This is a genomic window from Paraburkholderia sediminicola (assembly GCF_046026895.1).
Taxonomy (GTDB): domain Bacteria; phylum Pseudomonadota; class Gammaproteobacteria; order Burkholderiales; family Burkholderiaceae; genus Paraburkholderia; species Paraburkholderia sediminicola_C.
Genome location: NZ_JAQQEU010000010.1, coordinates 114,778 through 168,734 on the forward strand (window position 1 = coordinate 114,778; position 53,957 = coordinate 168,734).

A 53,957-nucleotide genomic window follows, 5' to 3' on the forward strand; every position below is an offset into this window, starting at 1 on the left:
CAGCGGTCCGTGCCGACGCGCTTTCAGCCACGTTCACCCGCGCCGGATTGTTCGGATGCGTGGTCCAGTTCGCGTACTCCCCGCTATCCACGCGCTCCATCGTGATGCACTGCTCGACCGGGCAGACATGCATGCACAGATTGCAGCCGACACATTCGGAGTCCATCACTTCAAAATGCCGGACGCCATCTTTTTCTTTCATGATCGCCTGATGAGCCGTGTCCTCGCAGGCGATATGGCACAGGCCGCACTGAATGCACTTGTCCTGATCGATGCGCGCCTTGATGTCGTACTTGAGATTCAGGTACTTCCAGTCGGTGACGTTGGGCACGGCGCGGCCGCGAATATCGTCGAGCGTCGCGTAGCCTTTTTCGTCCATCCAGCTCGACAGGCCATCGGCGAGATCGTCGACGATGCGAAAGCCGTAGTGCATCGCGGCCGTGCACACCTGCACGCTGCCCGCCCCGAGCACGATGAACTCGGCGGCGTCGCGCCACGTCGAAATACCGCCGATGCCGGAGATCGGCAGATTCGGCGTCTCTACATCGCGCGCGATTTCCGCGACCATGTTCAGCGCGATCGGCTTCACCGCCGGCCCGCAGTAGCCGCCGTGCGTGCCCTTGCCGTCGACCATCGGCAGCGGCGACATCGCGTCGAGGTCGACCGCGACGATCGAGTTGATCGTGTTGATCAGCGACACGCCGTCCGCGCCGCCTTTATAGGCCGCCCGCGAGCCCAGGCGAATGTCGCTGATGTTGGGCGTGAGCTTCACGAGGCATGGCAGCTTCGTGCCTTCCTTGACCCAGCGCGTGACCATCTCGACATACTCGGGCACCTGGCCCACCGCCGCGCCCATGCCGCGCTCGCTCATGCCATGCGGACAACCGAAATTCAATTCGACCGCGTCGGCGCCGGTGTCTTCGACGAGCGGCAGGATCCACTTCCAGTCACATTCGTTGCACGGCACCATCAGCGACACGATCATCGCGCGCTCGGGCCAGTCGCGTTTGACTTGCGCGATCTCGCGCAGGTTGACGTCGAGCGGACGGTCGGTGATCAGCTCGATGTTGTTCAGGCCCGCGATACGCTGGCCGTTCCATTGCACCGCGCCGTAGCGCGAGCTGACGTTCACCACATGCGGGTCGAGGCCGAGCGTCTTCCACACCACGCCACCCCAGCCCGCTTCGAAGGCGCGGTTCACGTTATAGGCTTTGTCGGTCGGCGGCGCGGAAGCGAGCCAGAAGGGATTCGGCGAAGTGATGCCGGCAATCGTACAGCGCAGATCGGCCATGTTCGGCTCCTTGGGGACTGCTATGTTTGGTCTGTTTGCTTGGGCGTGAAGCGCGCGGTGCTACGCGGCCCTGATTGCCGTGCGGGCGAACTGCGCGTCGATCGCGGCGGCGGCCACCTTGCCGTCCTGCACGGCCTGCACAGTCAGGTCGACGCCGCCGGTCGCGGCACAATCGCCGCCGGCCCATACCCCGGCAAGCGAAGTCTGCCCGTTCGCATCGACCGCGATACGGCTGCCGTCGAGCGTCAGCAACTCGCGTTCGACGCCTACCGCGACCAGCGTTTGCCCGATCGCCTTGAGCACCATGTCGGCTTCGACCACGAAGCGTTCCCTGGCACCGTCGCGCGACGTGCGCTCGAACTCGACACCCGTGACCACGCCGTGCGCGCCGAGCAAGCGCAGCGGACTCGCATGCGTGACGAGCGTGACGCCGCACGTCTGCGCGAAGTCGCGTTCGGCCCAGGTCGCGCTCATCGACTCGACGCCGCGCCGGTACACCATCGTCACCGAGGTCGCGCCGAGCTTGCGGCTTTGCACGGCGGCGTCCACCGCCGTATTGCCGCCGCCGATCACGACGACGCGGCGGCCCACCGGCACGGTGCCGAGATCGCTCGCACTGCGAAGCTGTTCGATGAAGTCGACCGCGTTGATCACGCCGCTCAGGTCCTCGCCGTCCATCGCGAGCGCGCGCACACCGGTCAGGCCGATCGCGAGGAACACCGCGTCGTGCTGCTGGCGCAACGCGGCGAGCTGGAGATCGCGTCCGAGCGCGACACCATGCCTGATCTCAATGCCGCCGACCGAGCACAGCCATGCCACTTCACGCTGCGCAAAATCGTCGACGGTCTTGTACGCGGCGATCCCGTATTCGTTCAGGCCGCCGGCTTTTTCGCGGGCATCGTAGATCGTCACGCGATGGCCCGCGAGCGCCAGCCGATGCGCGCACGCGAGCCCCGCCGGCCCCGCGCCGACCACCGCGACATGCCGCCCGGTTTCAGCGGCCCGCTTGAAGAGCGGCTCACCGCGCGCCATCGCATGGTCCGTTGCATGCCGCTGCAACGCGCCGATCGCCACCGGCTTCGCATCCTGATGGTTACGCACGCACGCGCCTTCGCACAGAATCTCGGTCGGGCAAACGCGCGCGCACATACCGCCGAGCGGATTGGCCGACAGAATGTCCACCGCCGCACCCTTCAGATTGCCGTGGCTGATCTTGCGAATGAAGCTGGGAATATCGATCCGCGTCGGGCACGCAGTCACGCACGGCGCGTCGTAGCAGTAGTGACAACGGCTCGCCGCCGCGGCCGCCGCGCTCGCGTCGAGCAAGGGCGCGATGTCGGAGAACTCGCACGAGAGCTGCTCGGGCGACAGGCGCTGGGCCGCAATGTCGCCGGTTTGCTTGATGGCCATACACGTTCCTTCTTCGATGTGAGGACGTAGCCGTACCTGCCGGCTGCGCCGAAGCGGAGCCGGGACGGCATGTTTTATGGGCACTACGGGTAAAACGACTAAAGCGGCTGCCTGGGCGTCATGAAACCGGCTCGCACGCTCGCTCCAGCATCGCGTGCAGCAGCACGTTGGCGCCCGCCTCGATCCATTCGAAGGTGGCGTCCTCGATTTCGTTGTGGCTGATCCCGTCGACGCACGGCACGAACACCATCGAAGTCGGCGCGACTTGCGACAGATAACAGGCGTCGTGGCCCGCACCGGACACCATGTCGCGATGCGAATAGCCGAAGCGCTCCGCGGCCGCGCGCACGGACTTCACGCAGGCGGCGTCGAAGGCCACCGGCGCGTAGTAAAAGATCTGTTCGAGTTCGGTTTCAAGCCCGATGCCGTCCGCGATCTCGGCCACGCCCTTGCGCAACGCGGCGTCCATTTCCGCGAGCACCGCGTCGTCGGGATGACGGAAGTCGACGGTGAAGAACACGCGGCCTGGAATCACGTTGCGCGAGTTCGGATGGACTTGCATCATGCCGACCGTCGCGCAGCCGAACGGCGCGTTATCGAGCCCGATGCGATTGACCAGATCGACCACGCGCGCGGCGCCGAGCAACGCGTCGCGACGGCGCGGCATCGGCGTCGGGCCCGCGTGCGCTTCCTGGCCGGTCAGCGTGATCTCGTACCAGCGCTGACCTTGCGCATCGGTCACGACGCCGATGGTTTTCTGTTCCGCTTCGAGAATCGGCCCCTGTTCGATGTGCAGTTCGAACGCCGCATGCAAGGACCGGCCGCCGCACGGCACATCGCCCGCATAGCCGATGCGCTGCAGTTCCTCGCCGATGGTCTTGCCGTCCACGTCCTTGCGCGACAGGCCGTAGTCCAGCGTGAACACGCCGGCGAACACGCCCGAGGCGACCATCGCCGGCGCGAAGCGCGAGCCTTCCTCGTTGGTCCAGATCACCACCTCGACCGGGTGCTCGGTCTCGATGCCGTGATCGTTCAGACTCCGAATCACTTCGAGACCGCCCAGCACGCCGTAGATGCCGTCGAAGCGGCCGCCGGTCGGCTGCGAGTCCGCATGCGAACCGGTCATCACCGGCAGCGCGGCAGGATTGCGGCCGGCGCGGCGCATGAAGACGTTGCCCATCTGATCGACCGTGACCGTGCAGCCGGCTTCCTTCGCCCAACCGACGATCAGATCGCGCCCCGCCTTGTCGAGGTCGGTGAGCGCGAGGCGGCAGACGCCGCCCTTAGGCGTCGCGCCGATTTTCGCCATCGTCATCAGGCTGTCCCACAGGCGTTTGCCGTCGACCTTGACCGTGGCCGCGCGTTCTGCGTCCCCCGAGAGGGCTTCCTTCTGGACCTGCTTCAGTGCTTCGGATACCGCGCTCATTCGTCTCGCTCCTTTCGGTGAATCGACATGAAACTGGTGCATCGTCGGCGGTTTTTGGGGCGTGCCCGCACGGTGGCGGTGCACGTTCGCTGCGCCGGGTTGCCTCTCATACAGAGGGCTAACCCTAGTCATCGCCCGCTCTATCAATCCTGTCCAGTTGGACAGGTTGTAGACGATTACGCCCGCCAGATCAACACCTTTCGTTCGGTGGCAAACAGAGCGAGAAGCGTGCCATTGCATTGCAGCACGGCTGAATCGCGCGCAAAAAAATGCCCGTGTGGACACCGCATCAACCGACTAGAATGAAGCGCGACGCGGCGCACATGCCGCCGAAGGCGAACATGAGAGACGACGAAGTGGCGGCCACCATCACGGAAAACAACGAAACGCGCGCGCCTTTGCGGCGGCGCAAGGCGCACATTCGCGAATCGAACGAAGCGCATCTGCTGGCATGCGCGGAGGCGGTTTTCGCAGAACGCGGACTCGACGGCGCGAGCACCGCGATGATCGCGGAGCGTGCGGGGCTGCCGAAAGCCAACGTGCACTACTACTTCCCGACCAAGCTCGCGCTGTACCGGCGCGTGCTCGAAGACCTGTTCGAGGACTGGCACAAAGCGGCCGACACGTTCGAATGCAGCGACGACCCGGTCGAGGCGATCGGCGGCTACGTGCGCGCGAAAATGGAGTTGTCGCGCCGCCGGCCGCTCGGCTCGAAGGTGTGGGCGAGCGAGATCATCCACGGCGCGGAGCACATGGAAGACATTCTCAAGGGGCGCGTGAAGCCGTGGCTCGATAGCCGGGTCAAAGTAATCGACGACTGGATTGCGCGCGGCCTGCTCGCGCCGGTGAACGCGCAAACCTTGATGTACATGATCTGGGCCACCACCCAGCATTACGCCGACTTCGACGCGCAGATCCGCGCGCTCAAAGGCAAGCGCGCGTTGACGCAGAAAGCGTTCGACGCAACCACCGAGGAAGTGGTGCAACTGGTGATCCGCGCCTGCGGAGCGGTGTCGCCGTCGCGGCACGAGGACGGGTCCGATCCGTCACGATGAAACACGAACGAAGGCCCCGCGAATCTTGCCGACTCGCGGGGCCTTCGTTGACGGTCTCGTCATACCGACGCGTTGTGAACGCGCGGCGCTTCAGTACGTCTCCAGATGCAGCCGCCCTTCCCGCTTCAGCTTTGCCCACAGCGCGTCCCAATCCATCTGATGCTGCTCGCCGATTTCCCTGAGCGCTTGCAGCACGCCGTCTTCCATGCCCTTCAAGCCGCACACGTAGATGTGCGTGTTGTCGTCCCTGAGCATGTTCGCGACATCAACCGCGCGCTCGCGCATCGCGTCCTGTACGTAGCGTTTCGCCTGACCCGGCGTGCGTGAAAAAGCCAGATTCGTGTCGATGAAATCCTTCGGCAAATTCGTCAGCGGTCCGAAGTACGGCAGCTCTTCCTTGGTCCGCGCGCCGAAGAACAGCATCAGCTTGCCGGTCGCGCCTTTCAGACGTCTGCGCCGGCGATATTCGGTCATCGCGCGCATCGGCGCGGAGCCCGTGCCTGTGCAGATCATCAACAGATGAGAATTCGGATGATTCGGCATCAGGAAGGTGCTGCCAAACGGGCCGATCACGTTGACCACGTCGCCCTTCTTCAGATCGCACAGATAGTTCGAGCACACGCCGTCGATCGCGTCGCCATGTTGCTCGGACACCCGCTTGACCGTCAGCGACACGTTGTTGTAACCGGGCCGCTCGCCGTCGCGCGGACTCGCCACCGAATACGGGCGCGCGTGATGGGCGCGGCCATCGGCGCTCGCGCCGGGCGGCAGAATGCCGATCGACTGTCCTTCCAGAACCGGAAACGGCATCGAGCCGAAATCGAGCACGATGTGATGGATATCGCTGTCGGTCGTGCTGTCGGTGAGCCGGTAGTTGCCGACCACCGTCGCGGTGGTGGGCGCCTTGTGCGTATAGAGATTGACGTAAGGCTTCGCGGCCGACCACGGCGGCACGACCGCGCCGCGCACCGTGTCCACTTCGATGCCGCTCGCGTCCGCGGACGTGTCGCCCGAGGCGCCCGCGCCCGGCGAATCATCGGCGGCGGGCACCGCCATGGTGTTCTGCTCCGGCAGCACGTCCCATGTGAACTGCTCTTCGATCGGATACGCGTCGGCCTTCAGCACGGTGCGCCAGTTGTCGATCGCGCCGGTCGGGCACGGCGGCACGCACGCCATGCAGCCGTTGCAGATGTCCGCCTTGACCACATAGTTGTTGTCGTCGTGCGTGATCGCATCGACCGGGCAAGTCTCTTCGCAGGTATTGCAGCGAATGCAGATTTCCGGATCGATCAGATGCTGCCTGAGAACTTCGATCGATACTGGGCCGTTCATCACTTCCTCCACCATGGTGTGCCGTGCTGCGCGCCTGACGCGCGTTCAGTTAAAGCGCACGTATTCGAAATCGATCGGCTGACGGTTCACGCCCATCGCCGGCGGCGCGATCCAGTTCGCGAATTTTCCGGCTTCGGTGACGCGGCCCATCAGCGACGTGACGAATGCGCGGTCTTCCGGCGACGCGAGCCACTTCGCCTCGTTGGCGGCCCATTCGGTTTCGCTGATCACGCGGCCATCGGGCGACACGCGGGTGCCCGCGAAGGTGCCGATCTGCCGGTTGAACGCTTTATGCGGCACCGTCATGCGAAAATCGATGCCGGCCTTTTCGAGCACCTTGTTCCAGCGGCCCACGCCCGCCACCGAATCCTTGATGTAGTCGTCGCGCAGCACTTCGTTCATCGCGTTGAGCATCGGCACTTCGCGCTCGACCAGCTTGCCATCCTGCACGTCGAGCAGCTTGTAGCTCTGGCCGTTCAGCTGATGATCGTCGTCGCGCTTGTTTTCTTCGTAGCGGCCTTTCAGGCCCGAGCTATAGAACGTCGCCGCGTTCGACGAATGATCGGCGCCGAACAGGTCGATCGTCACCGAGTAATGGAAGTTCAGATAGCGCTGGAGGGTCGGCAGATCGATCACGCCGGCCGCGCGAATCTTCGCGACATCGTCGGTGCCGAGTTCGTTCATCACCTGGGCGGTGCGCTGGATCACGCGCGACACGCCCGATTCGCCGACGAACATGTGATGTGCTTCCTCGGTCAGCATGAACTTCGTGGTGCGCGCAAGCGGATCGAAGCCCGACTCGGCGAGCGCCGACAACTGGAATTTGCCGTCGCGGTCGGTGAAGTACGTGAACATGTAGAACGCGAGCCAGTCGGGCGTTTTCTCGTTGAACGCGCCGAGAATACGCGGATTGTCGTCGTCGCCCGAGCGGCGGCCGAGCAATGCTTCGGCTTCCTCACGGCCGTCGCGGCCGAAGAAGCGGTGCAGCAGATAGACCATCGCCCACAGGTGGCGGCCCTCTTCGACATTGACCTGGAACAGGTTGCGCAGGTCGTACATGGACGGGGCGGTCAGCCCGAGGTGACGCTGCTGCTCGACCGACGCCGGTTCCGTGTCCCCTTGCGTGACGATGATGCGGCGCAGGTTCGCGCGATGCTCGCCGGGCACGTCCTGCCATGCCGCCTCGCCCTTGTGCTCGCCGAAGTGGATCTTGCGGTCCTGCTCGCCGGGCGTGAGGAAAATGCCCCAGCGGTACTCCGGCATCTTCACGTAGTCGAAGTGCGCCCAGCCGCCCGCATCGACGCTCACCGCCGTGCGCAGATAAACGTCGTAGCCGTGCGAGCCTTCCGGGCCCATATCGCCCCACCACGACAGAAAATTCGGCTGCCATTGTTCGAGCGCGCGTTGCAGCGTGCGGTCGCCGGCGAGGTTGACGTTGTTCGGAATCTTTTCGCTGTAGTTGATCGTTGACATGGTCGGTTCCCTGTTCGGAAGCTGCAGTGCTGACGGCGAGAGGCGCGTATCGGGCAGTGGCGTTGCGTCAGATTGCGTTGCTGGCGTGACATGCGCGCTGGATGTGCGCGCATCTTCACGCGCGGGTTCAAGTGAGCATCAAACGCGCGAGACGTCGAATTGCGCCTTGCTGCCCTTGCCGTACACCTTGAGCGCACCCTTCTCGCCTACTGCGTTCGGCCGGTTGAAAATCCAGTTCTGCCACGCGGTGAGCCGGCCGAAGATGCGCGTCTCCATCGTTTCCGGGCCGTTGAAGCGCAGATTCGCTTCGAGGCCGGTCAACGCATCCGGCGACATCGCCGCGCGTTCCTCGAGCGCGATGCGGATTTCGTCGGCCCAGTCGATATCGTCGGGCGATGCGGTCACGAGGCCGAGACGCTCGGCTTCAACCGGCCTGACCGGCTGGCCGATTCGCGAGCGCGCAGCGTCGAGCGGTTCGGCCTCTTCATAGAAGCGCCGGGCGAGCCGCGACTGCTGCGTGACCATCGGATAGAGACCGAAGTTGACTTCCGACAGTGTGATGGCCGGCTCCTCGTCCTCGTTCTCCGGCAACGCGGCCATGTAAGTGCGGTCGGCGGCGAAAGCGAGTTCCGCGAAGGTGCCGGCGAAGCACGAGCCCGGTTCGATCAGCGCGAACAGCGAGCGCGACGATACGTCGATGCGCGCGAGGGTGCGGCGCAACAGCCCGATGGTCTCGCGCACGAACCAGTGGTCCTTGTGCTGCAGCAGCGTGGCGTCGGCGGCGAGCAGCCGGCGGGCGTCGCCTTCGGTCTTGAATACCCAGGTGCCGATTTCCAGTTCGTTGGTGCGCATCGACAGGATCGCGTCGTCGAGTTCGCGGGCGAATCGCAGCGGCCACCAGTTCACGCCCGCCGCGACGATCGCGTCGATCTGCGTGGGCGCTTCGGTGTGCGGGGCCTTGGCGGTGAACGTGGCGATGCGCTTCACGCGGTCGATCGTCACGTCGAGTGTCGAATAGGTGAGCCCGTCTGCGCGATCGGTGCGTTCGATACGCGTGAGCACCACGCCTTGCGCGTGATCCGGGCGGTCGCTCTGCGCGGCGAGTTCCAGCGCGCGCGCCTGGATGGCCTGATTGAACTGGTTGGGCTTCACGACTTCATCGACCAGACGCCATGCTTTCGCGCGCTCGCCGCGCAAGCCTTCGACCACCGTGCAGAAGATGTCGGCGCGATCGTGGCGCACACGGCGCTTGTCCGTGACGCGCGTCAGTCCGCCGGTGCCCGGCAGCACGCCGAGCAGCGGCACTTCGGGCAGCGACACCGACGACGAGCGGTCGTCGACCAGATAGATTTCGTCGCAGGCCAGCGCGAGTTCATAGCCGCCGCCTGCGCAGGCGCCATTCACCGCGGCGAGAAACTTCAGACCCGAGTGACGCGACGAGTCTTCCAGACCGTTGCGCGTTTCGTTGGTGAACTTGCAGAAGTTGACCTTCCACGCATGCGTGGACAGACCCAGCATGAAAATATTGGCGCCCGAGCAGAACACGCGATCCTTGAGGCTCGTCAGCACGACGGTCTTGACTTCGGGATGTTCGAAGCGGATGCGCTGTATCGCATCGTGCAGTTCTATGTCGACGCCCAGATCGTATGAATTCAGCTTCAGCTTGTAGCCGTCGCGGATGCCGCCGTCTTCGACGATGTCAATCCCGAGCGTCGCGACGGGACCGTTGAAGCTCAGCTTCCAGTGCTTGTATTGCGAGGGATCGGTGCGATAGTCGACCGGCGCGACGGCGATTTCTGCTGCGGACATGGGCGTCTCCTGACTGGACGATGCAAATTTCTTTTTTTGAACAATAGTGCAGTGCCTATCCCATGTAAAGCACTTTAATGCATGTTTGCTAGTAAACCCTGATCCCTCGCTTCAGGTCAGCCCACCCGCACGTCGTCCGGCGATTCCGCCGCGACCCGCGCGGCGAGGCGGTCGCGCAGTTGCAGGTAGGCGTCGGCCAGCGTCTTCTCGCTGGTGTCGAAGGTCATGTCGGCGCGGCCGTACAGTTCGCTGCGCCCAGCGAGGATGCGCTTCAGGTCGTCCATCGCCTCCTTGTTGCCCGACATCGGCCGCAGATCGCCTTGCGCGACGACGCGGCGCATATGTTCTTCCGGCGTGGCCTGCAGCCACACGGTGAAGCAGTGCGACAGCAGCGCGTTGAACGTACCCGACTCCGACACCAGCCCGCCCGGCGACGCGATCACCGCGCGCTCGTGCTCCTGAATCACGGCTTCGAGCGCGCGATGTTCATAGCGCCGGTAGGCGCTCGCGCCATACAGCGAATGAATCTCCGACGGCGGGCAGCCGGCCATCTGCTCGATCACGCGCGTCAGCTCGACGAACGGCACCTTGCGCTCCTGCGCCAGCATCCTGCCGAGCGTCGATTTGCCCGCGCCGCGCAGACCGATCAGCGCGATCCGGTTCTTGCGATTCGGGTCGCGCGGCGCTTGCGCGAACATGTCGGCGAGCGCCACGCGGGCGCGCTGCAACGCGGCCTGATCGCGGCCTTGCAGCAGTTCGCGGATCAGCAGCCATTCGGCGGACGCGGTGGTTTCGTCGCCGATCACTTCGGCGAGCGAACAGTTCAGCGCGCCCGCAAGCTGCCGCAGCACCAGCACCGACGCGTTGCCCACCCCTGATTCCAGATTCGCCAGATGGCGTTCCGACAGGCCGGTTTCGGTGGCGAGCGTCTTGCGCGTCATGCCGCGGCGCGCGCGCAGCAGGCGCACCCGCTCGCCCATCGCGGTCAGAAACGGATCGCGCTCTTCGCGTTCGCCGCCGCGCTCCGCGGGCTCGGCGCGGTTCGTGTCGTCGGCGGCGGCCTCGCCCCGTGCTGAGGAGGAGTACTTTTGATTCATGTTTTACCACCTTGTGGCTGCGATATATGTACTATAGTGCTTGACACGCATCAGGTGAACGGTTAATTTTCGCCAAATATCGATCCAATCACAAACGCGGCCGAGCGGCTTCGGCAGCGTCATGGAGACTGCGCGGCAATACGCATGCATTCGGGTGCCGAGGCACCCGGCTGTATGAGCGCGCTGATCTGGAGGCTCGCATGTCCCCACATGAATTCCAGCGCCTGATTACGGGCGTCACTGAGCAACTTGCCGGCCGGCCGCTCGACGGGCAGCTCGTGGCATGGCTGAACGACACCTACCCGGCCGACAGCCCGACCTTCCGCGAACTCGCGAACGCGTGCCGCACCGGCGTCGCGGAAGGCTGGCTGTGCAACCGCGAAGGCGGCGGCATTCGCTACGGCCGCATCTTCAAGCCGCTGCCCGAGACCCACGGCTTTTCCGTCGACGTCGTCGACATGCAGGACATTGCCGGTCCGCATCACGTTCATCCGCACGGCGAGATTGATCTGATCATGCCGCTCACCGAAGGCGCGACGTTCGACGGCCACCCGGCCGGCTGGTGCGTGTACGGCCTCGGCTCCGCGCATCGCCCGACCGTCGCGAACGGTGAGGCGCTGGTGCTGTATCTGTTGCCACAAGGCGCGATCGAATTCACCTCCGCCTGAGTCACTTCCCGTCGAGACAGCCATGACCGAACTTTTGAAGAACCATGTAGCCGGCCAGTGGATCGCGGGCAGCGGCGCGGGCACGACGCTGACCGATCCGGTGACGGGCGAAGCGCTCGTGCGCGTATCCAGCGAAGGACTCGATCTCGCACGGGCCTTCGGCTTTGCGCGCGACCAGGCCGGCGCCGCGGTCCAGGCGCCAGCCGCGGCCCTCGCCACCTTCACGCAAACGACTCACCCCGCCACGGCCTAGCGGCACGAGGCGAGCTGCAAGCATCGCGCGGATCACGAGCACAAAACAGCCGGATCGCCCCCACCGATGGAGGAGACATATGGAATCCCTGCTGGAGACAGCTGCAAACCAGCCCACTGCGCAGCCCACCGCGCAGTCCGCCGCGACGGTCGCACCGCCGCCTCCGCGATTCAATTTCGCCACGCATCTGTTCCGCCTGAATGAAGCGCGCGTCGGCAAGATCGCCTATATCGACGACACCAGCACCACCACTTACGGCGAACTCGAACAACGCGCGCGCCGCTTCGCGACCGCGCTGCGCACGCTCGGCGTGCATCCCGAGGAACGCGTGCTGCTCGTGATGCTCGATACCGTCGCGTTGCCGATCGCGTTTCTCGGCGCACTGTACGCGGGCGTCGTGCCGGTGGTCGCGAATACGTTGCTCAGCCCCGCCGACTATGTGTACATGCTCACGCACAGTCACGCGCGCGCCGTCATCGCGTCGGGTGCGTTACTGCCGAACGTCGCCGAGGCGATGGCTAGCGCCGAACATGACGGTTGCCAGCTGATCGTCTCTGAACCGCTCGACGGCACGCCGCCTTCGGCGCCCCGGCTGAACCAGCTGATCGACGCCGCCGAACCCGTCGTCAAGGCCTGCGCGAGCAGTGGCGACGACATCGCGTTCTGGCTGTATTCGTCCGGCTCGACCGGCAAGCCGAAAGGCACAGTCCACACGCATGCGAATCTGTACTGGACCGCCGAGTTGTACGCCAAGCCGGTGATGGGGATCGTCGAAAGCGATGTGGTGTTTTCGGCGGCCAAACTGTTCTTTGCGTACGGGCTCGGCAACGCGCTGACCTTTCCGCTGTCGGTCGGCGCCACCGCCGTCCTGATGGCGGAGCGCCCCACCGCCGACGCGATTTTCGCGCGTCTCGTCCAGCATCGCCCGACCATTTTCTATGGCGTGCCCACGCTGTACGCGAGCATGCTCGTGTCGCCCAACCTGCCCGCGCGCGCCGATGTCGCGATGCGCGTGTGCGCATCGGCGGGCGAAGCCTTGCCGCGTGAAATCGGCGAGCGCTTCACCGCGCACTTCGGCGCCGAGATTCTCGACGGCATCGGCTCGACCGAGATGCTGCATATCTTTCTGTCGAATCGCGGCGGCGAAGTCGAGTACGGCACGACCGGCCGTCCCGTGCCGGGCTACGAAGTGGAGCTGCGCGACGAAGCCGGTCATCCGGTGCCCGATGGCGAAATCGGCGATCTGTTTATCAAGGGGCCGAGTGCGGCGCTGATGTACTGGAACAATCGCGAGAAGTCCCGCGCGACGTTTCTCGGCGAATGGATTCGCAGCGGCGACAAGTATCGCCGGCTGCCCAATGGCTGCTACGTGTACGCGGGCCGCAGCGACGACATGCTGAAAGTCAGCGGCCAGTACGTGTCGCCCGTCGAGGTGGAGATGGTGCTCGTGCAGCACGATGCGGTGCTCGAAGCGGCGGTGGTCGGCGTCGATCACGGCGGCCTCGTGAAGACCCGCGCGTTCGTCGTCTTGAAGCGCGAGTTCGCGCCGTCTGAGATACTCGCGGACGAGTTGAAGGCCTTCGTCAAGGCGCGGCTCGCGCCGCACAAGTATCCGCGCGACATCGTCTTTACCGACGATTTGCCCAAGACCGCCACCGGTAAAATTCAACGCTTCAAACTGCGCGAACTGTCATAAGGTGATCCATGCAGAACCCCGCCCTCGCCGCCGCTGTCCCACCCGCGGCCAGCAGTTTCGCTGAACTTCCCGCTACGGCTTCGCACGGGCCGTTGCGCATCGAGTATCGCTGGGTCAACGAGACGGCGGCCGGCGCGCCGATCGCCGTGTTCCTGCACGAAGGGCTCGGCTCGATCGCGATGTGGCGCGACTGGCCGCAGAGCTTGTGCGAGCGGCTCGGCATGCGGGGACTGGTTTATTCGCGGCCCGGCTATGGACTGTCCACGCCGCGCGCGCGCCACGTGAAATGGCCCTTGCATTTCATGACGGACCAGGCGCGCGACATTCTCCCCGCTCTGCTCGACGCGCTCGCTGTCGACACCCGCGAGCGCAAGCGCATGTGGGTCGTCGGCCATAGCGACGGCGGCACGATCGCGCTGCTGTACGCGGCGCTCCATCCCGACGCACTAGCGGGCGCGGTGGTCATCGCACCGCATGTGTTCATCGAAGACATCTCGGTTGAGAGCATCGCGCAGACGAAGCAGCTCTACGAAACCACGGACTTGCGCGCGAAGCTCGGCCGCTATCACGCCGATGTCGATTCAGCGTTCTATGGCTGGAACGATATCTGGCTGGACCCCGCGTTCAGGCAGTGGTCGATTGCGGCCGAACTGGCGTCGATCCGCCAGCCGCTGCTTGCGATACAGGGCCGCGACGACAACTACGGGACGATGGCGCAGATCGATACGATCGCCGCTCGTGTGCCGCAAACGCAGCTCGTCAAGCTCGATAGTTGCGGACATTCGCCGCATCGGGATGCGCCCGGCAAGTTGAATGAGGCGATTGCGGCATTTGTCTCGGCTCAGCGCCAGAGACCGTGACGACATTCAGCGCAAAGATCGCTGCAACAGGAAACACTCAACCACGCCAAACGCAACCCGCCCGCAAACCCTGAAGCGCGCGCCGTCGCCGCTTCGGAACAACGCCTGTCAAACCTCACTATCGCCGCCGCCCCCGCCCGCCCAGCGGGCAGTGGCATCAGCGCCCGACTCTTTCCTCACCCTTTCTTCACAAAACCGACGGGATTGCGTTTCAGACCAACATTCTCGCGTTGAACGCGGCGGTGGAAGCCGCGCGCGCGGGCGAGCAGGGCCGCGGTTTCGCCGTGGTGGCGGGTGAAGTGCGCGGCCTCGAGCAACGCAGCGCGCAGGCTGCGAAAGAGATCAAGGCGTTGATCGAAGCGACCGCCGCGAGCGAGAGCTCGGGCTGGGCTCGGGTCAGGTGCGCCAGGCCGGCGAAACGATGACGGAGATCGTCACCAACGTCGCGAGCGTGACGACCATCATTTCCGAAATCACCCAGGCGGCCAACGAACAGACGCGTGGCATTCAGGAAGTGAACCGCGCGGTCAGCCAGCTCGACGAGATGGTTCAGCAGAATGCGGCGCTGATCGAGCAATCGACGGCGGCGGCGGCGGCGTTGCAAAGCCAGGCGGCGAGTCTCGCCAGCGCGGTGACGCAGTTCAAGCTGGATTAAGGCGGCCGCGCAAGCATTGGCGCGCTTGGGGGTGAGTGGGTGGTGCGCGTGACGCGGCGCTCGTCACGCCGCTCACGACTCGAAGTCGAGGCCGCCGAGCAACGCCACCGGTTCGCCTTGTGTATGCGACAGGAAATCCAGTTCGCGCGCGTGGGTCCACGCGCTCAGCTTGCGCGGCAGCGCGGCGAGATATCTGGCGAAGCGCGTCTGCCCCTGCGCATTCATCAACCGCTCGATCTCGTCGCTGTCCCAGGTCAGATACAGATTCAACGGATGCGCATAGAGGCCCAGATTGTCGAGCGGCGCCGCGTAGATCCGCAAGCGGGTGGGATGCCCCGGTCCGCCGTAGGGCAGCACTTCCGTATGCACGGTGGCCGCAAAACAGGCGGCTATGGCCTCGGCGATACGAGGCGCAAACTCTTGATCGAAACGGGCGGCATTCTCCGGACGCATCTGGGTCTCCGACGTTATGCTATGCGCAATCAGCGGAGCATCGTAGCATGCGAGCGGGGCATACCTTTTGCGCACCGCCGCCGCGCTGAGTATCGCAACAGCCCTGGCTGGCTGCCGGCCAGCGCGCGGCGTTCAGCTCTTTGCAGCGGGACCCCGCGCATCCTGCACGAGCCCCTCGCGCAATGTCTTGCGGATCACCTTGCCCGTCGCCGTCAACGGCAGGCTCTCGACAAAGCGGAGCTCGCGCGGATACTCGTGCGCGGCCAGACGCGTTTTGACATGCTGCTGAATCTCGCGCACCAACGCTTCATCGCCGACGAAGCCAGGCTTGAGCACCACGAACGCCATCACGATTTCAGTGCGCTCGCGGTCCGGCGCGCCGATCACCGCGGCCATCGAGACGGCCGGATGACGCAGCAGCGAATCTTCGATCGACGCCGGTCCGATCCGGTAGCCGGCGCTCGTGATCACGTCGTCGCCACGGCCGACGAAGCGGATGAAGCCATCGGCGTCGCGCATGCCGAGATCGCCGGTCAACAGAAACTGGCCGCGGAATTTTTCGCGCGTCGCCGGCTCGTTGCGCCAATATCCGAGGAACATCACCGGATCGGGCGCGGCCACCGCGATATCGCCGATCGCGCCAGACGGCAGTTCGGTGCCGTTCGCGTCGACGATGGCAACGCGATGCCCCGGCACCGCGCGGCCGATCGCGCCGAAGCGCGGCTCGAACAGCGCCGCGCACGACGACACCACGACGTTGCATTCGGTTTGCCCATAGAACTCGTTGATCGTCACGCCCAGCGCTTTGCGGCCCCAGCCGATCAGTTCCTCGCCGAGCGATTCGCCGCCGCTCGCGACCGAGCGCAGCGCGAGCGTCCAGCGCTCGGGCCGCTCGACACCGCGCATCATCTTCAGCGCGGTCGGCGGCAGGAACGTATGCGAGACCGCATGACGCGCGAGCAGATCGAACGCGGCCTCGCCGTCGAATTTCGCAAAGCGGCGCGCGAGCACGGCGACACCGTGATGCCACGACGGCAGCAGCACGTCGAACAGGCCGCCGATCCACGCCCAGTCCGCCGGCGTCCACATCAGCGTGGCGTGAGCGGGGAAGCCCTGCTGCGAAATCTCGACACCCGGCAGATGGCCGAGCAGGACACGGTGTCCGTGCAACGCGCCCTTCGGTTTGCCGGTCGTGCCCGACGTGTAGATGATGATCGCGGGATCGTCCGCGCCGGTGTCGGCCGGTGTGAAGTCGGCGGATGCGCTGTCGAGCGCGTGCCAGAAGGAGCGCACGGGCGCGGCCGGGTCCGTATGATCCGGTTCGGCGTCCACGCTAAAAACGCTGCGCAGCTCGGGCAACGCCGCGCGAATCTCGTCGATCTTCTGCACGCCCGCGTGATCGGTGATCAGCGCGACGGCACCGCTGTCGCCGAGACGATGTTCGATCGCATCGACACCGAACAGCGCGAACAGCGGCACGGCCACCATGCCCGCCTTGTACGCGGCGAGATGCGCGATGGCCGTTTCGATCGATTGTGACAGGAAGATGCCGACGCGGTCGCCGCGTTGCGCGCCGCTCGCCCGCAGCGCGTTCGCGAAACGGTCGGACAGCGTCTTCAACTGGTCGAACGTGTGGTGCGTGGCGCGGCCTTCGGCGTCTTCGTAGATCAGCGCGAGACGGCCCGAAGCGTCGGCCCATTTGTCGCACACGTCGACGCCGATGTTGTAGCGCGCCGGAATGCGCCAGGCGAAGTTTGCTGTCAGTGAATCGTAGGTTTGGCCTTCGAGGTTCATCACGTCTCCTTCGTGTCGCGGTGTGATTTGCGCGGTATTGGTGCGCAAGTTGCGCTGCATGCACCATTGGATTCGATCGCACGCTTCGCGCCTGGCGCCTGCGTGCGTGAGATGATGACACTGCGCATCGAAATATCGTACCCACGCGCCTCTGAACCCGGCACGTATGACATTTGCTACTTGCTCAGACCACGCTTGCTACCCCACCTCATCGTTTCGCGACAACGCGTGTGCAATTACGGCCTATTGTCTGTTGAGTGGAATCCGCTCGCGTAGTATCCGGAAGAGTAGCTGTGCCCGGAGCCTTGCGCCTGTCCCATGCGCACGGCGGCGCGCATTATGCGGGGTAGCCTCTCTGGATACACTATGAGTCAGGCAAGATTTGCGTCGTTTTGGCACGGCCCCGAACTTTCGCCGTATGAAGTGGCGAGTCTGAGTTCGTTCACCGCTTATGGCAGCGCGGTGTCGCTCTACAGTTACGAGACGATCAAGCACCTGCCGTCCGGCGTGATGGCGAAAGACGCACGCGAGATTCTGCCGCCTGATGCGCTGAACGATTTCCCGATTAAAGGCGTGCCTTCTATCGCGCACTTCTCGGACTACTTCCGTTTCGCGATGTTTACGAAGTCGGACGAGATCTGGATCGATACCGACATGGTGCTGCTGCGGGATTTCGACCTCGACGCCCCCGGCGACCTGATCGGCAGGGGGACATCCAACACCCTCGGCACGGCGCTGCTGCGCCTGGGCCCAAAAGACCCGCGTTTGCTGACGCTGCTCCAGCGGATCGAGGCAATGAAGCGGACCAACACCCGTTGGGGCGACACGGGTCCGCGCCTTCTGACCGCCGTCTATGGCATACAGGCCGGCTTGCCCGGCAGCCTCTTCTACCCCGTGCATATCGACGACTACTACAAGGTGTTTCTGCCGCGATATCTGGACGAGTGTTCGGCATGGTGCGCCGACTCGTACGCACTGCACCTCTGGAACCATTGCCTCGTCAGGACTGGCGTGTTCAAGCGCATCGGGCCGCCGGCCGGTTCGTTCCTGCATCAGCTATTTGCCGGGACAGGCGTGAACGCTTTATTCCGCGAGTTCTATCCGGCCGACGTGATGCAGACGATGATCGACAACGCGGTCGAGAAAGTCGGACGCGACAATGGTCTGCGCAAGCTGTTGCACGTAGCCGTGCCGTTGTTCAGAACGGCGATCGGACGCAAGCCGGGTGGGTGAGCCGGGCGGCGCTTCGGTTGCGCCATGTGACACCCGGCACCGCGCTGCCCTTTCACGTTCACCACCTCGTCAATCAGGCCGCCGCGCCTCGGCCGGTCCCGTGCGCCTGCTGCAAGATGAATTCGATAAACGTCGCGGCCGCACGCGTGTGATGCCGGTTCGGCATATAGAGCATGTACATATGCGTGCCGAAAATGCTCAGGCGCCATTCATCGAGCGCCGTCACCACATCGCCGCGTTTCAGGTCGTCCTGTACCACGTAGTCGGGCACGAGCCCCACGCCCAAACCGGCCAGCACCGCCTGGCGCAAGAACAGAAAATTCTCGGAGATGATGGCCGGCTCCAGCAGCACTTCGTGCCGCTCGTCGCGCAGATATGCAGCCACGCGCAACTGCCTGCCGACCACCGCCGCCGTGATCAGCGGCGCGGTGCGCAGATCGTCGAGCTTCGCGGGCATCCCGTGCGTTTGCGCAAAAGCGGGCGACGCGCACGCCACGTAGCTCACCGGCCCCATGTCGCGCGCGACCAGATTTTGCGGCGGCTCGGACATCACCCGCACCGCGATATCGACTTCGTCGCGCATCAGGTCCTCGACGCGGTTCTCGAACATCACGTCCAGCACGATGCCGGGATATAGCCGCTTGAACGCGTCAAAGTAATTTTGACAGTCTGTCAACCCTCCATGTGATTGTCAACGAACCTTGATCGATCCACAATCGGGACCATTCGCCAAGCCCCCGCCCGGCTCGCCCGACGCGCGGTCCGGCATTCGCTTGAGCCCTTGCTTCAACCCGATAACAGTCAGGAGACGACACCATGACCCTTATCCCTTCGGCCGACGTTGTCACCCGTGAATTGCGCGGCAAGGTGCTGCTGGTGAGCATCGACCACGCGCCGGTCAACGCGCTGTCCGCCGACGTGCGGCGGGGCCTGCTCGCCGCGCTCGAAGCCGCCGACGCCGAGCGCGCCGTCGAGGCCGTGCTGATCGTCGGTGCGGGGCGCAACTTCATCGCGGGCGCCGATATTCGCGAGTTCGGCAAACCGCCGGTGCCACCTTCGCTGCCGGACGTGTGCAACCGCATCGAGGCGTGCACGAAGCCGGTCGTCGCCGCGATTCACGGCGCCGCGCTCGGCGGCGGCCTGGAAGTCGCGCTCGCCGCGCACTACCGGATCGCCGTCGACGGCGCGAAGCTCGGCTTGCCCGAAGTGCAGCTCGGCCTGCTGCCGGGCGCGGGCGGCACGCAGCGCACGCCGCGTTTGATCGGCGCGGCCGCGGCCCTCGATCTGATCCTCAGCGGCCGGCACGCCGGCGCGAAAGAAGCGCTGGCGCTGGGCCTGATCGACCGGCTCGGCAGCAGCGGCGACATCCTTGCCGAAGGGCTGGCCTACGCGCACGAACTGCTGGCCGCGCACGCTCCGGTGCGCCGCACGCGGGACGCCGCAGCGCTTCAAGATCGCCTAGCGAGCCGCGCCGCCGTCGCCACGGCGCGCGCGGAAATCGCGAAGAAGTCGCGCGGACTGTTCTCGCCGCTGAAGATCGTCGAGGCCGTCGAAGCCGCGATCGAGCAGCCCTTCGACGAAGGCCTGCGGCTCGAACGCAAACTGTTCCTGCAATGTATCGACAGCCCGCAGCGCGCGGGGCTGATTCACGCGTTCTTTGCCGAGCGCGAGGCGGTGAAGGCGCCGGAAACGCGTGAGGCCAAACCGCGCTCGCTCGATAAGATCGGCGTGGTGGGCGGCGGCACGATGGGCGCGGGCATCGCGGTCGCGGTGCTCGACGCGGGCCTGGCGGTGACGATGATCGAGCGCGACGACGAGTCGCTCGCACGCGGCCGCGCGCACATCGAAAAAGTCTACGACGGCCTGATCGCCAAGGGCCGCCTGAGCGCGGAGAAAAAGGCGGACATCATGACGCGCTGGAGCGGCAGCACGTCATACGATGCGCTCGCCGACGCCGACCTCGTGATCGAAGCCGTGTTCGAAGACTTCGCGGTGAAGAAGGCCGTGTTCGCCGAGCTGGATCGCGTGTGCAAAGCGGGCGCGGTGCTCGCGACCAACACGTCGTATCTCGACATCGACGCGATCGCGGCCAGCATCTCGCGCCCCGCCGACGTGATCGGCCTGCACTTCTTCTCGCCCGCCAACATCATGAAGCTGCTCGAAGTGGTGGTGCCGAAGCAGGTCCGCGCCGACGTGGTCGCCACCGCATTCGAACTCGCGAAGAAGCTGCGCAAGACCCCGGTGCGCGCGGGCGTGTGCGACGGCTTCATCGGCAACCGCGTGCTCGCCGTGTATCGCAGCGCCGCGGACGCGATGATGGAAGACGGCGCATCGCCGTATCAGATCGACGCCGCCGTGCGCGACTTCGGCTTTCCGATGGGGCCGTTCCAGGTGGTCGACCTCGCGGGCGGCGACATCGGCTGGGCCGCGCGCAAGCGGCGCGCGGCCACCCGCAACCCCGCGGCACGCTACGTGCAGATAGCCGACCGCCTGTGCGAGCGCGGCTGGTTCGGCCAGAAGACCGGGCGCGGTTTTTATCTGTACCCCGAAGGTTCGCGCAGCGGCGCGCCGGACCCGGAAGTCGAGGCGATCATCGACGCCGAACGTGCCCGCGCGGGCATCACGCCGCGCACGTTCACCGACGAAGAGATCGTGCGCCGCTACATGGCCGCGATGATCAACGAAGGCGCGAACGTCGTGCACGAAGGCATCGCGCTGCGGCCGCTGGATGTCGACGTGACCTTCCTGTACGGCTATGGCTTTCCGCGTTATCGCGGCGGCCCGATGAAATATGCGGACATGGTCGGCCTGCCGAAGATTCTCGCCGACATCCGCGAGTTCGCCAAAGAGGACCCGCTGTTCTGGCAAGCGTCGCCGTTGCTGGTCGACCTCGTGGAACGCGGCGCCGATTTCGCGAGCCTCAACCAGACGGCCTGAAACGGTCCATCATCTAGTGGATCAGGACCGCTCGCGCATGGCTCGCACCGGTCCGCTCCCCGCTCACTCCAACACGGAACAACCCGCCATGGACCTGAACTTCACCCCGCAAGAAGAAGCCTTTCGCGCCGACGTGCTGGCATTCCTGCGCGACAGGCTCCCGCAGCGTCTCGCCGACAAAGTGCATGGCGGCCGCCGTCTCACGCGCGACGACATGGCCGAGTGGCACGCGATTCTCAACGCGCAAGGCTGGCTCGCCAATCACTGGCCCAAAGAGTACGGCGGCCCGGGCTGGAACGCGGTGCAGAAATTCATCTTCGAAAACGAATGCGCGCTGGCCGGCGCGCCGCGCGTGGTGCCGTTCGGCGTCAACATGCTCGGCCCGGTGCTGATCAAGTACGGCAGCGAAGCACAGAAACGCCATTGGCTGCCGCGCATTCTCGACGGCTCCGACTGGTGGTGCCAGGGTTATTCGGAGCCGGGCGCGGGCTCCGATCTCGCATCGGTCAAAACCACCGCCGTGCGCGGCACCGACGCGCAAGGCGAGCACTACATCGTCAACGGACAGAAGACGTGGACCACGCTCGGGCACTACGCGAACATGATCTTCTGCCTCGTGCGCACCGCGACCGACGTGCGCAAGCAGGAAGGCATCAGCTTTCTGCTGATCGACATGACTACGCCGGGCGTCGAAGTGCGCCCGATCATCACGCTCGACGGCGAGCACGAAGTCAACGAAGTGTTTTTCACCGACGTGCGCGTGCCGGCTGCGAATCTCATCGGCGAAGAGAACAAGGGCTGGACCTACGCCAAGTATCTGCTCACGTATGAGCGCACGAATATCGCGGGCGTCGGCTTTTCGGTGGCCGCCTTCAATCGTCTGCGCAAGATCGCCGCGAAGCAGCGCCGCAACGGCAAGCCTTTGGCGCAAGACCCGGCATTCGCGGCACGCATGGCGCGCGTCGAGATCGACCTGGAGAACATGAAGACCACCAACCTGCGCGTGATCGCGGCCGTGGCGGGCGGCGGCGTGCCCGGCGCCGAAAGTTCGATGCTGAAGATTCGCGGCACCGAGATCCGCCAGGAAATCTCGTCGCTCACGCGCCGCGCGATGGGGCAGTATGCGCAGCCGTTCGTCGAGGAAGCCTTGCACGACGGCTTCGAAGGCACGCCGGTCGGCCCCGAAGAAGCCGCGAGCGCCGCATCGCTCTACTTCAACAACCGCAAGCTGTCGATCTTCGGCGGCTCGAACGAAATCCAGAAGAACATCATTTCCAAAATGATCCTGGGACTGTAAGGGGCGCACGTCATGAATTTCCAGCACACCGAAGACCGCCGCATGCTGGCGGATACGCTCAACCGTTTCGTCAGCGAGCAGTACGCCTTCGCCACGCGCGACCGGATCGCGCGCTCGGCGCAAGGGTTCAGCAGCGATCTATGGCACCGCTTCGCCGGGCTTGGCGTGATCGGCGCGCTGTTCGATGAAGCGGATGGCGGGTTTGGCGGCGGCGGCTTCGACATCGCGGTGGTATTCGAAAGCCTCGGCCGCGGCCTCGTGGTCGAGCCGTTTCTCGATACCCTGATCGTCGGGCGCGCCATCGCGCTCAGCGGCAACGACGTACAAAAAGCGACGCTTGGCGGATTGATCGACGGTTCGCGGATCGTCGCGCTGGCGCACGGCGAGCCGGACTCTCACTACGAATTGTCGCGCGTGACGACGCGGGCTCAGCGCAGCGGCGATAGGTGGCAACTGAACGGCGCGAAAGCGGTGGTCCAGCATGGCGAACACGCGTCGCACTTTCTCGTGTCGGCGCGCACCGCAGGCACCGACGATGCGCAAGACGGCATCACGCTCTTTCTCGTGCCGCGCGACGCGCACGGCGTCGGCGTGCGCGGCTATCGCAAGATCGACGGCGCACGCGCCGCCGAGGTGACGTTCGACAACGTGACGCTCGCCGACGACGCGTTGCTCGGCGCGGCGGGCGACGGTTTCGCGGCGCTCGAATACGCGATCGGCTGCGGCGTGCTTGCGCTGTGCGCCGAAGCGCTCGGCGCGATGGATATCGCGAAGGACCACACGCTCGACTATCTGCGCACGCGCAAGCAGTTCGGCGTGCCGATCGGCAGCTTCCAGGCGTTGCAGCATCGGATGGCCGATCTGCTGCTCGAAATTGAGCAGGCGCGCTCGGCGGTGATCAACGCGGCCGCGGCGCTCGGCGCCGAGCGCCGCGTGCGTGAGCGCGCGCTGTCGGCGGCGAAATACAGCATCGGCAGAATCGGCACGCGGGTCGCGGAAGAATGCATCCAGTTGCATGGCGGGATCGGCATGACGTGGGAGCTGCCGCTTGCTCACTATGCGAAGCGTCTGGTGATGATCGATCACCAGTTGGGTGACGAGGACCATCATCTGGAGCGGTTCGTGGCGCTCGGGGCTGCCTGATGCGCGCGCGGCCGACACAGCCGGTCTCGCGCGGCGCGCAGGCCCGGCGGCCGCCGCCGCGCGCCGGCGATAGAGAAGCCAAGCCGTAATTCTGTTAGATTGGTATGCTGGGGCCGCGTCACGAATCGCCGCTCTACCGTATCTGGAACACGCATCACAGCCGCAAGGACCAGCACGAGCCGAAGTCTGAACCGCTAGCGGAGGGAACGTGGATTTCCTGAAGACGCTTCTCGAGCATCAGCCGTTGATGACGTTGTTCTTCACCGTCGCAATCGGCTATTTCATCGGTGAATTCAATATCAAGGGTTTTTCGCTCGGCGTCGGCGCGGTGCTCTTCGTCGCGCTGGCGGCCGGCTGGTTCGCGCCGAAATCCGCGCCCGCGCCGATGGTCGGCACGCTCGGGCTCGCGCTCTTCCTCTACACCGTCGGGGTCCAATACGGCGCCCAGTTCTTTCTCGGCTTGACCAGCGCGTCCGGCAGGCGCGCAAATCTGCTCGCGCTGATCGGCGTATTGTGCGCGGGCGCGATGAGTGTCGCGATCCACAAGATCCTGCAACTCAACCCGGGCTATGCGCTCGGTCTGTTTGCCGGCGCCGGCACCAGCACCGCCGCGCTGCAAGCGGCGATTGCGACGCTCGGCAACGACGATGCGGCGGTCGGCTATTCGGTTTCCTATCCATTCGGCGTGGCCGGTCCGATCCTGCTGCTCTACCTGGCGTTTCTGATCCGTCCGCAGAAGATCGCGGCCGCCACGAACGCCGGCCTCGAAATTCTCGAAATCGCGCTGCGCAATCCAGACTTTTTCGGCAAGACGCTCGCCGAAGCGTTCCCCGCGCTGCCCGCCAACGTACAGATTGTCGCGGTGCGCAGCGCTCATCACAATGCGACGGCCTCGCCCGAACTCGTGCTGACGGAGAACGACGTCGTGCTCGCCGTCAGTCCGAACGGCGCGGCGCTTGCCGAAACCCGCAAGCGTCTGGGCGAGACGGCGCCCGGCCGCATGCTGCGCGATCGCGGCGACCTGGATTATCTGCGCGTGTTCGCCTCGCGCGCGAGCGTGGTGGGCCGCGCGCTCGGCGAGCTGACACTGCCCGAAGGGTCGATCGTCGCGCATGTGCGGCGCGGCGACGCCGACATCATGCCGAACCACGAATTGGTGCTGGAATACGGCGACCGCGTCGGGCTGCTGACGAAGCGCTCCGCATTTGCGGCACTGCGCGGGTACTTTGGCGATTCGATCAAGGGCACCGCGGAATTCAGCTATATCTCGGTCGGCCTCGGCATGGCGCTCGGCTTCCTGGTCGGCGCGATCCAGCTTCCGCTGCCGGGCATCGGCAAGCTTTCGCTCGGTTTGTGCGGTGTGCTGATCGTGGCACTCGTGCTGGGCAAAGTGCGCCACACCGGCGGCATTCACTGGACCATGCCGCTGCCCGCGAACCTCGTGGTGCGCAATCTCGGACTGACGATTTTCCTCGCGCAAGTGGGCATGTCGTCGGGGCCGCGATTTGCCGCGACAGTCTCGCAAACGGGTCTGCTGATGCTCGGCCTGGGCGCGCTCGTGCTGCTTGCGCTGGTGGTGCCGATTCTGATTCTGGGGCTGCTGGTGTACCGGCTGCCTTTCGATGAAGTGGCGGGCATCGTCACGGGCGCGTGCGGCAATCCGGCGATCCTCGCGTTCGCCAACAAGCTCACGCCGACCGACAAGCCGGACATCGGCTACGCGATGATTTTCCCCGCGATGACGATCGTGAAAATACTGTTCGTGGATATTCTTCCGGCGATCTGGTGAACGGTTGGTGAAGGTCGAGATTTCGCTCGCCCGAGCAGAATGTACTTGCCGGTCTTCGGATCGACGTTGATCACCGCGGGCCACGCGTGGGGAAGTGTGGTTTGCACGATCAGGTCGTTGGCCGGCGCCCCTGCGGCTATACCGTCGAAGTCGTCCGGCAAACGCTGTGCTTCCATCAACGCCTCGCGGGCGCCATCGGAGGAGCCGTCGATGTATGAGTACTTCGCGGGCCGCGCGTAGAACTTGTTGATGATCGCCTTGGCTACCCGTGCGGTTGCGTGCTCGCCGCGATACGCGAAATCGACCTTGGCCCGCGCATTGAGCGCCCATGAGCCGTCGTGGCCGCCTTCATGACCCATGTCGGTCGCGGCCATCGCGATCTGCCTGTTGGTTACGGGCACGCATGTCGAAGCCATCGGCGCATTGACCGACAGGTTGCCGCAAAGGCCGCCACAACCGGCCTGCAAATAGCGCTGTGTCCAGACTTGCGTGGGCAACTGCAACTCGAACAACGACGCGCCCGGCCCGATCGTTCCCTTCACGTCGCACACCGGGGCGGGCAAGGTGTTTTGCCCACGACCGTTCCGGCGGGCAGCACCGTCGCGGATGTCATCGTGACCGTGCCGTCCGTCACGCCACTGAGGTCCATGCTCATCACGACTGCGCAGTTCATTGCGGGCATGACTGCGGGGGGGGTTTGCCAAAACCGGTTGAGCTGGCGCTTGCGTTGGAGTTGGAGTCAGTGGCGTTGGCGCTGAATTGCAGGCCGATCGTCAAAATGTCAGGACGAAGCCCGTGATTAGACATGCGAATGATCGTCCGCTCGTGGACCGTTTTCGGAGTGCGCGAGTTGCGCGTCATCCCAGAACCGGGCGTAAAAAGCCTGCAGCTCATCGCCCTTGCGACGCAGGATCGCCACCGCGTCAGAGAAGAGGCCGCGTTTCTCGTCGCTGGACAGTCCGATCATTGCGCCCTCAGCCGTGCCAAGCGCGGTGTAGATCCGGACTGCGAGGCGCTCGGTTTCAGTGCGCACACGGCCCATGCGCTCGCAGATCGTCTCCAGCACCGCGGCATGGTCCTGCAGGTGCCAACCCAGACGATTGAGCCGGAAACGCACGCTCACGGCTGACTCTTCCCACCAGCTACGCTCGAAGCCCAGCTCGGCGTCCGTGACCCCCGCTAACTCATCAAGCAGTTCGTTGTGACGCAGCTCCCAGGTCTGCAGCAGATCTGTGACCGTTCCGAAGTTGGCGGGCGGCGGCCCGTACTTCTTCCAGACAGCATCCACCGGTCTGGCGCCATCATGCTTGACGCCCGCGAAAGCCGCGCGGGCGTTGCGGATCGCCGACCCGTGCGCCCAGAACTCCGCCATCACGCAGTGCACGACGTTATTGCGGATCGTGCGCTGCTTGCCCAGCGAATAGTTCTCATGCAAATGTTGGCGGTCCCAGTCGCCAAGGCGCAGACCATGTAGCGTGCCTTGCAGGGAACGGTACGACGCCTGCCAGTGCCGCAGGATCAACTGGGCCTGCGTTGGCGGAACACTTTTTGATTGCCGCAATTCCGCCGCGGCGTTGCCGGAGTCCAACAGCGTCTGATAGACGCCGAGACAGACTTCGCGAAGACAGTCGGAGTAGTGCGCCCAACCGCCTTCCCCTGGCGTACCGGGCCAGTCGGCCATTAGCTCCGTATCGGGGATCGCTGTCAGCAGCGAGCAGAAACGCCGCACCTCGTTGGCAATCTCCGACAGCGCCGGCAGTGCCGTTGCGATCGGACGGGCACAGGTTTCCTCCGGATAGCGCCCGTTGTTTTGCGCAACGGGTAGCCAATAGCGCGCTTCCTCATAGGTCAGCGAGTCGGTAGCCTGCGCGACTACCTCGCTCAGCGCCTGAGCGGCAAGCGCGAAGTCACCGTTGAACAGGTGGCGCTTGCCCACGCCCAGATGAAGCTGACCAAGGAACTGCGCGACGCCGATGTCCCCGGCTACGTCGTGGTGCACCCGGGTATATCCGAGATCCAGCCGCGTGTGCAGCGGCGCACCGAGGAACTTGTGGAAGATGTCTCCGTGGAAGGAGATGAGTTGCACCACCGGCGACATGATGAAGATGTGACTGCCTACGAGGGAAGAGACACGCGTGTCCACCCTCCCCTGTTCAACCTCGACCCACAGCGGGATGGCGGCCTTGCCGATTGCGCTCTGGACTGCCTCGTCGGACAGCACCTCTCGCTCCAGCCGCAGGCAGCCGTCGCACGATATGCTGTGGAAGTAGATCAAGATGGGCTTGTCGCCGGCTGCGGCGGCCTCAAGCGCTTGCTCGTGACGCTCTTGCGTGATCCAGTCGATCGTCATGATGAACTCCATGGGTCAGTGCGTGAAAAGAAGGTCATGCCGAACGGGCGCGCAGCCAGCGCTGCACCGGGTCGATTTGCCACTGTGCCTCGACATACTCGACAAGCCGTTGCGGGACGGGATCGTCATTGACCACGAGGCGCATGAGCATCACAGCGAGGTCCAGGTCAGCGATGCTCCACTTCCCAAACAGATTGGCGTCACCCGGAGGAAGGAGTTTCCCCGCGACCTCGCACAGATGCCGCGCGCAGGCACTGGCACGAGCCGATAGCGGCTTGTGCGAGGGGCTGACGAAGATGACTTCGGTGGGACGCTCGTTCCGGATGGGCTGCAGGTCGCTGCGCAGCCACGCCTGCAACTGACGCGCGCGGGCTCGCGCACGAGTGTCCTGCGGATACAGGGATGGAGCATCCGGAGGTGGCAGCAGATCCTCCAGATACTCCGCGATCGCTGACGACTCGGTGAGGAAGAAGTCGCCGTGGCGCAGCAGTGGTACCCGCGCCGTGAGCGAGGGGTCCGCGAATTCGGGCTCCCGGTTCTGGCGCTGCGCCAGATCGACCGAGCGCACCGAGAACTCAAGGCCCTTGTGGGTGAGCGCCGCGTAGGCGCTCAAGGCCCATGGGCTGGTGAAGTCGGAGTCAACCACCAACTCCATGCTGTTCTGATTCATGTCGATACGCTCCCGTGATTCAAGATCTCTCGCACAACTGAAGATTCGCTGGCTGCTCGAGGTTCCGCTGTCGAGACCGCTGGCCCTCGTAATTGGTGGCCCACACCTCCCCCGTCTCCCCATCTTGCATGACGTAGGCCGGCAGCACCGGCATTTTCCCGAGGCCGCCCGTGCCGTCCACGACGAAGGTCGGCACCGCCGGTCCGCTGATCCAGCCGCGCAGTCCCCGGGCGATCTCGGTCATCTCCGCGAGCGGCACCGTGAACTGCCAGTTGCCCTGGGCGCTATCGTTGGAGTAGACGTAGTAGGGACGTACGCCGATCTCGACCAGCCGCATGCACAGTTCCCGCTGGATAGCGACGCTGTCATTGACGCCGCGCAGCAGCACCGACTGGTTGCCGAGCATGACTCCCGCCCTGCGGAGCATCGCCAGCCGGCGCACCAGCAGCGGCGTGATCTCCTTCGGGTGGTTGATGTGGAGGTTGAGCATCTGCACGTCATGCCGGGACAGCAGCTCGCAGAGCTCTTCGGTGATGCGTGTCGGAAGCTGGACCGGCAGACGCGAGCCGATCCGCAGGAGCCTCACATGCGGGGCTTCGGCACGGAGCCTGGCGAGAATCGCGTCGAGCTTTTTGTCGCTGAGGATCAGCGGGTCTCCGCCGCTCAGCAGCACGTCCTCGATCTCCCGATGCGAGGCGATGTACCGGATACCTGCATCGATAGCGTGGCCGGTGATGGCCGCGTCGGCGTCGGACACCATGCGCTTGCGGGTACAGTACCGGCAGTACGCGCCGCACGTGTTCTGCACGAGGAACAACACGCGCTGCGGGTATCTGTGCACCACCGGCGACCCCGGCTCCCCGATCGAGTTGTCCTCGGCCAGCGAGTCCCGCACTTCATAGGAGCGGATGACGAGTTCGTTGCCCGTGGGCAAATACTGCCTGCGGATCGGGCACGACGGGTCGATGGGATCCATCAGCTGCGCCATGTACGGCGTGACCCTGAAGTTGAACATCGAATACAGCCCTTCTGGCACGTCCTCCACATGCTCCAAAATTCCGGCGAGCTGTGAGTGGTGGGTGTACCGCCTCGATAGCTGCTGGGCCCACGGCTCGCGCTCGGGGTCGTAGGCCATCAATTCCTCGCGTGTCCTCAGCATGCGAGGCCGCACGGCGACGGTTTGACTCGCACCCGACTGATTTGCGATCGGCCCGTCGGGCGGCATGGCGTTCTGGCAACTCATCGCACCGGCTCCGTCACGAGTTGAACCTTGGCGATCAATTCGTCGATACTGCGGCGGATGTCCTCGGAGGTCGCCGCGCGCAGGGCGAACGCGATGTAGTCGTAGGCGTGCTCGATCTGTCGCCCCAGCTTGACCGAGCGCATCGCGTACATGCAGTTCTCCGCGGACAACGCGGCGCAGTGGAAGCCGGTCAACGTGCGGGGCCGCTGCGCGAAGTTCATCAGTAGCCAGCCGGCAGCAGCGTTGCGTCCCAGCTGCCGCAGCCGGGGCTGCAGGCCCAGATCGGTCTCGATGTGAAACCTCAGCAGGTCCATGCCGTAGACATCGATAAAATTGCGGTAAATCTCGCCGCCACCCACCCGGCAAGCGATCTCCAGAAAGACCAGATCGTCGGCCTGGTTACGCACCACTTCGAGGTGGAATACCCCTTCGCGCAGTGGCAACGCGTTGACGACGTTTTCAGCGAATTCGACCAGACGCCGACTCAGGACAGGCTCATCGACCTTCACCGATCCGATAGGCTGGGCGTTCACGTAGTGCTGATAGCAGGTGTTGGTATACGCGTGGGGCACGCAGACGATCTGGCCATCGCGATACCCGCCGTCAATATGGAAGACCTCGCCTTCGACGAACTCCTCGACGAGCACCGAAGACGTGGCGGCGGCGAGCGCGGCCGCAGCCTGCTCCGCGCTGTGGCAGATCGTGACGCCGATGGCGGCGGCGCCGTCCGGACGTTTCACCACGCACGGCACGAACGAATCGGCATCGACCGTCGTCGGCAGCTCGCGCGGAACACGGATGCCGCTTTGCGCCACGCGACGCTTCATCAGCCGCTTGTCACGATAGAGCTCCACATCCGCAGCGCGTGGACCGGGGATACCCAGTTCGTCCCGGATGCGGGCAGCCGGAAGCACACTGAATTCGTCAACGCCGACGACGCGCTCGAACGCAAACGCTTCATGCAAGCTCAATGCGGCCCTCAGCATCTCGTCGTGCTGGTCGAAGTCCTTGACGACGGTCATCCCGTGGATGTGGTCCGGGTCGAGGAAAGTGCGTACCGCCTTGACGCCGCTGTCGTCACACAGGTAGTGGACTTCGTGCAAATCATGGTCCACGTACTGGTGGAAGAAGTGCATCAGGCCACTCCAGTTATTGAGGATCAGGATCTTCACGAAACGTTCTCCTTCAGGGTCGCGCCCAGTTGGCGCATGTGGGTCATCTGGCTGTGTGAGACGAGGGGCAGGAGCGGCCAGCACAACAGGGTCAGGATGGCGGCCGCCGTGCAGGTCTGCGGCACGCCGGCGAACTCGGACATCACCCCCGAGAACAGTGCGCCCAACGGCGCGCTGCCGTAGGAAACCAGGCGATAGAGGGCGTTGGCCCGCCCCAGCAACTGCTCCGGCACCACCTCCTGGCGAAACGTCACCGCAACCGCTCCCCACAGGCCAACCGCCACGCCGATCGCGACGAACCCTGCCAATGCCAACGGCAGGCGGCCCGCAGTGGCAACGATGCCGAGGGCGACTGTAAGGAGAACGATTGAACCGCGCAACACCCAGGCGTCGCCAAGCCAGCGGCGCGCCGGGCCGATGAGCCCCGGCGTGAGGACGGAGCCGGCCGACACTGCGGTGAGCGACGCGGCAAAAAGGTACTGGGTGTCATATCCGAACCGGCGTACATAGAGCACGAGGACGCTGAAGAACGCGGTCATCGCAAAGTTTGCCAGTCCCGTCACGACGGCGAGCGTCAGCAGGATTCTGTTGCTGCACACGAAGCGAGCCCCGTCGAGGAGACTGTCTCCCCACTGTCCATGGGACTCCGCCGTGCGAATCTCACGCGGCTTCAGCGTGCTGAACAGGACCGCTGCTCCGCAATAGGCGATTGCGACGATCACGAATGGAAGCCACTTGCTGAGCGCGAACAGCACGGCGCCCAATGCGACGCCGAGGAATGAGTTCATCACCAGCTCGATGACGCTCAAGCTTGCGTTGGTGCTGGCCAGCGCATCGGCCTCCACGACTGCTGGCACGAGGGTCGGCTCAGCCGTGTTGACGAACACCTCCAGCACACCCACGGCGAAGATGACTACCAGCAGCAGCGCCACCCGCCCCCCGGAGGCAGCCACTGCCAGGGCCGGCAGCATGAACAGGGCCCGCGTTCCATGCGACAGCACGAGCGCACGCCTCGCGCCGTGCCGGTCCACCATCAGGCCCGCGTACAGCGCAAAAAGCAGCCACGGCAGGTGCGTGAGCGCCGTGCTCAACGCGACGACGAACGGCGAGGTCGAGAGTCCCGCGACGAGCAGCGGGAACGCGGACACCCGGACGCCATCGGCCAGGTTCCCGACGGTTGCCGCGAGCATCAGACGAGCGCCTCCACGCGTGCTCATCGGGAGACCTCCATGTGCTCGTCGATCTCACGCGTGAGGCGGGGCAACAAGGGCGCGGCCAGCTCCGCAAGTCCGAGCAGCCACTGGGTGGCACTCGCCGACGGCCGCAATGACACCCACTCGTCGATGGCCCGAGGAAAGACGGCAATGTCGGCGATGCCATCCTGCATGGCATCGCGCACCGTTGCCCGCAGGCGTGCCAGAACCCCACTAACACCATCGGACGGACGCCCAGTTCTGGATGCCTGAGCGATCGCAGAGCGCACCAGATCGACCAGCCTGGCGTGAGCCACCTCTTCGCCGCAAAGTTCGGCTAGAGACAGATCGACGTCTCGCCGCACGTCGAACTTGCGGCAGACATACATGCGGATCGCTTCGGCATCGCTGCCGCTGGCATCGCGCACCCAGATGGCGTGGTTGCCGCTGGTCGACATTTTTCGGCTGTCGAGCTTGTAGAAAGGGCTGATCCACTGATACGTGTACGGCTGGTAATAGCCGGTGGCCATTGCAAGCGCGGGGATGTCGGCCAGCAGTAACCCGGCGTTGTCCTTGCCGTAAGCCAGGATGGAAACCACATCGCTCGCGGCACAGAAGGCGTTTTCTTTCAGATCGAGGCGCGCGCGAGCGAGGTCGCCGAGGAGCAACTGCTCCACCAGTGTGAAGTTGCGGTTATAGACGACCGCTCCCCCGCCCAGCGACAGACCCCAGCTGTCGACATTCGTCCATTGCAAGCGCAGTTCGGGCGCATCCAGACGTCCGGTCACGAGAGGCAGGTACGGCCGCGCGCAAGGGAGAGACTCGAGATAGGCACGCAGCCCTTGAACGGGCGCGGTCACGAATTCAAGGGCGACGGCATGCCAGTGGATCGCCGAACCGTCGATCGTCTCAGGGTCGATCAGCTCGGACGGCAACAGCGAGCGGCCGCACAGGTCGCAGGCGTATCCCTTGACGGCTGCTTTGCAATGGGCGCAGCGGCCGCGAAGCCAGTTCCCGCCAAGGGGTCGTCCCGTCTCGTCAAATGGAAATTTCGCCACACGGCTGCTCACTCGAGAGCCGTACGTCTCGCGCAACTGCCCCACCAACTGGCGCGCGAGCGCGGAGTGAGCCGCGTCGGCATAGTTGATCAGCCCATCGATGTGAATGTCGAGATACTGAAGCTCTGCCGTGATCTGGGACGTGACGACCGCTGCGTGTTCCTGCGGCGTGCGACCATTGCGTTGCGCCGCGACGCAGACCGCGTTGTCGAAGACATCGAAGCCGCCGTAATACGCCACCCGGTTGCCCTGCTGCTCCTGATACCTGCGAAACACATCCAGCGGCAGATATTGCGCGCCCACGTGCCCCAGGTGTAGCGCACCGTTGGGCGTCGGCATGGCCGCCACCAGGAGGTACTTTCTGGGTCCCATTGGTATTCACTCCGTCTACGAGGAAAAGAATCCGTCCACCGTCTCCAGCACACCCAGTGCGCCACTGGAGCCAACATCGAGACAGGCCACGCCGCCCGACTTGAATCGGACGAGGATGTTGCAGGCGCGCCTCTCCCTCGCTTCGAAACAGGTCCCAGCGCACAGCGATCGGACTCGGAAACCCCAATGCGTTCCTGGTCGCGGCGCGCGCACAGGCAAAAAGCATTCCGCCACGCGTCGATGCGGCAACCATGTCGGTCGAAGCAACCGAACACTGACTCACCTTATGCCGCTGTCATGCACAGAACGGGCCACACTTACGGCGAAGTCGCGTGTGGGCCCTTTAACTGCCTGACATCGACGTGCCGTGCCAGTCCAGGGCGGGCGCTGGTTGATGACTTCGAAGTCAGCGAGATAGAGGCGTGATGGTGTTCACCCAACACATATGCGCCGCGTGTTGGCAAAATCCTGTGAAGAAGGAAACAGGAGCGTTCGTAGGCAGCTCGCGACGGATTCAGATACCCTTCGTCGTTACCATGCCCCAGTCGTCACCCGCACTAGCTGCTCAAACTACGACACGGTCGGGTGATCAGCCTGCCAACGGGCGCGCGTCTGGACGCGGGTTTTCCCTTAATCGTGCAAGCGGCTTTGTTAGAAGCGCAATGTTGGCTATCTTTGACTCACCACTGCCAGGCCGAACAGGAGAGGAATCGTGAAAGCATGCAGCGTTATGAATCTGCTCGTCGTCGTGGGATGCGCGACGCTGGCGTCGAATGTCTACGCGCAAGCCAGCAACGCCATGCCGATGGCGTCGAGTCCGGCTGCAAGTTCAGGCAAGGCGACGCCAGCGGACAAGCAGCTGGCTCGCGATGTACGCAAGGCGTTGTCGAAAGCGCCCAACTTCAACGTGTCGAACGTATTTGTCAAGGCGCGCGCCGGTGTCGTGACATTATCCGGCAGCGTGCCGGACGGTCCTCAGATCCAGCAGGCCGCGGATGTGGCGAAGGGTGTGCCGGGCGTAACGTCGGTGAGTAACCATCTGTCGCTCTATACAAAGGGGTACTAACTCTTCGAGGCGGCGACGGGAGGTGCTGGCCGTTTGCCGCCGTGAATGTTGCAAGAGGAGCCGACGCTCCGTGCAACTCACGCGCTGCTTTAGCGCCTTCGACTTGCAATAGCGTTGGCAACGTTACGCCGTTCACGGGCGGTGCTACACGTGACGATTTCAAGCTGCACATTGATGCATCTTCGACAAGCATGCTATCGACTCGGCTTTACCGGTCGTAACCCGTGAGCGTGTTCACTTTTAAGTTAGTAACGTCCCTGGTTTTGACATATATTTTGATCTCCAGGACCGACTACTTGGGGGCACCCATGCGCGCTCGCGATCTCAAATGCAATACTGCCGACAACGCTGCCGTCTCTGATGGCTCGATGGGTTCTCATTCCCGTCTTTGCGCGCGGGTGGTTGCCGCGCTTGCTATAGCTACATGGCAACCTGCGCAGGCGGCCAATCTTGAACCGCGCACGATTGGCCAGATCACCTATCTGTGCGGCGGCGTAGGCCAGGATGAACAGCAGGCGATGCGTGCGCAGGCCGGAAATTTCGACAGGGGGCTACTATTCACACAGGGTTCGCGTGGTAAGTACCTGGCGGGTGTAGATGTCACACTCTCGCGCAATGACGAGGAAGTTGCCTCGTTCAAGGCCGACGGCCCACGCTGCTTTATTTCTGGGCCGGACAGTGCCTATCAGGTCACCGCGACCTACAACGGTGTCCAAAGGCGGACGACTTTGGCCCGGGGCCAGAGGAACGTACACCTGCGATGGTAACGAGCAATGTTCTGCACGGTCGTCGACATCCCAGGAAGGCGTGCTGAACGTCCGCTCCTCGCCCGACTTCTGTCCCACGGTTCCGAACGCAATGGAGCCTCTGCGCGGCGTGGACGCGCTCGAAAAAATTAAGGCGTGTTGCGGATCCTTGACGGGCAGATCGCGATGGCGCCGATCCGCCGGCGCGTTCCGTGTGGCCTGCGCCCTCGCGCAAGAGCCTGCGCCATTGCGGCGGCAGCCACCGGTATTAGCTTCGAGGTTTCGCGCCAGGTCAGACACAGCCGCGTGGCTACAAACGGATTATCGACGAGCGTTTCGCTAGCGGTGGGCGGTCCGCTTGAAGATCGTTTGCATCTGTTGCATTCGTCACGCGCGAAATCCGGGCTTACTCTTGCGGGTGCTTCGCGCGCAGCGAGCCCTGATCCCACATCAACCGTTGCGGGCCCTGCGGCATGCGGCCGCCGCGCGCCACATTCGAGGCAGCGAACCGGCTCGGCTCGCTCGTGACACTTTCCCGCAATGTGCGTGTCGTAGCGTTGGATGGATGCGAGGGCGGACACCGTTGCCCCCTTCCCCGCTTACTGTTCCTCAGGAGGCGCTCATGTCGGCAAAACGCGAGTCGAAACCAAAAACGAAGACGAAAGAAATCACAGTGAAAGCAGAAGGCAAGAAAAAGACGGCCACCAAGGCCACAGCTCAGGCCAGCAAGTCCGCCACGGGTGGCGGGCGCGCAGACCACGCTGCATGGCTCGCCACCGCCGCCGCGCCCCAGTCGCGCGTGCTGAACAGGCCCGTATTCGCGCAGCCCCAGCCGACTGCCGATCCGACGGTGTTTCGTGTGCCTCATCCGTCGGACGCCGCCGCGTACAAGGAGATCGACAAGCTCAATGCGGAACACAAGCTGTTTCCATTGCCGTTTCCCGCGCCGAGAGGCGGCCTGGAACCTCGGCTCTCCCTCGTCGAAGTCATGGGCGGCAACACCGGCGCGATCGACAGGATCACAGCCGCCGGACAACTCGTTTTTCATTCGCTGGGCGACTGCGGCAATACGAAGGGCCCCGCGACCCAGAACGAAGTTGCCGATAAACTGACCGCCGACTTCAACGAAACCAACGCCGCGGAAGTGCCGCAGTTCGCGTTGATGCTCGGCGATGTGGTCTATAGCTTCGGCGAAGGCGCGTACTACTACGATCAGTTCTACGAACCGTACAGGAACTATCCGGCGCCGATCCTCGCCTGCGCGGGCAATCACGACGGGATGGTGTCGCCCGAGGCGCACGCCGCGAGCCTTGCCGCGTTCCTGCGCAATTTTTGCGCGGAGTCCTTTACAGCGACGCCGGAAGCCGGTGGGCTATCGCGTACCGCGCAAATTCAGCCCGGCGTGTTCTTCACGTTCGAGGCGCCGTTCGTGCGCGTGCTGGCGTTGTACAGCAACACGCTCGAAGATCCGGGCGTGATCTCGGACCCCCACATCGGACGCACTCAGCTCGATTTTCTCGACGCCGCGCTCAAACGCGTCAAGGCGGAGAATTTCACGGGGGCCCTGCTGTTCGCGGATCACCATCCGCCCTACTGCGCGGGAGGACATGGATCGAGCACCGCCATGCTGGCGCAGATCGACGCAGTGTGCGAAGCCAACGGCGTCTGGCCCCATGCTTTCCTCTCCGGCCATGCGCACAACTATCAGCGCTTCACGCGCACGCGCAACGCCGACGGCACGCAGATTCCCTACCTCGTGTGCGGCAACGGCGGACATGGTTTGATCAAGCTCGCCGCGCATGGCGCGCCCGCCATCCGGGCGCCGCAGATTCTGCAAGCAGCGTCCGCGACTATGGATCAGGTCGTGCTTGAAAACTACGACGACAGCAATTACGGCTATCTGCGCCTCGTCGTCACCGCGGCGCAGTTGCGCATCGAATATCACTCGGCATCGGACGGACTCAACACGAAAGCACCGAACGACTACGTGACCATCGGACTCGCTGATCGCAAAGTGGCCCATTTCGTCGCCTCGGACATGGGACATCCGAGGGCGGCGCAAGCGATACGCGCATTGATGCACAAGTCAGCCTGACGCTCGAAACGTACCGCCGCGGCGCAATTTTCGGAGCATCAGTGCGACGTTTTCCGGACCTCGGCCGATCGGCGGGCGTAGACCTCTGTTCAAGCCGACTATGGCGGCATCGCGTAGAGGCCTGTCGAGTTAACTACTCGTGCAGGCTACGACAGTTGTATTGAATCCCGCCGATTCGCTCGACCCGCATGAGCGCCTCATATTTCCACGCGCGCGCCCAACTCGATCACCCGATTGGCAGGCAGCTTCAAATAGGCCGCGACATTGCCGACGTTCTGCAGCATGACCGCGAACAGCCGCTCGCGCCACATGGCCATGCCGCTGTCGCGTGTGGGCACCACGGTGGCACGGCTGAGGAAATAAGAGGTGTCCGCGGGCTCGAAGGCCAGGCCCGACGTCTTGCATATCTCCAATGCGCGCGGCAGATCAACCTCATCCATGAAGCCATAGGTGATCGTGATGCGGTAGCAGTCCGATCCGAGCGACTGGATGCTCACCCGCTGGCTCGCCGGCACCCAGGGTATCTCCTCGTTATTCACTGTGAGGAAAACCACGCGCGCGTGCAGCACGCGGTTGTGCATCAGGTTGTTGAGCAGCGAGTGCGGGACTCCATCGGGATCAGCCGACAGGAAGATCGCCGTGCCGTCGACCCGCGTCGGTGAACGGGCAAGCAGCGTCGCGAGGAATGGCCCCAGCGGTGTCGTCCCAGCCCTCACGCGTGCTTCGGCGCGCATCATTTCCCAGCCGCGCCCCCATGTCGCCATGACCGTGTAGATGATCAGGCCGACGAGCAGCGGGAACCAGCCGCCTTGCGTGAGTTTCAGCAGATTCGCCGAGAAGAATGTCGCGTCGATGATAAAGAAAAACAGCGTCGCGAAGACACACAGCCACCAGTTGTAATGCCACGCATAGCGCACCACGAAGAAGGTGAGAATCGTTGTAATCAGCATCGTGCCGGTCACCGCGATACCGTATGCGGAGCCGAGCGCCGTCGACGATCCGAAGCCGAGCACGGCCGCCACGACGGCAGCCAGTAACGTCCAGTTGATGCCCGGCACGTATATCTGCCCCATCTCCCTTTCCGACGTGTAGACGACGTTCATCCGTGGCAGGAAGCCGAGTTGCATCGCCTGTTTCGTCATCGAATACGTACCCGAGATCACGGCCTGCGAGGCGATGACGGTCGCGATCGTCGCGAGCGCGATCATCGGATACAGCGCCCATTGCGGGAACATCCGGTAAAACGGATTCTGCAGCGCCCCCGGCTCGGCAAGCAGCAACGCGCCCTGCCCCATGTAGTTCAGCGCGAGTGCGGGGAACACCAGCCCGAACCAGGTCAGCCGGATCGGCTTCGCACCGAAATGGCCCATGTCCGCATACAGCGCTTCGGCGCCCGTCAGCGACAACACGACCGCACCCAACGCAACGAAGGCCAGCCACCGGTGATGCAGGCAGAATGCGAGTCCGGTGAACGGATTGAGTGCGACGAGTATCGCGGGCGCTTTCGTCATGTTGACGACGCCCACCACGGCAAGCACCACGAACCAGAGCACCATCACCGGCCCGAAAATCTTGCCGATACCGGCCGTGCCGCGCTTTTGCATCAGGAACAGCGTAATCAACGCAGCCAGTGTCACGGGTATCACGCACGTCTTCAGAAACGGCGCGGCGACCTCCAGCCCTTCAACCGCGCTCAGCACCGAGATGGCAGGCGTGATCACGCTGTCGCCATAGAAGAGCGCTGCACCCATGATGCCGACGGCCAGCAGCGTACGACGCAACCGGGCCCGCGTCGTCACCGACGAAGCAGCCAGCGCCAGCAGCGCCATGATGCCGCCTTCGCCGTGATTGTTCGCTCGCAAAATCAGCGCGACGTACTTGAGCGAGACGACGACTGTCAGCGACCAGACGATCAACGACACGATGCCGACCACATTGAGCGCATTCAACGTAAGCCCGTTCACCGGATCGAACACGGTCTGCAGTGTATAGAGCGGGCTCGTGCCGATATCGCCGTAGACGACACCCAAGGCAGCGAGTGCCAGTGCCGACGTCGCCGGCCGGGGACGCACGGGGTCGTCGTGGTGGCCCGTCTCGGATGCGGCAGGTGCAGTCAGGCTCATGTCTCGCTCCAGATTGGCGCTGCTGCGCCGCGACGCACGCGATGTGCCACCCCATCGCGTGGAACAACGCGCGCTTTTTCGCGCTTGTTCGATCGTCAGGCTGCCTAATGATCAGTTGATTGGCTTGCAGCCGTCGTGTTCAAAGTATAGGGAAGCAACATTGGAAAAGCAGTCGCGACTCGTGATATTGCTTTCACTCCGGGACAGCCAGGTCCACGTAGTGGTTGTCCTGGCGGTAAAGCTTGCCGAGCCCGTCTCGCCACCGCGCGGATTGTCAGCTCCCGCATTGCACAAAAGTTGCCGCTCGATGCCGTACGGACTTACCCGAATGCAATAAAGTATTAGTCTTCGGTCTTATTTTCAGTGGTGGGATATCGGCATCAGCGCTAACTTTCTCTCATGGCTGGGCACGCCAGGTTGTACGTGCACCGCAAAAAGCAAAGCAGTCTTGAGGAGGAAGACAGATGCACACGACGCTGCGTGCCACAGCGCACCCCGATGGCCCCCACGCCAACATCGCGCAACCGGACCTGGAACTGGTCGCGGTGCCGCGCGACGAGTCGTTCAAGGTCTGGTCGCATGGGTATCCCTATCGCACCGTGCGCTGGCACTTCCACCCTGAATACGAGATTCAGCTGATTACGTGGACGACGGGCAAATACTTCGTCGGCGATTACATCGGCGATTTCGCGCCCGGCAATCTCGTGATGGTGGGATCGAATCTGCCGCACAACTGGGTCAGCAATGTGCCGCATGGCGAGCATGTGGAGGAACGCTGTCTTATCCTGCAGTTCGACGCGGAGTTCGTCGCGCACGCGATCCAGGCTTTCCCGGAACTCAAGCGCGTGGAGTTGCTACTCGATGCCTCGCGTCGTGGCGTGCTGTTCACACCGGAAACGGGCGCGGCCGTTGAACCGGTCATGCGCGAGATGTTGTGCGCGCAAGGCATCCGGCGCCTCACGTTGTTTCTTGCGTTGTTTGATCTGCTCGCGCAAAGCGTCGCGCCGGTGACGCTCGCAAGCGCGGCTTATTGTGCGGACCCAGCGCGCTATGCCGAGTCGCGCATCAATCACGTGCTTTCCTACCTCGGCAAGAACCTGTCGCAAGAGTTGCGCGAAACGGAGTTGGCCGAACTCGCGGGACAGAGCGTCAGCGCCTTTTCGCGCTATTTCCGGCGCCACACCGGCGTGCCCTTCGTGCAGTACGTGAACAGGCTGCGCATCAATCTCGCGTGCCAGTTGCTGATGTCAGGCGAACTGAATATCACCGATATCTGCTATCAGGTCGGCTTTAATAACCTGTCCAATTTCAATCGCCAGTTCCTGTCGCTGAAGGGCATGTCGCCTTCGCGATGGCGCGCCTGTCAACGACTCAATGCTGCCAGTGCGAATGACTCGCGTGACGCCGCGCGTGTCGCTAACGCATTTGAGGCGCATGATGGGCATTGATCTGGACAACGCTGGCCACCACCCGACGAACTTCAACAAGAAGCCGCTCCCGCGGTCCAATCACGGCAGCACCCGCGCCGGAATTTTCTAAAAACGGAGACACTCGATGACCCGACTTTCGAACCGCCTGATCGGCGCTAGCGCCATGAGCCTGAGCTTGATCGGCAGCACACCGGCACTGGCCGCGCCCAGTGGCACGGTCGCCTTCCTGATGCCCGACCAGGCATCGACGCGCTACGAACAGCATGACTTCCCCGGCTTCAAGGCTGAAATGGGCAAGCTCTGCCCCGATTGCAAGGTGCTCTACCAGAACGCCAATGCCGACGTCTCGACGCAGCAGCAGCAGTTCAATTCGGTGATCGCGCAAGGCGCCAAGGTGATCGTGCTCGATCCGGTGGACTCGACGGCCGCCGCGTCGCTGGTCCATATGGCCCAGGGCCAGGGAATCAAGGTCATCGCTTATGACCGGCCCGTGCCCTCCACGCCGGCCAACTACTACGTATCGTTCGACAACGAAGGTATCGGCAAGGCCATCGCGCAGTCGCTCGTCCAGCATCTGAAAGAGACGGGCGTGCCGACCAGCAAGGGCGGCGTGCTCGAGGTCAACGGTTCGCCGACAGACGCGGCCGCGGGACTGATCAAGAAGGGAATCCACGCCGGGTTGGAGGGCAGCGGCTACAAGACGCTGGCCGAATACGACACGCCGGACTGGGCGCCGCCGAAGGCCCAGCAATGGGTCAGCGGGCAGATCACGCGCTTCGGCCCGCAGATTGTCGGCGTCGTGGCCGCTAACGACGGCACGGGAGGCGGCGCCGTCGCGGCCTTCAAGGCAGCCGGCGTCAATCCGGTGCCACCGGTGACCGGCAATGACGCGACGATCGCGGGACTGCAGTTGATCATCGCGGGCGACGAGTACAACACGATCCTGAAGCCGAGCGAGATCGTCGCGGCCGCAGCGGCGAAAGTCGCAGTCGGCTACCTTTCCGGCCAGACCCCGAAGGCTGAAACGACGCTCTTCAACACGCCGTCTCAACTCTTCAAGCCCGCGGTCATTACGTCGAAGAACCTAAAGGCGGAGGTCGTGGACAAGGGGTTCGCGAGCGGCAAGGACCTGTGCACCGACCGCTATGCCGAAGGGTGCAAGAAGCTGGGCATCACGTACTGATCCGGCGCAAACGCGAAGCAAATGCGACGCAAGCCGCGGACGGGATCCGGCGCTTGCCGGGTCCCACTACTCTCGATGAGGTATCCGTCCCATGACTGACAACTCCACAACACGATCCGGGCGTGGCGAGCTGGTGCTGAGCCTGCGCGGCGTTTCGAAGAACTTCGGAGCGGTCTCGGCCCTGACGGATATCGAGCTCGACGTGCATGCCGGCGAAGTGGTCGCCCTGGTGGGCGACAACGGTGCCGGGAAATCAACACTCGTGAAGGTTCTCGCCGGGGTCCATCAACCCAGCACCGGCACGATCATGTTCGACGGCAAGGAGGTCACGCTGCCCGATCCGGGCGCGGCGCTCGATCTCGGCATCGCCACGGTGTTCCAGGACCTCGCGCTGTGCGAGAACCTCGATGTCGTCGCGAACATTTACCTTGGGCGCGAGCTGAATCCGCTACGCCTCGACGAAGTCGCGATGGAGGTGAAGGCCTGGACGCTTCTGAACGAGCTTTCGGCCCGCATCCCGAGCGTGCGCGACGTGGTTGCCTCGCTGTCGGGCGGACAGCGCCAGACCGTGGCGATCGCGCGCTCGTTACTGCTGGACCCGAAGCTGATCATGCTCGACGAGCCCACGGCGGCGCTGGGTGTGGCCCAGACCGCCGAGGTGCTGAACCTGATCGAGCGGGTGCGCGACCGCGGCCACGCGGTCATCATGATCAGCCACAACATGGAAGACGTGCGCGCCGTGGCGGATCGGATCGTGGTGCTGCGGCTCGGCCGCAACAACGGGGTCTTTTATCCCGACTCCTCGAATCAGGAGCTGGTGGCCGCGATCACCGGCGCCACCGAAAACGCCGTGTCGCGCCGTGCCGGGCGCCGCCAGGCCGAACAGGGCGCCTAGCCAAAGGAATGATCATGACCGATGAAACGCAAGGCGCCCCGCAGCGTGAACCGCAAGGCGCGCCGCCGTCCACGCTGCTCGACCGCAGCGATATCCGCGTCAAGCACGCCACGGGCATTGGCGGCACCGTGTCCGCCTTCGTCGAACGGGTGCGCTCGGGCGATCTGGGTTCGTTGCCGGTCGTCGCCGGCCTGATCATCATCTGGACCGTGTTCACCAGCCTGAACCCGGTGTTCCTGTCGGCCGACAACCTGGTGAACCTGCTGTTCGACTGCTCGACGGTCGGCGTGATCTCACTGGGCATCGTCTGCGTGCTGATGGTGGGACAAATCGACTTGTCGGTGGGCTCGATGAGCGGCTTCGCTTCGGCCCTCGTGGGTATGCTCTGGGTCAACCATGGCTGGCCGGTGCTGCTGGCGATCGCCGCCGCCATCGCCGTTGGCGCGCTGGTCGGCGCGCTATACGCGCTGCTGCTCAACCGGCTCGGCATGCCGAGTTTCGTCGCGACGCTGGCCGGACTGCTCGCGATCCTCGGGATGCAGTTGTACGTCCTCGGCGCCACCGGCTCGATCAACCTGCCCTACGGCTCGACCATGGTGAATCTCGGGCAGCTCATCATCATCCCCGCTGTCATCGCGTATCTGATTGCGCTGATCCCTGGGGCCGTGATGCTGGTGATCGGGCTGCGCACGCGTGAGCGCCGCCGTGCGTCCCAACTCTCCGCGCCTTCGGTGGGCAGCCTTCTCGTGCGCGCCCTCGCCCTCACGGTCCTGCTGGAGGCCGTGGTTGTCTACCTCAACCAGGGACGCGGCGTCCCGCTGATGTTCGGTATCTTCCTCGGCCTGTCGGTCGCGATGGACTATGCGCTCAAGAGAACCCGCTGGGGCCGCTCGATGCACGCGGTCGGCGGCAATCACGAGGCTGCGAGGCGGGCAGGCATCAAGGTCGGCGCCATCTACACCAGCGCGTTCGTGCTGTGCGCGAGCCTCGCCGCGCTCGGCGGCGTGCTGACGGCGGCGCGGCTCGCGTCGGCCAGTCAGCAGGCCGGCAGTGGTGACGTGAACCTGAATGCCATCGCAGCGGCGGTGATCGGCGGCACCAGCCTCTTCGGCGGCCGCGGCAGCGCGTATTCGGCGGTGCTGGGCATCATCGTGATCCAGTCGATCGCCAGCGGCCTGACGCTGCTGAACCTGTCCTCCTCGCTGCGCTTCATGATCACCGGCGCGGTGCTGGCCATCGCGGTGATCGTCGACTCGCTCGCCCGGCAGTCGCGCGTCTCGCATGGCCGCGCGTAATTCCAGACCATTCAGGAGAGCAATGCATGTCTGAATCCATCAACGGAAAGGTTGCCGCCATTACCGGCGCGGCATCGGGTATCGGTCTGGAGTGCGCGCGCAGATTCATCGCGGCCGGCGCGAAGGTCGTTCTGATCGATCGTGCGCGGGACCGGCTCGAACAACTCTGCACGGAGCTGGGTCCGAACGCCCTGCCGCTGGTCGTGGATTTGCTGCAGCCCGCCGAGGTTTCCGCGCTGCTGCCCAGGATCCTCGAACTTGCCGGCGGCCTCGATATCTTCCATGCCAACGCCGGCGCCTACGTCGGCGGCGACGTGCTGGACGGCAATCCGGACGACTGGGATCGCGTGCTGAACCTGAACGTCAATGCCGCGTTCCGATCGGTCCACGCCGTGCTGCCGCACATGGTCGCGCAGAAATCGGGGGATATCATCTTCACCAGCTCGATCGCGGGGATCGTCCCGGTTGTGTGGGAGCCGATCTACACCGCGTCCAAATTCGCGGTGCAGGCCTTCGTCCACACCACCCGGCGCCAGCTCGCGAGGCATGGCGTGCGGGTCGGCGCAGTGGCTCCCGGCCCGGTCGTCACAGCCCTGCTCGACGACTGGCCGAAGGCGAAGATGGACGAAGCGCTCGCGTCCGGCAGCCTGATGCAGCCGGGAGAAGTCGCCGAGGCAGTGCTCTTCATGCTGACGCGGCCACGCAACGTGACCATCCGCGATCTCGTGATCCTTCCAAACAACGTCGACCTTTGAAACGCGTGACAGGAGCGGTGCCGCCGTGGCGCGCCGCCCACCCGGAACGCCTCCCACGACACGCAATGTGCGGGCAATCAGCAGGCAGCGAGCCATGACCTCAGAAAATCCGATCCCCGGCGCGACAGACAGCACGCGCTATGTCATTGGCGTCGATGTCGGCACGGGCAGCGCCCGGGCCGGAATCTTCGACCTTGCCGGCCGCATGGTGGCCTCGGCCAGGCGTGACATCACTCTGTTTCAGGCGAGCGGTTCCATCGTCGAGCAGTCGAGCGGCGAGATCTGGAACGCGGTCTGCGAGTCCGTGAAGGATGCGTTGTCGCAGGCCGTGGTGCCACCCGATCATGTCGTGGGCATCGGCTTCGACGCCACCTGCTCGCTCGTCGTGCTGGGTCCCAGGGGACAACCGTTGCCGGTGGGCCCGTCGGAGCAAGCCGAACGTGACATCATCGTCTGGATGGACCACCGCGCCGTGGAGCAGGCCGAGCGTATCAATGCGACGGGCCACGAGGTACTGAAGTTTGTCGGCGGCAAGATCTCGCCGGAAATGGAAACACCGAAGCTGCTGTGGCTGCTCGAGAACAAGCCAGGCGTCTTCGCGGCAGCCTGGCAGTTCTTCGATCTGACCGACTTCCTGACCTGGCGCGCCACCGGGGATCTGTCCAGATCCACCTGCACGGTCACCTGCAAATGGACCTATCTGGCGCACGAACGGCGTTGGGACGAGAGTTACTTTCGCGGCGTCGGCCTGGGCGTGCTGGCGGACGAGGCGTTTGCGCGCATCGGCCAGACCGTCGTCGACCCGGGTACGCCGCTCGGCAGCGGCTTGACGGGGCAGGCAGCTGCCGAGCTTGGCCTGCGAGCCGGAACGCCGGTCGCCACGGGCGTGATCGATGCCCACGCGGGAGGGATCGGCACGGTCGGTGCCGAGGGTAAGCCGGAAACCTGCCTCGCCTACGTCTTTGGCACCTCATCGTGCACGATGACCACGACCCGCAGTCCGGTCTTCGTGCCCGGCGTGTGGGGACCTTACTTTTCGGCGATGGTGCCGGATGCATGGCTCAACGAGGGTGGGCAATCGGTGGCCGGCGCCGCGATAGAACGGCTGCTTTCGATGCATCCCGCGACCCCCGCGGCCCGGCAACAGGCGGAGCAAACGGGCCAGTCATTACCGGCGATGCTCGCGGCCCTCGCCGTGCAGGCGGTGGCCAGTTTGTCGGGCGCGGCGAAGCTGGCGAACGGCCTGCATGTCGTTCCGGAGTTCCTCGGAAACCGGGCCCCGCTGGCCGACCCGCACGCGCGAGCCGTGATTGCGGGACTCGGAATGGAAGACGACCTGAACAGCCTCGTCGCCCTCTACGTTGCGGGTATCTGCAGTATCGGTTACGGCCTTCGGCAGATCATCGAAGCGCAGGCTCAGGCCGGCGCGCCGATCGAGCGGGTGGTAATCAGTGGCGGCGCGGGGCGACTCGATCTCGTGCGGCAACTGCTCGCCGATGCGACAGGTAAGCCCGTGCTTGCCACGCAAGCGGAAGAACCTGTCCTGCTGGGCGCCGCGATGCTGGGCGGCGTGGCTGGCGGAAAATTCGCCGACGTTCGGTCGGCAATGGGCAGCATGTCGCGGATCAGTAAGACCTACGAGTCGGCCGAAGGCGACATCGCCGCACTGCATGAGGCGCGCTATCGTGCCTTCGGGCAGTTGCAGCGCGTGGCCCGCGAGATTCGTTAGCGCTTCGCCTCCTCTTGCCTGGAGCCCATGGCCGCGGCAATGCGGCTTTGTGCCGCGACGAGTTGGTCGTCCGTGGTTGCCACGAGCCACAGACGCGCGTGCTCCGCGATCCGGCGGTTGTGGTCCTTCAACGGGCCCATCGCGGCAGCTGCCTTCCAGACCACCGGACCGATCCGGCTTTGCCTGCCCGACGGCGCGCCTACCAGCAGGCAGTAAGGTCCCAGCGGAAGCGATACAAACGGAAGTGCCGGACTGGCGCGCACGCGCCAGTCGATGAAGGGCGCCTCGCTGGTGAGCAGCGGCACGGGCAAGCCGTAAAGCACGCTGAAATCGTACAGCGCCAGTTGTTCCGGCATGCCGGCGTAAATGCGCCGGACGTCTTCGACTACCGCCGCACGGATCTCGTCCTCGAACATGGGTTCCTGCGCGTAGCGGGCAAATGCCTGTCGAGCCTCCCATTGATATGCGCTGAACAGACCGAGTGCAACGCAGTCCTGCACTGCCCGTTGAACCTCCGCTACCGAACCCGCTTCCTCTGGCTTGCCCATCTGCGCAGCCCGCAAAAACCGGGCAAGTCCCGCCTCCTGGATCGCAGGACCCTCCTCGGATACATCGTCTGGAGCGTCCTTACCAAGGGGTACGTAGATATATTCCTCGGCTGCGAAATGCGATTTCTTGCCTTCATCGAACTTGATCTCGCCATCAACGCAGTCCAGATAGCGAGTGCCGATTCGACCATGTTCCCAAACCCAATTTTTCAGGAGCGGACGTAGTGGATGCAGTCTGTCTTGATCGGTCATTGAAACCTCCAGGTGCCTCAGTATAGGTTCAGGTTGCCGATTGCTTTGTGGAGGACATAGCGATCGATTCACGCCAGGCCAACATGGTCGCTCACAGCGCCTCGCGGCGCCCTCTGCCCCAACTGCTCGCCAAACTGCAACGCAGCAAGCTGGGCATACAGCGGGGAACTCAAAAGAAGTTCGGCGTGACGACCTTGCGCGACGATTCGCCCCTGGTCCAGCACGACAATGCGATCGGCCTGCTGGACGGTCGCGAGGCGGTGTGCGATGACCAGTGTGGTGCGATTCTGCGAGGCATTGTCCAACGCCTTTTGCACCAGCCTCTCGCTGGCGGCATCGAGCGCACTGGTGGCTTCGTCCAACAGCAGGATGGGCGGATTCTTCAGGATCGCGCGAGCGATCGCAATGCGCTGTCGCTGTCCGCCGGACAGTCGCACGCCTCGCTCGCCGAGAAAGGTGTCGTAGCCGCGCGGCAGTTCTTCGATAAAGCCGGCCGCGGCGGCCATGTCGGCAGCCCGCTGCACTTGCGCGAGGGTTGCGTCGGGCGCGCCATAGCGGATGTTATCGAGCACACTGCCCGAAAAGATCACCGATTCCTGCAGCACCACGCCGATCTCCTTGCGCAGTTCGACGAGCGGCACATCGCACGTCGGGACGCCGTTGATCAGAATGCGGCCGGATTGCGGATCGTAAAAGCGCAGCAGCAGCTGGAACAGCGTGGTCTTGCCCGCGCCGGACGGGCCGACCAATGCGACATGTTCGCCCGGGCGGACCTCGAGCGAGAGTGCTGAAAGCGCGGCAATGCCGGAGCGCGACGGATACGAGAAGCTGACGTTGTCGAAGCGGATGCCCTCGCCTTGCAGAGGCAGCGCGACCGTGGTCCCGGCCTCCACCACCGGCGAGGGCGCCGCCAGCAATTGCAGCAAACGTTCGGTGGCGCCGGCCGCACGCTGCAGATCGCCCCAAACCTCGGCGACCGCTCCCACGGCGCCGGCCGTGAACACTGCGTAGAGGATGAACTGGGACAACTGGCCCGCCGTCATGCGCCCGGCCAGCACCGCCTGCGCCCCGAGCCACAGCACGAATACGATGGCGCTGAACACCAGCACGATCACCACGGCGGTCAGCCAGGCGCGCGCGCGAATGCGCGTGAGCGCGGTGTCAAAGGCTGCCTCGACCGCGCCGGCAAACCGATGCGCCTCGAAAGGCTCCTGCGTGTACGACTGTACGGTCGGCATGGCGTTGAGCACCTCGCCCGCCAACGCGCTCGTGTTCGCGATCTTGTCCTGGCTTGCGCGCGAGAGCCGCCGCACGCGCCGGCCGAAGATCACAACAGGCGCCACCACGACGACCAGCGTCGCGATGACGTAGCCGGACAGCACCGGGCTCGTCACCGCCAGCATCGCCACGCCACCGGTCAACAGGAAGAAGTTGCGCAACCCAAGCGACAGGCTGGTCCCGACCACCGTCTGGATCAACGTGGTGTCGGTGGTGAGCCGTGACAGCACCTCGCCTGTCTGCGTGGTCTCGAAGAACTGCGGGCTCATCCCCAGTACGTGATCGTAGACCGCACGCCGCAAGTCGGCCGTGACCCGCTCGCCCAGCCATGACACGAGGTAAAAGCGCAACGCCGTGGCGCCGGCCAGTACCAGCGAAACGACGAAGAGCGCGAGGAAATAACGATCGATGTGCGCCCGGTCGCCCCCGGCGAAGCCACGATCGATCAGGTACTTGAACGCCACCGGCAACACCAGTGTGGCGCCCGCCGACGTCACCAGCGCCACGAACGCGAGCGCCCAGCGCCCGGCGTATGGGCGCAGGAAGGGAAGCAACGCAATCAGGGGGCCGATACGAGGTGAAGGACGCGAAAACGGCGAAGACGTAACAGCGTCTGGCATGTGGATTCCCAAGCGGATCGAATATCCTCCCGATTGTGCCAGTCCTACGAATTCGAGGGCGCTTCACGTGCTTGCCGCGACGGTCCATCTGGATCAAGATCGAGTCGGCACATCCGGAACAGGCCATTTCCATGACAGACGACTCCGATCCCGACAAACTGAAAGGCCCGGGTGGTTCGACGTTGCGTCAGATCCACGAACAGGTGCAGAAGAGTGTCGAGCGCGACCGTGAAGAGCAGGCATCGCGCAAGGCTATCGCTGCACGGCGCAGCAGGTGGCAACGTTGGGTGCGCTACGTGTGGGGCCGCAGCGGGCGTCGCTAGACGGCGAGCTTGCCGCTTACCCTTCAGTGAAGTCGAAGGCCGCAGCACAATCGTGTCTGCTGGTTCCAGCTTGCGCTCTTTACCGATAAGGCACGTCCCAGCGCACGCCCGTCAGGATCACGCAAAAATCGGCCGCCGCACGCCATTCGCCCTGTCCGCCAGCATTTTCACATAGAGTCTCTCGAGACCCGCGGCTAACGCACTACTATCGAAAAGGTGAGACGAGCGGGCCGCGACGACCTTCTCCTTGATGTGGGCCAGAAAGCCCGGCATGCGAACGAGTGCCAAAGCGATCTCGTGATACTGTCTGATCGAGCCGCATGCCAGTTCCGGCAAGTCCGCCGCCGCCAGCAGGCTCGATGCAACACGGCTCGCAAAGGTTTCGCCTCTCATCGTCACGAATGGCACGCCTGCCCATAATGCGTCGCTACCGGTGGTATGTGCAGTAACTGGAAACGAATCAAGAAACAGGTCCGCCGCCTGCAGTCTTGCCAGATGCGCATCTCGTTTCACGATAGGCGCAAACACAATGCGCTCGCGACTGATGTCTCGCAGCGCCGCCGCCTCCCGAATGTTCTGCCTGCCCTCTTCGCTACGCGCCAGCATCCACAGTACGCTGCCTTCAGTCTCGCGCAGCAGGTCGCACCACACGTCGAACATCTGGGGCGTCAGCTTATAGAGTTCATTGAATGAAGCAAACACGAAGCCATGCTCGGGCAACCCATAGTGTGCGCGCCCTTGAAACGAACCCACCGTACGCGTCCTGTCATTGGGCTGATAGCACATCGGGAGCACCGCGAGTAATTCTGAAAAGTCATCGGTATCCTCCGCTGGCGTAACCCACCGGTCGCCGATAATATAATCGGCTAATCGCTCGTGCCCGAGCGTGCCGGGATACCCAAGCCAGTTCACCACGACAGGTGCGGGTCGCCAAGCGCTGATGCCCACTCTTTCGTGCCCCGTATAGCCCTTCAGATCGACAAGAATGTCCACCTGATCGTCGAAGATTCGCCGGGCTGCCTGCTCGTCGGAAAGAGCACTGATGTCAATGAACTTATCGACAAGCTGTTCGACCTCATTGCGCGAAGCGTCGTATATCTGTGGACCGTACGAATAACAATGGATCCGGAACCTTGTACGGTCATGAGCAGCCAACACTCCCTTGAGTAGTACTATCGTCGCATGATCGTAGAAGTCGGCCGACGCATAACCAATCCTGATCAGCGGCTCATTCGTAGCGCGTTTGTTCCCTGCAAGTGGCCGTTCAGCCAGTGCGCCCGCGTACCGCTCCCGGGCCCAGTCGTAAGCACATCTACGCAGTTCCTGCGACGTCATACCGGGTAGCCGCAGCAAGTCGAATGGACACAGGCCAGCCGCCGCGTCCACAGATATCATTGCTCCCGCAAGCTCCGTGAACCACTCGTCATCGCTCCACTGCGCGATCTTTCCGGCATTGTTGATGGCTTGGGACAGCGTTGCCCCGTCACGTCCGTCAAGACGCAGCGCCCGGATGTATGCATCATGCGCCTGTTTTCGTTTGTTTTGGGCGACAAGCACAGTGGCAAGAGTACTCCAACCGGCAACCTGTTCGGGTGCCAGTTTGACTGCATGCAGGAGATGCTGCTCTGCGGCACCTGGATTCCTTGCCGCGATCAACGACCTGGCAAGGTTCGAACGCAGTTCGATGCGATCAGGATGGTCGCGCACGGCGAGGCTCAGCAGCCGGACGGATTCGTCCAGATTTCCGTTCGTTCCGTTGATCACACCCGACAGATTCAGACTCTGGATGTGATGCGCGTCGATCGCGAGGATTGTCCGCAGGATATCCAGCGCAACCAGCGGCTCGCCGGCACGATAGATCGCATATGCACGCGCGTACTCCGTATCCAGGTTTTCGTACTCCAGGCTCATCGCCCTGATCTCCCACTGTGGTTACCTGCAACTTGCATACGTTCGGACATACGCCAGGTCCGTTTCAGTTCCACAGTAACCGGAACAAAAAAAAAGAAGTGTGCACGTGTCATCCACGCGCACACTTCCCCGCTTCATGTCACATCCTTAGTGAACCGTGACGGCACTTACCCCCGTTTGAACCCAGACGTGGGCGGTCGGATCCAGATTCGACGTGTACACGTGATATGCCGTCCCGTGGTACTGCACCGTGCCATCGGACGACCAACCGTTCGTACCTGCTGTCCCCACACCACTGCCCAGCGTCAGCGCCGAGTTGCTTCCGCCTTCCACGGTCAGGATCTTGTTCGGGGTCATGTTCAGCACGTCCGCCGTATTAAGTGTTAGCGACGCACCGTTGTTACCCATGTTCAGATCGCCGATGTTGTGGATATTGGCGGTGTTCAGCGTCACGCTGCCAGACAGACTCGCCCCGAGGCTCAGCGTGTTATGACCGTTTGCACCACCGTCGATCGACGCAAAGCCCGTGTTGTTGATGACGATCGTGTTGAGGTCGTTGCCGGCCCCCTGGAGTGTAACGCCGATGTGACCGCCATCAGAGAGCGTATGAACTCCTCCCCCTCCGACGTCGCCCGGACCGGCCAAGGTCGCACCGTCCGCGGACGCAGCCATGTAGCTTGCCGTAACAGGATGCGGCGTCGTGTCCCCGACGCTTCTGAGGGTCGCGTCTGCATTGTAGACGGCGGTAACAATCGAGCCGTTGCTGGAAGGAGAGGTCGTCGGCGCTACCGTCGAGGTCACCCACGAAATCGCGTAACCGCCATCTGCCAGAGCCGAAACCGTCGGCGAATAGTTGTATTGGCCAGACGTACTGGAGCTGATGAGTTGTGACGTGCCAATCGCATTGCCGGCCGCGTCATACTCCTGAGCATAGATATTGGATACAGTGGACGAGTAGACGCCTCCTGCTGTTGCCGCCTGACCCCATACCTCGACATAACCGCCCTGCTCCAACCCCACAACGGCCGCTTCCTTGGCAATTGAATTGGCCGTAACGCCGACGTAACCCGCGTTGTTGTTGGTATCAACACGCTGTTCCGTGCTGAACCCTGCGACCCAGCTTGAGGTGGCGCCGCTCCACGTATAAGTCTGTTCGTACAGATGGAAGTTTGAAAGCTGACCGCTTGTGGCAACCGTGCCGTTGCTGGCGAGCGAGTCGGATGCCCATACGACCACTACCCCCCCTTCCTTCAATGCGGCGACGCTCGGGGCTAGCGAGTCATACGTACCCGTTGTCTTGGACAGGTTGACAGGGGCACCAACCGCACCGCCCGTCTCATCTACCAGTTGCAGATACGAATGGTAGTAGGTACCTGCTGTCCCGGTGCTGACGCCACCCGACAAATTGCTCTGATATGCCACGGCAAACTGACTGTTCGATACCTCATTTCCGCCAACCAGCGATGCAGTCACGCCAGAAGTACTGGTGGCGTTGTTACCCGTAATAGTGAGGGTACCGTAGTATGAGTAACCGGATGAGCCATTAGTGTTCGCCACCAATGTCTGACCGGAGCCGTTCAGGGCTCCACCGGCAGTAAAAGCTTGGTACCCGACACCAAAATTACTTGCGTATCCATGAGTGTAGACGGCAACCAGGTCTCCATTGCCCAGTTGGAGCAAGTTCTCCGACAGGGTATTACCGGCGGTGCCTGTGTAATTGGGACCGGCGGAAGGGGTGAAGGCTACCCCGCTGGTCTGCTGACCGTTTGCGTTGTAGAGCTGCAGGACCACCGTCGGGGAAAGTGAGCCGCTGGCGGCGGGAGCAATGGTACTTAGCGTCTCAAAGGACCCATCCGGGTTGGCGATGGATGCAGTCAGCGCACCATCTTGATTCCGGCCATTCCAATCGTAGTATCCGAATTCGGTCGACCCAGCTGGAGCCGCACCAAGATTCACGGAACTGGCCAGCGTTACGGGGG

39 protein-coding genes and 4 pseudogenes (1 of these 43 running past the window's edge) are annotated in these 53,957 nt (G+C 63.9%); 21 read left to right on the forward strand and 22 right to left on the reverse strand.

Features of this window, described 5'->3' with window-relative positions; translation table 11 throughout:
- The 3 genes from preA to PQR02_RS09985 form a co-directional block, all read right to left on the reverse strand.
- Nucleotides 1-1,291, reverse strand: the 5' portion of a protein-coding gene (gene preA / locus PQR02_RS09975) for an NAD-dependent dihydropyrimidine dehydrogenase subunit PreA (protein WP_408229104.1). 65 nt of this gene lie to the left of the window's left edge; 1,291 of the gene's 1,356 nt are visible here — the first part of the coding sequence; the start codon lies at nucleotides 1,289-1,291; its stop codon lies beyond the left edge, outside the window.
- A 60-nt stretch (nucleotides 1,292-1,351) separates the two neighbouring features.
- The gene (locus PQR02_RS09980) at nucleotides 1,352-2,701 is read right to left on the reverse strand and encodes an NAD(P)-dependent oxidoreductase (protein ID WP_408229107.1); all 1,350 of its coding nucleotides are present in this window, start codon (nucleotides 2,699-2,701) and stop codon (nucleotides 1,352-1,354) included.
- A 118-nt stretch (nucleotides 2,702-2,819) separates the two neighbouring features.
- Nucleotides 2,820-4,127: a Zn-dependent hydrolase gene (locus PQR02_RS09985; protein ID WP_408229110.1), complete on the reverse strand. Its 1,308-nt coding sequence runs from the start codon at nucleotides 4,125-4,127 to the stop codon at nucleotides 2,820-2,822.
- Between the two features lie 302 nt (nucleotides 4,128-4,429).
- Between PQR02_RS09985 and PQR02_RS09990 the strand changes: the two genes are divergently transcribed.
- A complete protein-coding gene (locus tag PQR02_RS09990; protein WP_408229113.1) occupies nucleotides 4,430-5,182 on the forward strand; it encodes a TetR/AcrR family transcriptional regulator in 753 nt (250 codons plus the stop codon).
- Between the two features lie 90 nt (nucleotides 5,183-5,272).
- On the opposite strand, the gene boxA is transcribed toward PQR02_RS09990, so the two are convergent.
- The 4 genes from boxA to PQR02_RS10010 all read right to left on the reverse strand — a co-directional run bounded on the left by boxA (nucleotide 5,273) and on the right by PQR02_RS10010 (nucleotide 10,893).
- Nucleotides 5,273-6,514: a benzoyl-CoA 2,3-epoxidase subunit BoxA gene (gene boxA / locus PQR02_RS09995; RefSeq protein ID WP_408229116.1), complete on the reverse strand. Its 1,242-nt coding sequence runs from the start codon at nucleotides 6,512-6,514 to the stop codon at nucleotides 5,273-5,275.
- 45 nt (nucleotides 6,515-6,559) lie between these two features.
- Nucleotides 6,560-7,987 carry a benzoyl-CoA 2,3-epoxidase subunit BoxB gene (gene boxB / locus PQR02_RS10000; RefSeq protein ID WP_408229119.1) on the reverse strand — a complete coding sequence of 476 codons (1,428 nt, stop codon included), beginning with the start codon at nucleotides 7,985-7,987 and terminating at the stop codon, nucleotides 6,560-6,562.
- Between the two features lie 138 nt (nucleotides 7,988-8,125).
- A complete protein-coding gene (gene boxC / locus PQR02_RS10005; RefSeq protein WP_408229122.1) occupies nucleotides 8,126-9,796 on the reverse strand; it encodes a 2,3-epoxybenzoyl-CoA dihydrolase in 1,671 nt (556 codons plus the stop codon).
- Between the two features lie 116 nt (nucleotides 9,797-9,912).
- A complete protein-coding gene (locus PQR02_RS10010) occupies nucleotides 9,913-10,893 on the reverse strand; it encodes a helix-turn-helix transcriptional regulator (RefSeq protein WP_408229125.1) in 981 nt (326 codons plus the stop codon).
- Between the two features lie 200 nt (nucleotides 10,894-11,093).
- Between PQR02_RS10010 and PQR02_RS10015 the strand changes: the two genes are divergently transcribed.
- From PQR02_RS10015 to PQR02_RS10035, 5 genes and pseudogenes are all read left to right on the forward strand, one after another.
- Entirely contained in the window at nucleotides 11,094-11,561 is a 468-nt protein-coding gene (locus PQR02_RS10015; protein WP_408229128.1) for a DUF4863 family protein, read from the forward strand.
- Nucleotides 11,562-11,583: 22 nt separating this feature from the next.
- A pseudogene (locus tag PQR02_RS10020) lies at nucleotides 11,584-11,760 on the forward strand (3,4-dehydroadipyl-CoA semialdehyde dehydrogenase); the annotation flags it as partial.
- A gap of 133 nt (nucleotides 11,761-11,893) precedes the next feature.
- The gene (locus PQR02_RS10025; protein WP_408229131.1) at nucleotides 11,894-13,510 is read left to right on the forward strand and encodes a benzoate-CoA ligase family protein; all 1,617 of its coding nucleotides are present in this window, start codon (nucleotides 11,894-11,896) and stop codon (nucleotides 13,508-13,510) included.
- An 8-nt stretch (nucleotides 13,511-13,518) separates the two neighbouring features.
- The gene (locus PQR02_RS10030) at nucleotides 13,519-14,370 is read left to right on the forward strand and encodes an alpha/beta fold hydrolase (protein ID WP_408229134.1); all 852 of its coding nucleotides are present in this window, start codon (nucleotides 13,519-13,521) and stop codon (nucleotides 14,368-14,370) included.
- 242 nt (nucleotides 14,371-14,612) lie between these two features.
- A pseudogene (locus PQR02_RS10035) lies at nucleotides 14,613-15,025 on the forward strand (methyl-accepting chemotaxis protein).
- 72 nt (nucleotides 15,026-15,097) lie between these two features.
- On the opposite strand, the gene PQR02_RS10040 reads toward PQR02_RS10035, so the two are convergent.
- Nucleotides 15,098-15,478: a DUF5594 family protein gene (locus tag PQR02_RS10040; RefSeq protein WP_408229137.1), complete on the reverse strand. Its 381-nt coding sequence runs from the start codon at nucleotides 15,476-15,478 to the stop codon at nucleotides 15,098-15,100.
- A gap of 132 nt (nucleotides 15,479-15,610) precedes the next feature.
- A complete protein-coding gene (locus PQR02_RS10045; protein WP_408229140.1) occupies nucleotides 15,611-17,272 on the reverse strand; it encodes an acyl-CoA synthetase in 1,662 nt (553 codons plus the stop codon).
- A gap of 366 nt (nucleotides 17,273-17,638) precedes the next feature.
- Between PQR02_RS10045 and PQR02_RS10050 the strand changes: the two genes are divergently transcribed.
- Nucleotides 17,639-18,505 (forward strand): hypothetical protein, encoded by an 867-nt coding sequence (locus PQR02_RS10050; RefSeq protein ID WP_408229143.1) that lies wholly within the window; start codon nucleotides 17,639-17,641, stop codon nucleotides 18,503-18,505.
- Between the two features lie 73 nt (nucleotides 18,506-18,578).
- Here the strand turns inward: PQR02_RS10050 and PQR02_RS10055 are convergent.
- A pseudogene (locus tag PQR02_RS10055) lies at nucleotides 18,579-19,154 on the reverse strand (substrate binding domain-containing protein); the annotation flags it as partial.
- A 167-nt stretch (nucleotides 19,155-19,321) separates the two neighbouring features.
- Here PQR02_RS10055 and PQR02_RS10060 point away from each other — a divergent pair.
- The 4 genes from PQR02_RS10060 (at nucleotide 19,322) to PQR02_RS10075 (ending at nucleotide 25,671) form a co-directional block, all read left to right on the forward strand.
- The gene (locus PQR02_RS10060) at nucleotides 19,322-21,442 is read left to right on the forward strand and encodes a 3-hydroxyacyl-CoA dehydrogenase NAD-binding domain-containing protein (RefSeq protein ID WP_408229146.1); all 2,121 of its coding nucleotides are present in this window, start codon (nucleotides 19,322-19,324) and stop codon (nucleotides 21,440-21,442) included.
- An 88-nt stretch (nucleotides 21,443-21,530) separates the two neighbouring features.
- Complete coding sequence (locus PQR02_RS10065) at nucleotides 21,531-22,739, forward strand: acyl-CoA dehydrogenase family protein (RefSeq protein ID WP_408229149.1); 1,209 nt, start codon at nucleotides 21,531-21,533, stop codon at nucleotides 22,737-22,739.
- 12 nt (nucleotides 22,740-22,751) lie between these two features.
- Entirely contained in the window at nucleotides 22,752-23,882 is a 1,131-nt protein-coding gene (locus PQR02_RS10070; RefSeq protein WP_408229152.1) for an acyl-CoA dehydrogenase family protein, read from the forward strand.
- 208 nt (nucleotides 23,883-24,090) lie between these two features.
- Complete coding sequence (locus PQR02_RS10075; protein ID WP_408229155.1) at nucleotides 24,091-25,671, forward strand: aspartate:alanine exchanger family transporter; 1,581 nt, start codon at nucleotides 24,091-24,093, stop codon at nucleotides 25,669-25,671.
- A 32-nt stretch (nucleotides 25,672-25,703) separates the two neighbouring features.
- On the opposite strand, the pseudogene PQR02_RS10080 reads toward PQR02_RS10075, so the two are convergent.
- The 7 genes and pseudogenes from PQR02_RS10080 to PQR02_RS10110 form a co-directional block, all read right to left on the reverse strand.
- Nucleotides 25,704-26,362: pseudogene (locus PQR02_RS10080) on the reverse strand (tannase/feruloyl esterase family alpha/beta hydrolase); the annotation flags it as partial.
- Nucleotides 26,363-26,470: 108 nt separating this feature from the next.
- The gene (locus tag PQR02_RS10085; protein ID WP_408229158.1) at nucleotides 26,471-28,021 is read right to left on the reverse strand and encodes a thioredoxin family protein; all 1,551 of its coding nucleotides are present in this window, start codon (nucleotides 28,019-28,021) and stop codon (nucleotides 26,471-26,473) included.
- A 34-nt stretch (nucleotides 28,022-28,055) separates the two neighbouring features.
- Complete coding sequence (yfcF, locus tag PQR02_RS10090) at nucleotides 28,056-28,691, reverse strand: glutathione transferase (protein ID WP_408229161.1); 636 nt, start codon at nucleotides 28,689-28,691, stop codon at nucleotides 28,056-28,058.
- A 19-nt stretch (nucleotides 28,692-28,710) separates the two neighbouring features.
- Nucleotides 28,711-29,934 carry a KamA family radical SAM protein gene (locus tag PQR02_RS10095; protein WP_408229164.1) on the reverse strand — a complete coding sequence of 408 codons (1,224 nt, stop codon included), beginning with the start codon at nucleotides 29,932-29,934 and terminating at the stop codon, nucleotides 28,711-28,713.
- Nucleotides 29,931-31,106 (reverse strand): ATP-grasp domain-containing protein, encoded by a 1,176-nt coding sequence (locus PQR02_RS10100; RefSeq protein WP_408229167.1) that lies wholly within the window; start codon nucleotides 31,104-31,106, stop codon nucleotides 29,931-29,933. The genes PQR02_RS10095 and PQR02_RS10100 overlap by 4 nt, the downstream gene beginning before the upstream one ends.
- The gene (locus tag PQR02_RS10105; protein WP_408229170.1) at nucleotides 31,103-32,323 is read right to left on the reverse strand and encodes an MFS transporter; all 1,221 of its coding nucleotides are present in this window, start codon (nucleotides 32,321-32,323) and stop codon (nucleotides 31,103-31,105) included. The genes PQR02_RS10100 and PQR02_RS10105 overlap by 4 nt, the downstream gene beginning before the upstream one ends.
- Entirely contained in the window at nucleotides 32,320-33,729 is a 1,410-nt protein-coding gene (locus PQR02_RS10110) for a class I tRNA ligase family protein (protein ID WP_408229173.1), read from the reverse strand. The genes PQR02_RS10105 and PQR02_RS10110 overlap by 4 nt, the downstream gene beginning before the upstream one ends.
- 730 nt (nucleotides 33,730-34,459) lie before the next feature.
- Between PQR02_RS10110 and PQR02_RS10115 the strand changes: the two genes are divergently transcribed.
- From PQR02_RS10115 to PQR02_RS10125, 3 genes are all read left to right on the forward strand, one after another.
- Nucleotides 34,460-34,795, forward strand: a complete 336-nt coding sequence (locus PQR02_RS10115) for a BON domain-containing protein (protein WP_408229219.1) — start codon at nucleotides 34,460-34,462, stop codon at nucleotides 34,793-34,795.
- 368 nt (nucleotides 34,796-35,163) lie between these two features.
- Nucleotides 35,164-35,562, forward strand: coding sequence for a hypothetical protein (locus PQR02_RS10120; RefSeq protein WP_408229222.1), 399 nt, complete (start codon nucleotides 35,164-35,166; stop codon nucleotides 35,560-35,562).
- Between the two features lie 601 nt (nucleotides 35,563-36,163).
- Nucleotides 36,164-37,636, forward strand: a complete 1,473-nt coding sequence (locus PQR02_RS10125; RefSeq protein ID WP_408229176.1) for a metallophosphoesterase family protein — start codon at nucleotides 36,164-36,166, stop codon at nucleotides 37,634-37,636.
- 197 nt (nucleotides 37,637-37,833) lie between these two features.
- Here the strand turns inward: PQR02_RS10125 and PQR02_RS10130 are convergent, their stop codons facing one another.
- A complete protein-coding gene (locus PQR02_RS10130; RefSeq protein ID WP_408229179.1) occupies nucleotides 37,834-39,759 on the reverse strand; it encodes a potassium transporter Kup in 1,926 nt (641 codons plus the stop codon).
- 464 nt (nucleotides 39,760-40,223) lie between these two features.
- On the opposite strand from PQR02_RS10130, the gene PQR02_RS10135 reads away from it, so the two are divergent.
- The 6 genes from PQR02_RS10135 (at nucleotide 40,224) to PQR02_RS10160 (ending at nucleotide 47,046) form a co-directional block, all read left to right on the forward strand.
- Complete coding sequence (locus PQR02_RS10135) at nucleotides 40,224-41,207, forward strand: AraC family transcriptional regulator (protein ID WP_408229182.1); 984 nt, start codon at nucleotides 40,224-40,226, stop codon at nucleotides 41,205-41,207.
- A gap of 106 nt (nucleotides 41,208-41,313) precedes the next feature.
- Nucleotides 41,314-42,372: an ABC transporter substrate-binding protein gene (locus PQR02_RS10140; RefSeq protein ID WP_408229185.1), complete on the forward strand. Its 1,059-nt coding sequence runs from the start codon at nucleotides 41,314-41,316 to the stop codon at nucleotides 42,370-42,372.
- 91 nt (nucleotides 42,373-42,463) lie between these two features.
- Nucleotides 42,464-43,267, forward strand: a complete 804-nt coding sequence (locus tag PQR02_RS10145) for an ATP-binding cassette domain-containing protein (protein WP_408229188.1) — start codon at nucleotides 42,464-42,466, stop codon at nucleotides 43,265-43,267.
- Between the two features lie 14 nt (nucleotides 43,268-43,281).
- Complete coding sequence (locus tag PQR02_RS10150) at nucleotides 43,282-44,562, forward strand: sugar ABC transporter permease (RefSeq protein WP_408229191.1); 1,281 nt, start codon at nucleotides 43,282-43,284, stop codon at nucleotides 44,560-44,562.
- Nucleotides 44,563-44,588: 26 nt separating this feature from the next.
- Nucleotides 44,589-45,317 (forward strand): SDR family oxidoreductase, encoded by a 729-nt coding sequence (locus tag PQR02_RS10155; RefSeq protein WP_408229194.1) that lies wholly within the window; start codon nucleotides 44,589-44,591, stop codon nucleotides 45,315-45,317.
- 94 nt (nucleotides 45,318-45,411) lie between these two features.
- Nucleotides 45,412-47,046: an FGGY-family carbohydrate kinase gene (locus PQR02_RS10160; protein ID WP_408229225.1), complete on the forward strand. Its 1,635-nt coding sequence runs from the start codon at nucleotides 45,412-45,414 to the stop codon at nucleotides 47,044-47,046.
- Here the strand turns inward: PQR02_RS10160 and PQR02_RS10165 are convergent.
- Together PQR02_RS10165 and PQR02_RS10170 are read right to left on the reverse strand one after the other, a co-directional pair.
- Nucleotides 47,043-47,846 (reverse strand): hypothetical protein, encoded by an 804-nt coding sequence (locus PQR02_RS10165; protein ID WP_408229197.1) that lies wholly within the window; start codon nucleotides 47,844-47,846, stop codon nucleotides 47,043-47,045. The two genes, PQR02_RS10160 and PQR02_RS10165, sit on opposite strands and share 4 nt — an antisense overlap.
- A 68-nt stretch (nucleotides 47,847-47,914) precedes the next feature.
- Nucleotides 47,915-49,744: an ABC transporter transmembrane domain-containing protein gene (locus tag PQR02_RS10170; RefSeq protein WP_408229200.1), complete on the reverse strand. Its 1,830-nt coding sequence runs from the start codon at nucleotides 49,742-49,744 to the stop codon at nucleotides 47,915-47,917.
- 131 nt (nucleotides 49,745-49,875) lie between these two features.
- Between PQR02_RS10170 and PQR02_RS10175 the strand changes: the two genes are divergently transcribed.
- Nucleotides 49,876-50,067, forward strand: coding sequence for a hypothetical protein (locus PQR02_RS10175; RefSeq protein ID WP_408229203.1), 192 nt, complete (start codon nucleotides 49,876-49,878; stop codon nucleotides 50,065-50,067).
- A gap of 117 nt (nucleotides 50,068-50,184) precedes the next feature.
- Here the strand turns inward: PQR02_RS10175 and PQR02_RS10180 are convergent, their stop codons facing one another.
- Together PQR02_RS10180 and PQR02_RS10185 are read right to left on the reverse strand one after the other, a co-directional pair.
- Entirely contained in the window at nucleotides 50,185-51,978 is a 1,794-nt protein-coding gene (locus PQR02_RS10180; protein ID WP_408229206.1) for an O-linked N-acetylglucosamine transferase, SPINDLY family protein, read from the reverse strand.
- A 147-nt stretch (nucleotides 51,979-52,125) separates the two neighbouring features.
- Nucleotides 52,126-53,957 (reverse strand): beta strand repeat-containing protein (locus tag PQR02_RS10185; RefSeq protein WP_408229209.1); only part of this gene is annotated, 1,832 nt, incomplete at its 5' end.

Coding starts and splice junctions, on each gene's coding strand:
- PQR02_RS10145 (WP_408229188.1), top strand. CDS start 42,464: ATGACTGACAACTCCACAACACGATCCGGGCGTGGCGAGCTGGTGCTG.
- boxB (WP_408229119.1), bottom strand. CDS start 7,987: ATGTCAACGATCAACTACAGCGAAAAGATTCCGAACAACGTCAACCTC.
- PQR02_RS10110 (WP_408229173.1), bottom strand. CDS start 33,729: ATGGGACCCAGAAAGTACCTCCTGGTGGCGGCCATGCCGACGCCCAAC.
- PQR02_RS10065 (WP_408229149.1), top strand. CDS start 21,531: ATGGACCTGAACTTCACCCCGCAAGAAGAAGCCTTTCGCGCCGACGTG.
- PQR02_RS10045 (WP_408229140.1), bottom strand. CDS start 17,272: ATGAACCTCGAAGGCCAAACCTACGATTCACTGACAGCAAACTTCGCC.
- PQR02_RS10070 (WP_408229152.1), top strand. CDS start 22,752: ATGAATTTCCAGCACACCGAAGACCGCCGCATGCTGGCGGATACGCTC.
- PQR02_RS10130 (WP_408229179.1), bottom strand. CDS start 39,759: ATGAGCCTGACTGCACCTGCCGCATCCGAGACGGGCCACCACGACGAC.
- PQR02_RS10140 (WP_408229185.1), top strand. CDS start 41,314: ATGACCCGACTTTCGAACCGCCTGATCGGCGCTAGCGCCATGAGCCTG.
- PQR02_RS10170 (WP_408229200.1), bottom strand. CDS start 49,744: ATGCCAGACGCTGTTACGTCTTCGCCGTTTTCGCGTCCTTCACCTCGT.
- PQR02_RS10120 (WP_408229222.1), top strand. CDS start 35,164: ATGGGTTCTCATTCCCGTCTTTGCGCGCGGGTGGTTGCCGCGCTTGCT.
- PQR02_RS10155 (WP_408229194.1), top strand. CDS start 44,589: ATGTCTGAATCCATCAACGGAAAGGTTGCCGCCATTACCGGCGCGGCA.
- PQR02_RS10125 (WP_408229176.1), top strand. CDS start 36,164: ATGTCGGCAAAACGCGAGTCGAAACCAAAAACGAAGACGAAAGAAATC.
- PQR02_RS09980 (WP_408229107.1), bottom strand. CDS start 2,701: ATGGCCATCAAGCAAACCGGCGACATTGCGGCCCAGCGCCTGTCGCCC.
- PQR02_RS10160 (WP_408229225.1), top strand. CDS start 45,412: ATGACCTCAGAAAATCCGATCCCCGGCGCGACAGACAGCACGCGCTAT.
- PQR02_RS10135 (WP_408229182.1), top strand. CDS start 40,224: ATGCACACGACGCTGCGTGCCACAGCGCACCCCGATGGCCCCCACGCC.
- PQR02_RS10175 (WP_408229203.1), top strand. CDS start 49,876: ATGACAGACGACTCCGATCCCGACAAACTGAAAGGCCCGGGTGGTTCG.
- PQR02_RS10180 (WP_408229206.1), bottom strand. CDS start 51,978: ATGAGCCTGGAGTACGAAAACCTGGATACGGAGTACGCGCGTGCATAT.
- PQR02_RS10085 (WP_408229158.1), bottom strand. CDS start 28,021: ATGACGATCGACTGGATCACGCAAGAGCGTCACGAGCAAGCGCTTGAG.
- PQR02_RS10150 (WP_408229191.1), top strand. CDS start 43,282: ATGACCGATGAAACGCAAGGCGCCCCGCAGCGTGAACCGCAAGGCGCG.
- PQR02_RS10010 (WP_408229125.1), bottom strand. CDS start 10,893: ATGAATCAAAAGTACTCCTCCTCAGCACGGGGCGAGGCCGCCGCCGAC.
- PQR02_RS10060 (WP_408229146.1), top strand. CDS start 19,322: ATGACCCTTATCCCTTCGGCCGACGTTGTCACCCGTGAATTGCGCGGC.
- yfcF (WP_408229161.1), bottom strand. CDS start 28,691: ATGAATCAGAACAGCATGGAGTTGGTGGTTGACTCCGACTTCACCAGC.
- PQR02_RS10040 (WP_408229137.1), bottom strand. CDS start 15,478: ATGCGTCCGGAGAATGCCGCCCGTTTCGATCAAGAGTTTGCGCCTCGT.
- boxA (WP_408229116.1), bottom strand. CDS start 6,514: ATGAACGGCCCAGTATCGATCGAAGTTCTCAGGCAGCATCTGATCGAT.
- PQR02_RS10050 (WP_408229143.1), top strand. CDS start 17,639: ATGAGTCAGGCAAGATTTGCGTCGTTTTGGCACGGCCCCGAACTTTCG.
- PQR02_RS09985 (WP_408229110.1), bottom strand. CDS start 4,127: ATGAGCGCGGTATCCGAAGCACTGAAGCAGGTCCAGAAGGAAGCCCTC.
- PQR02_RS10115 (WP_408229219.1), top strand. CDS start 34,460: ATGAATCTGCTCGTCGTCGTGGGATGCGCGACGCTGGCGTCGAATGTC.
- PQR02_RS10025 (WP_408229131.1), top strand. CDS start 11,894: ATGGAATCCCTGCTGGAGACAGCTGCAAACCAGCCCACTGCGCAGCCC.
- PQR02_RS10105 (WP_408229170.1), bottom strand. CDS start 32,323: ATGAGCACGCGTGGAGGCGCTCGTCTGATGCTCGCGGCAACCGTCGGG.
- PQR02_RS10165 (WP_408229197.1), bottom strand. CDS start 47,846: ATGACCGATCAAGACAGACTGCATCCACTACGTCCGCTCCTGAAAAAT.
- boxC (WP_408229122.1), bottom strand. CDS start 9,796: ATGTCCGCAGCAGAAATCGCCGTCGCGCCGGTCGACTATCGCACCGAT.
- PQR02_RS09990 (WP_408229113.1), top strand. CDS start 4,430: ATGAAGCGCGACGCGGCGCACATGCCGCCGAAGGCGAACATGAGAGAC.
- PQR02_RS10030 (WP_408229134.1), top strand. CDS start 13,519: ATGCAGAACCCCGCCCTCGCCGCCGCTGTCCCACCCGCGGCCAGCAGT.
- PQR02_RS10095 (WP_408229164.1), bottom strand. CDS start 29,934: ATGAGTTGCCAGAACGCCATGCCGCCCGACGGGCCGATCGCAAATCAG.
- PQR02_RS10015 (WP_408229128.1), top strand. CDS start 11,094: ATGTCCCCACATGAATTCCAGCGCCTGATTACGGGCGTCACTGAGCAA.